The sequence below is a fragment of the Pseudomonas sp. MN1F genome, assembly GCF_009391885.1.
Lineage (GTDB): Bacteria > Pseudomonadota > Gammaproteobacteria > Pseudomonadales > Pseudomonadaceae > Aquipseudomonas.
Window position 1 is genome coordinate 1 of sequence record NZ_VZII01000067.1, and the last position, 43,229, is coordinate 43,229.

Annotated in this window: 40 protein-coding genes; 8 read left to right on the plus strand and 32 right to left on the minus strand. The window is 67.3% G+C overall.

Annotated elements, in window-relative coordinates:
• On the plus strand, window positions 1–200 hold a 200-nt coding region (locus tag F6X59_RS27300), incomplete at its 5' end, for an FAD-binding protein (RefSeq protein WP_218572262.1).
• A gap of 64 nt (window positions 201–264) precedes the next feature.
• Here the strand turns inward: F6X59_RS27300 and F6X59_RS27305 are convergent.
• The 19 genes from F6X59_RS27305 to F6X59_RS27395 all read right to left on the minus strand — a co-directional run bounded on the left by F6X59_RS27305 (window position 265) and on the right by F6X59_RS27395 (window position 20,057).
• A complete protein-coding gene (locus F6X59_RS27305; RefSeq protein WP_152959177.1) occupies window positions 265–438 on the minus strand; it encodes a hypothetical protein in 174 nt (57 codons plus the stop codon).
• Between the two features lie 53 nt (window positions 439–491).
• Window positions 492–1,532 (minus strand): Rieske 2Fe-2S domain-containing protein, encoded by a 1,041-nt coding sequence (locus F6X59_RS27310; protein ID WP_152959178.1) that lies wholly within the window; start codon window positions 1,530–1,532, stop codon window positions 492–494.
• A 129-nt stretch (window positions 1,533–1,661) separates the two neighbouring features.
• Window positions 1,662–2,990, minus strand: coding sequence for a DUF1329 domain-containing protein (locus tag F6X59_RS27315; protein ID WP_372240559.1), 1,329 nt, complete (start codon window positions 2,988–2,990; stop codon window positions 1,662–1,664).
• A 127-nt stretch (window positions 2,991–3,117) separates the two neighbouring features.
• Window positions 3,118–4,311 (minus strand): LuxR C-terminal-related transcriptional regulator, encoded by a 1,194-nt coding sequence (locus F6X59_RS27320; RefSeq protein ID WP_152959180.1) that lies wholly within the window; start codon window positions 4,309–4,311, stop codon window positions 3,118–3,120.
• Window positions 4,301–6,670, minus strand: a complete 2,370-nt coding sequence (locus F6X59_RS27325) for an RND family transporter (protein WP_152959181.1) — start codon at window positions 6,668–6,670, stop codon at window positions 4,301–4,303. Before F6X59_RS27325 ends, F6X59_RS27320 begins: the two co-directional genes overlap by 11 nt.
• Entirely contained in the window at window positions 6,667–7,662 is a 996-nt protein-coding gene (locus F6X59_RS27330; RefSeq protein ID WP_152959182.1) for a YCF48-related protein, read from the minus strand. Before F6X59_RS27330 ends, F6X59_RS27325 begins: the two co-directional genes overlap by 4 nt.
• Before the next feature lie 181 nt (window positions 7,663–7,843).
• Window positions 7,844–9,052 (minus strand): acetyl-CoA C-acyltransferase, encoded by a 1,209-nt coding sequence (locus tag F6X59_RS27335; RefSeq protein WP_152959183.1) that lies wholly within the window; start codon window positions 9,050–9,052, stop codon window positions 7,844–7,846.
• Window positions 9,053–9,058: 6 nt separating this feature from the next.
• A complete protein-coding gene (locus F6X59_RS27340) occupies window positions 9,059–9,529 on the minus strand; it encodes a MaoC family dehydratase (RefSeq protein WP_152959184.1) in 471 nt (156 codons plus the stop codon).
• 9 nt (window positions 9,530–9,538) lie between these two features.
• Window positions 9,539–10,324 carry an SDR family oxidoreductase gene (locus F6X59_RS27345; RefSeq protein WP_152959185.1) on the minus strand — a complete coding sequence of 262 codons (786 nt, stop codon included), beginning with the start codon at window positions 10,322–10,324 and terminating at the stop codon, window positions 9,539–9,541.
• 36 nt (window positions 10,325–10,360) lie between these two features.
• Window positions 10,361–11,239, minus strand: coding sequence for an SDR family oxidoreductase (locus tag F6X59_RS27350; RefSeq protein ID WP_152959186.1), 879 nt, complete (start codon window positions 11,237–11,239; stop codon window positions 10,361–10,363).
• A 35-nt stretch (window positions 11,240–11,274) separates the two neighbouring features.
• Window positions 11,275–12,426, minus strand: coding sequence for an acetyl-CoA C-acetyltransferase (locus F6X59_RS27355; protein ID WP_152959187.1), 1,152 nt, complete (start codon window positions 12,424–12,426; stop codon window positions 11,275–11,277).
• A 3-nt stretch (window positions 12,427–12,429) separates the two neighbouring features.
• Window positions 12,430–13,488 (minus strand): acyl-CoA dehydrogenase family protein, encoded by a 1,059-nt coding sequence (locus F6X59_RS27360; RefSeq protein WP_152959188.1) that lies wholly within the window; start codon window positions 13,486–13,488, stop codon window positions 12,430–12,432.
• A gap of 10 nt (window positions 13,489–13,498) precedes the next feature.
• Complete coding sequence (locus tag F6X59_RS27365; protein ID WP_152959189.1) at window positions 13,499–14,662, minus strand: acyl-CoA dehydrogenase family protein; 1,164 nt, start codon at window positions 14,660–14,662, stop codon at window positions 13,499–13,501.
• Window positions 14,663–14,671: 9 nt separating this feature from the next.
• Window positions 14,672–15,424, minus strand: coding sequence for an enoyl-CoA hydratase family protein (locus F6X59_RS27370; RefSeq protein ID WP_152959190.1), 753 nt, complete (start codon window positions 15,422–15,424; stop codon window positions 14,672–14,674).
• Complete coding sequence (locus F6X59_RS27375; RefSeq protein WP_372240557.1) at window positions 15,421–16,545, minus strand: NAD(P)H-dependent flavin oxidoreductase; 1,125 nt, start codon at window positions 16,543–16,545, stop codon at window positions 15,421–15,423. The genes F6X59_RS27370 and F6X59_RS27375 overlap by 4 nt, the downstream gene beginning before the upstream one ends.
• Complete coding sequence (locus tag F6X59_RS27380; RefSeq protein ID WP_152959191.1) at window positions 16,542–17,459, minus strand: enoyl-CoA hydratase; 918 nt, start codon at window positions 17,457–17,459, stop codon at window positions 16,542–16,544. The genes F6X59_RS27375 and F6X59_RS27380 overlap by 4 nt, the downstream gene beginning before the upstream one ends.
• A 10-nt stretch (window positions 17,460–17,469) precedes the next feature.
• Entirely contained in the window at window positions 17,470–18,267 is a 798-nt protein-coding gene (locus F6X59_RS27385; RefSeq protein ID WP_152959192.1) for a CoA-transferase subunit beta, read from the minus strand.
• Between the two features lie 10 nt (window positions 18,268–18,277).
• Complete coding sequence (locus F6X59_RS27390; RefSeq protein ID WP_152959193.1) at window positions 18,278–19,153, minus strand: CoA transferase subunit A; 876 nt, start codon at window positions 19,151–19,153, stop codon at window positions 18,278–18,280.
• 13 nt (window positions 19,154–19,166) lie between these two features.
• Window positions 19,167–20,057: a VOC family protein gene (locus tag F6X59_RS27395; RefSeq protein ID WP_152959194.1), complete on the minus strand. Its 891-nt coding sequence runs from the start codon at window positions 20,055–20,057 to the stop codon at window positions 19,167–19,169.
• 224 nt (window positions 20,058–20,281) lie between these two features.
• Between F6X59_RS27395 and F6X59_RS27400 the strand changes: the two genes are divergently transcribed.
• On the plus strand, window positions 20,282–21,442 hold the full coding sequence (locus F6X59_RS27400) for an acyl-CoA dehydrogenase family protein (RefSeq protein WP_152959195.1): 1,161 nt from the start codon (window positions 20,282–20,284) through the stop codon (window positions 21,440–21,442).
• Entirely contained in the window at window positions 21,439–22,629 is a 1,191-nt protein-coding gene (locus F6X59_RS27405; protein WP_152959196.1) for an acyl-CoA dehydrogenase family protein, read from the plus strand. Before F6X59_RS27400 ends, F6X59_RS27405 begins: the two co-directional genes overlap by 4 nt.
• Window positions 22,630–22,763: 134 nt before the next feature.
• Here the strand turns inward: F6X59_RS27405 and F6X59_RS27410 are convergent, their stop codons facing one another.
• From F6X59_RS27410 to F6X59_RS27420, 3 genes are read right to left on the minus strand one after another with little or no spacing between them, the layout of a single operon-like run.
• Window positions 22,764–23,396 (minus strand): nuclear transport factor 2 family protein, encoded by a 633-nt coding sequence (locus F6X59_RS27410; protein WP_178120136.1) that lies wholly within the window; start codon window positions 23,394–23,396, stop codon window positions 22,764–22,766.
• Between the two features lie 5 nt (window positions 23,397–23,401).
• Window positions 23,402–24,172, minus strand: a complete 771-nt coding sequence (locus tag F6X59_RS27415) for an SDR family NAD(P)-dependent oxidoreductase (RefSeq protein ID WP_152959198.1) — start codon at window positions 24,170–24,172, stop codon at window positions 23,402–23,404.
• Window positions 24,173–24,186: 14 nt separating this feature from the next.
• Window positions 24,187–24,921 carry an SDR family NAD(P)-dependent oxidoreductase gene (locus F6X59_RS27420; RefSeq protein WP_152959199.1) on the minus strand — a complete coding sequence of 245 codons (735 nt, stop codon included), beginning with the start codon at window positions 24,919–24,921 and terminating at the stop codon, window positions 24,187–24,189.
• 175 nt (window positions 24,922–25,096) lie between these two features.
• On the opposite strand from F6X59_RS27420, the gene F6X59_RS27425 reads away from it, so the two are divergent.
• Window positions 25,097–25,930 (plus strand): alpha/beta fold hydrolase, encoded by an 834-nt coding sequence (locus F6X59_RS27425; RefSeq protein ID WP_152959200.1) that lies wholly within the window; start codon window positions 25,097–25,099, stop codon window positions 25,928–25,930.
• Between the two features lie 165 nt (window positions 25,931–26,095).
• On the opposite strand, the gene F6X59_RS27430 is transcribed toward F6X59_RS27425, so the two are convergent.
• The 5 genes from F6X59_RS27430 to F6X59_RS27450 are packed head-to-tail and all read right to left on the minus strand — an operon-like array spanning window position 26,096 to window position 32,904.
• The gene (locus F6X59_RS27430; protein ID WP_152959201.1) at window positions 26,096–27,325 is read right to left on the minus strand and encodes an NADH:flavin oxidoreductase; all 1,230 of its coding nucleotides are present in this window, start codon (window positions 27,323–27,325) and stop codon (window positions 26,096–26,098) included.
• Window positions 27,326–27,353: 28 nt separating this feature from the next.
• Window positions 27,354–28,994, minus strand: a complete 1,641-nt coding sequence (locus tag F6X59_RS27435; RefSeq protein WP_178120137.1) for a DUF1302 family protein — start codon at window positions 28,992–28,994, stop codon at window positions 27,354–27,356.
• Window positions 28,995–29,039: 45 nt separating this feature from the next.
• A complete protein-coding gene (locus tag F6X59_RS27440) occupies window positions 29,040–30,647 on the minus strand; it encodes a FadD3 family acyl-CoA ligase (protein ID WP_152959202.1) in 1,608 nt (535 codons plus the stop codon).
• A gap of 20 nt (window positions 30,648–30,667) precedes the next feature.
• Window positions 30,668–31,690 carry a ferredoxin--NADP reductase gene (locus tag F6X59_RS27445; RefSeq protein WP_152959203.1) on the minus strand — a complete coding sequence of 341 codons (1,023 nt, stop codon included), beginning with the start codon at window positions 31,688–31,690 and terminating at the stop codon, window positions 30,668–30,670.
• 26 nt (window positions 31,691–31,716) lie between these two features.
• The gene (locus F6X59_RS27450) at window positions 31,717–32,904 is read right to left on the minus strand and encodes an acyl-CoA dehydrogenase family protein (RefSeq protein ID WP_152959204.1); all 1,188 of its coding nucleotides are present in this window, start codon (window positions 32,902–32,904) and stop codon (window positions 31,717–31,719) included.
• Between the two features lie 192 nt (window positions 32,905–33,096).
• Between F6X59_RS27450 and F6X59_RS27455 the strand changes: the two genes are divergently transcribed.
• From F6X59_RS27455 to dmpG, 4 genes are all read left to right on the plus strand, one after another.
• Window positions 33,097–33,870 carry a glucose 1-dehydrogenase gene (locus F6X59_RS27455; protein ID WP_152959205.1) on the plus strand — a complete coding sequence of 258 codons (774 nt, stop codon included), beginning with the start codon at window positions 33,097–33,099 and terminating at the stop codon, window positions 33,868–33,870.
• Between the two features lie 74 nt (window positions 33,871–33,944).
• Window positions 33,945–34,736, plus strand: a complete 792-nt coding sequence (locus F6X59_RS27460) for a fumarylacetoacetate hydrolase family protein (protein ID WP_152959206.1) — start codon at window positions 33,945–33,947, stop codon at window positions 34,734–34,736.
• Between the two features lie 21 nt (window positions 34,737–34,757).
• The gene (locus F6X59_RS27465) at window positions 34,758–35,681 is read left to right on the plus strand and encodes an acetaldehyde dehydrogenase (acetylating) (protein ID WP_152959207.1); all 924 of its coding nucleotides are present in this window, start codon (window positions 34,758–34,760) and stop codon (window positions 35,679–35,681) included.
• Window positions 35,682–35,691: 10 nt separating this feature from the next.
• On the plus strand, window positions 35,692–36,714 hold the full coding sequence (dmpG, locus tag F6X59_RS27470; RefSeq protein ID WP_152959208.1) for a 4-hydroxy-2-oxovalerate aldolase: 1,023 nt from the start codon (window positions 35,692–35,694) through the stop codon (window positions 36,712–36,714).
• A 91-nt stretch (window positions 36,715–36,805) separates the two neighbouring features.
• On the opposite strand, the gene F6X59_RS27475 is transcribed toward dmpG, so the two are convergent.
• From F6X59_RS27475 to F6X59_RS27495, 5 genes are all read right to left on the minus strand, one after another.
• Window positions 36,806–37,639, minus strand: a complete 834-nt coding sequence (locus tag F6X59_RS27475; RefSeq protein WP_152959209.1) for an SDR family NAD(P)-dependent oxidoreductase — start codon at window positions 37,637–37,639, stop codon at window positions 36,806–36,808.
• A gap of 12 nt (window positions 37,640–37,651) precedes the next feature.
• Complete coding sequence (locus tag F6X59_RS27480; RefSeq protein WP_152959210.1) at window positions 37,652–38,419, minus strand: SDR family oxidoreductase; 768 nt, start codon at window positions 38,417–38,419, stop codon at window positions 37,652–37,654.
• Between the two features lie 93 nt (window positions 38,420–38,512).
• A complete protein-coding gene (locus F6X59_RS27485) occupies window positions 38,513–39,742 on the minus strand; it encodes a helix-turn-helix transcriptional regulator (RefSeq protein ID WP_372240558.1) in 1,230 nt (409 codons plus the stop codon).
• Window positions 39,743–39,866: 124 nt separating this feature from the next.
• The gene (locus F6X59_RS27490; protein ID WP_152959211.1) at window positions 39,867–42,269 is read right to left on the minus strand and encodes an efflux RND transporter permease subunit; all 2,403 of its coding nucleotides are present in this window, start codon (window positions 42,267–42,269) and stop codon (window positions 39,867–39,869) included.
• Window positions 42,270–42,279: 10 nt separating this feature from the next.
• On the minus strand, window positions 42,280–43,227 hold the full coding sequence (locus tag F6X59_RS27495) for a YCF48-related protein (RefSeq protein WP_152959212.1): 948 nt from the start codon (window positions 43,225–43,227) through the stop codon (window positions 42,280–42,282).
• Window positions 43,228–43,229 lie beyond the last annotated feature (2 nt).

A 43,229-nucleotide genomic window follows, 5' to 3' on the forward strand; every position in this document is an offset into this window, starting at 1 on the left:
AGACCGGCAAGATCGTTGCGCCACAGCTGTACATCGCCGTCGGTATCTCCGGCGCGATCCAGCACCTGGCCGGCATGAAGGACTCCAAGGTGATCGTGGCGATCAACAAGGATGAAGAAGCGCCGATCTTCCAGGTGGCCGACTACGGCCTGGTCGCCGACTTGTTCGAAGCGGTCCCCGAGCTGGAACAACTGGCCTGATCCACGGGTGCAAAAGCCCGGCCCTCAAACGAGGGCCGGGCTTTTGCATTGCGTCCTGCACCGCTCAGCGAACCCCGGGGAACCCCTGGAAGCTCGGCAGAATACTCATGCAACCCGGAATCTGCCGACACGCCCTGGCCCCGGCAGACTCGGGCGCAGCCGAGGCCAGCAACGTCAGGCCGATGATCAACACCACCGACAGCGGCACGCAATAGGCCAGCAAGCGCTGTATCTTCATGACCACCCTCTCGATCTGCCGCCCTGCCAGGCTGGCTGGCAGGGCGCAAGCACTCAGCGTTCATCCACCGTGATGATCTCGCGCCGCTCGGCCATGCTCGCCGGCACCTGGTCTTCGTCGGTGAAGAACTGCTGGTACCACTCGCGCAGCTGGTACACCGGGCCATCGTTCTCGGCCAGCACTGGCTTGTCGATGCGCACCTTGTGCTTCCAGATGTCCACGTCCTGGTAGAACGACTCGCGGTTGCTCTTGACGTAGGCCTTGGCGATTTCGCCGTTCTGCTCGTCAGTCAGGCCCGGCACGCGCTTGACCATGCAACCGAAGCGCAGCACGAAGCTGTCCGGGGTCACCGGCACGTGGCTGTTGAGCAGGATCGCGTGCACCCGCACCTCGCCGAACATCGAACTGAGCTCGGTGAAGTGGGTGGCCGGCCCGTAGTACGCCGACGGCGCAATCAGGTCACCGCCCAGGCGCTCCGAGTCGCCATGGAAGATCTGCCGGCCGATGTGCCCTTCGAACTCGTTGGCGAAATACTTGGTCGGGGTGCCATGCACCGGCCCGAAATGCTGGGCGTCGACCAGGTTGTCGACCAGCTCGCGCGGGTTGGTCTCGATCAGCATGGTGTCGATGTTCCAGTCGTGGATCCACTCGGGGTCGTCCATCTCCGGCAGGTGCGGAATGACCACGCCCGCCTTCGGCGGGCGCCCTTCTGGGTTGTTCCAGACGAACAGCAGGTTGTTTTCCTCGCAGCTCAGCCAGCTGCGGGTCTTGGCCTTGGGCGGTATGCGCTTGCAGTAAGGGATTTCCACGCACTTGCCGCTGGTGTCGTACTTCCAGTGGTGGAACGGGCAGACCACGGTGTCGTTCTCGATGGTGCCCTGGGACAGGTCGGCGCCCATGTGCGGGCAGTACGCGTCGAGAATGCTGATGGCGCCGGCACTGTTGGCGAACGCCACCAGGCGCGTGCCGAACACGTTGAGGGTGTGCAGCTGGCCATCACGGTAGTCGTCGGCCACGCCCAGGCAATGCCAGCCCCGGGCGTAGCGGTGGGTGCGCTGGGCGCTGTCGATGGAGAGTTCGGCGAGTTTGGTCATGTTGTTGTTATTCCTGTAGGGGGTACGCCAATCACCGGCAATACCCCTGCGGTGCCGGGGGGATTACCTGGCAGCTATCTTTGAGCAGCCGTGACGGGCCCTCATCCTTCAATCGGACTAGGCCGGTACTCATTGGCCAAAGCGCCGCGCTGCCTCCGGGCCGAAGTCACGCGGGCTGAAGCCTGGGCGGTTGAGCAGGTAGCCGGTGCGCTGCTGGTTGATCAGGTTGAACGCCAGGTAGCTGCCGGCATTGAGGTCGTGGTACAGGCCCACGCCTGCCTGCGGCCGTTGCGACTCGTAGGCATAGAAGTAGTTGACCATCGAAGTCCGCCACAGCTCGCCACGGTTGTCGTAGTTGTCGGCCAGCATCGGGAACCAGGTGTCCTCGTCGATGTACAGCTTGCGCTTGCCATACAAGTGGCGATAACCCGGCTTCAGCGTGCCTTCCAGTTCCCACACCCGGTGGCGCTCGTAGCGCATGGCCTGCGGGCTGATGTGCCCGGGTGTGAGCAGGTCGGCGTACTTGAGGGCCGGCGCATGCAGGCGGTAGGCGTTGTAGGGGATGAACATTTCCCGTTTGCCGACGATCTTCCAGTCGTAGCGCTGGCCCGAGCCGTTGAACAGGCGTACCTCGTCCACGGTGATCGAGCCACCACTGCCGGGGAACGACATGTCGAAGCCATACCCGGGCGACTGCCGCACCCGCCGCGTGCCCGGGTCGTAACGCCAGGCCTGGCGTGGTTCGGTCTTGTCGTTCCAGAACTCGGTGCCGGTGTTGATCTCGCCCTTGTCGCGTTGCGGCAACAGGGTTTCGTTGAGGTAGAACGACGAGTTGCCCAGCGTGTCACCGACCTTGCCCGGCTCCAGCGCCGGCGCCAGGTTGCGCGAATGCACGCGGCCCCAGTTGATGTTGCCGTCCTTGAGCACGTAGGCGTTGTCGGAGGTGTATTCCTCGGTCCAGGCCCGCAGGGTGAAGGTCGAGGCATTCTTCAGCAGCTCCAGGCCGCTGCGCGGTACCGGGAATGGCGTGCCGCCGGTCTTGCCGACCACGCCTTCGCCATCGTCCACCAGTTTGGCCAGCTTGGCGTTCTCGCGGGTCGCCTGGCACACCGCATCGTCGAAGCGGAAATCCCGGTGGCTGGGATAAACCGGCATCTTGAAGGTGGCCGGGTACAACTTGAACAGTGCCTTCTGCCCATCGGACAGGGCGTCGGCGTATTGCCCCAGGTTGTCGGCAGTGATCACGAACAAGGGCTTTTCATCAGGGTACGGGTCGACCGGGTGCTGGCCGGTGCCCTTGAACGCAACGTGCGGCGGCACGCCCAGCCACTTGCCGGAGAATGGCGGGATGCTGCCGTCGGCATTGCCGCTGGGGTCGGCGCCGACACAGGTCAGGTCCTTGCCCAGGCGCTCGACATCCTCGGGCGCGGCCAGCGCCACACCCGGCGCCGCAGCCATCAGCAGCAGGCTCAGGGCCAGGCCGTGGCGCGCCAGAATACTCTCGGTCATTGTTGTTCTCCTTGGTTACCGATAGCGGTGGCCCAGTATCGGCAGGCCCTCGCGGCAGCAGCATCGTCCGCTCGGACTAACGCATCTGCGCCGCCAGGCTGCCGGGCTCGCCCAGCGCGACCACGCTGTTGAGCATGATCCGCACCAGCTCGGTCTGGCGCCGTACCCCGGTCTTGGAGAAGATCGAGCGCAGGTGCGCGCGCGCCGTGTTGCGGCGGATGTTGAGCCGCTCGGAAGCCTCTTCCAGAGACAAGCCGTTGGCCAGCTCCAGGGCCAGGCCGGTTTCTGCCGGGGTGAGGTTGTACAACTGCGCGGTCACCGTGTTGCTGGCCAGCGACTTGCCCACCGCGTCGCGCACGTACACCACCACGGTCGGCTTGCCCTTGCCCTCGACCAGCTCCTGGGACGGCACCAGCTCCACCACCACCCCCAGGTTGACCTGCCCGGAGGGGCGCGACACCGACAGCGCCTCGGCGCCCTGGGCGGCCAGGTTGCCCTGCCGGCTGCGCTGGAAGGCGCTGCGCACCAGCCGGCCCAGCTCGCGGTTGTCGCTCGGGTAGGTGGCCTCCAGGCGCCCGCCCACCAGCTTCAGCCCGTCGTTGCTGTCGAGGATCTCGCGGGCCACCGGGTTCAGTTGCAGCACACTACCGGTCTCGTCGAGCATGATGGTGGCGACGGCCAGGCGGTTGATGGTTTGCGAGTACAGCGTGCCCAGCGAGGCGCTGCGGTCCAGCAGTGCATGCATGTGCAGGGCCCGGCGCAGGTGCGGCACCAGCATCGCGCACAGCGCCCGCTCCAGCTCGCCGAAACGCGCCTGCCCACGCGGGCGGTTGATGCGCAGGCGCAGGGTGCCACCGTCGGGCATGCTGATGTCGACGCCAAGCATGTGGAAACAGCCATAGGGTGCGCAATACAGCAGGTAGAACGACGAACAGGCCCATTCGGCATCGCTCATCAGCTCGTCGACGGTGAACACCCGGTCCACCGGCAGCCGGTCGAACAGCGAAGCCTTCTCACAATAGGCGAAATGGTTGACGCCACCCTCCCCCGGTTCCACATCGCCAGCGACCATCATCGGTGACAGCAACGGCTCATCGAGCACCCGCAGGATCAGCGTCACATAGCTGGCCGCAAACAACCCGCGCAGCTGGCGCAAGGCCTCGTTGAGCCGCTGGGTATCGAGCGCCGCATCGTACATGTTGCCGATCAGCCGCTCATACTCGCCGAGCTCGATGCCCAACTGGTCCAACACCTGGGCATTAGACAGCATGGGCAGGCTCCAGATCAGACGCGCGGGCCACCAGCGGCCGGTCGCGGTCGAACCAGGCTGCCAGCGCCGGCAGCAGGAAGATCGCGCCGAATACGTTCACCAGGAACATGAACGCCAGCAGGATGCCCATGTCGGCCTGCAGCTTGAGCGGCGCCAAGGCCCAGGTGCCGACGCCAATCGCCATGGTCAGGGCGGTGAACACTGCCGCCGTGCCGCGCTGGCACATGGCGCGGTAGAAGGCGTTGCGCAGCGGCTGGCCGGCCGCCATTTCATGCTGGATGCGTTCATAGAGGTAGATGCCGTAGTCCACGCCCACCCCGACGCCGAGCGCCATCACCGGCAAGGTGGCGACCTTCAGGCCAATACCCAGCAGCGCCATCAGCGCATTGCACAGGATGGCCACGATGCCCAGCGGCACCACGATGCACAGCACCGCGCGCAGCGAACGGAAGGTCAGCAGGCAGAACAGCCCCACCGAGCAGAACAACGCCGCCAGCATCCACGCCTCGGCATGCTTGACCGCTTCATTGGACGCCGCCATGACCCCGACATTGCCCCCGGCCAGGTGGAAGCTCGCCTGTGGCACCTGGACGCTGGCGATGATGCGCCGCGCCTCGTTGACCACATGGGCCACGGTCGCGCCCTCGTGGTCGTTGAGGAACACCAGCACCTGCATGCGCCGGCAGCCCTCGGTGACCAGCCCGGAGTCCGGGCTATAGGCCATCGAGCCTTGCTGCAGGCCCCGCGAAGAACCGGGGATGGCGGCCCAGCGCGGGTTGCCTTCGTTGTTGCCGGCGATCATCGCCTTACCCAGACCAGCGACGCTCTGCACCGACTGCACCCCCGCAACCTGGCGCATCTGGAAGTCGAAGGCTTCCACTGCACGCATCACCGCCGGGGCCAGGCAGGCTTCGTCACTGCCGTGGGTCTGCACGAACACTGCCAGCACATCCAGGCCGATGGCATAGCTGCCGACGATGCGCTGGTTGTCCTGGTTGTAGCGTGAATCGGCGCGCAGCTCCGGTGCGCCAGGGCCGATGTCGCCCACCGCCAGTTGCCGCGCCTTGAACACACCCGCCCCCAGCAACAGCAGGCTGACCGCGAACACCGCCAGTGCCGGCCGCGGCTGCGCCAGTGCCGACAGGCGCCACCACAGCGGATGCTGGCGCGTCTGCGCCGGCGCCTGGGCACGCCCCGGCGTGGTCGGCAGGTACGACAGCACCAGGGGCAACAGCATCTTGTTGGTGATGATCATCAGCATCACCCCCAGGCAGGCGGTCACGCCCAGCTCGTGGACGATGGGGATGTCGATCAGCATGATCACCGCGAACCCCAGGGCATTCATCAGCAAGGCCAGCGAGCCCGGGATGAAGATCTTGCAAAACGCCGAATGCGCCGCCTGCAGCGCCGTCGCACCGGCCAGCAGGTCCTGCCTCCAGGCGTTGGTCATCTGCACCGCATGGGACACGCCGATGGAGAAGATCAGGAACGGCACCAGCACTGACATCGGGTCGATACCCAGGCCCAGCAACGGCAACAGGCCCAGCAGCCAGACCACCGGCAGCAGCGCCACCAGCAACGCCACAAGGGTCAGGCGCAGCGAGCGCGAGTAGGCCCAGAGCAACGCTGCGGTGATCAGGAAGGCGACGACGAAGAACAGCAGCACCGTGCTCAGGCCTTCCACCACATCGCCCACCAGCTTGGCAAAGCCCACCACGCTGATCTCGATGTCGGCGCTGTCATAGCGCGCACGGATGTCTTCCAGGCGCTTGGCGACCTCCACATACGACACCGGCTGGCCGCTGCGCGGGTCGCTGTCCTGAAGGTCGGCGCGCACCAGCGCCGCCCGCTGGTCGTTGGCCAGCAGGCGGCCGGCCTGGCCGGCACGGGCGGCATTGCTGCGCACCTTCTGCAAGTCCTCGGCAGTGCCGGCGTACTGCGGTGGCACCACCAGGTCGCCGACAAAGCCCTCTTCGGTCACCTCCACATAGCGCACGTTGGGGGTGAACAGCGAGGTCACGCTCGGCCGGCTGACGCCGGGGATGAAGAACACGTCATCGGTGACCTGTTGCAGCACCTTGAGGAATTGCGGGTTGTACAGGTCGCCCTCACCCTTCCAGCGCACGCTCACCAGCAGCCGGTTGGCCCCGGTGAACACCCGGCCGAAGTCGAGAAAATTGCGCATGTAGTCGTGGCGCACCGGGATCTGCTTGTTGAACCCGGGATCGAGGCGTACCTGGGTGGCGTTGTAGCCCAGCGCCAGGGTGACCAGCAGGAACACCCCAAGCCAGGTACGCCTCGCGCCGAGCAAGCGGTCGGCACAACGGCGCACCCAGCGCTCGCTGCGGGCGCCGCTCATGGCCGCGCCTCCTGGCTCAGCGCCACGTCAGGTTGTGCGCCCTGGAACACGCCACGTTCACCGGCTACCAGCAGGTGGCGGCCGCTGAGGCCCACTGCCGACGTCAAGGTACCCACGCCACTGAGCTGGTCGATGCCGAGCAGGTCACCCTCGGCATCCAGGTGAATCAGCCGGCTGCCGCCGCCCACCAGCACCAGCCCGGCCTGCCCCGGCAAGCGCGCGTGGCCGTAGATGGGCTGGCTGCTACCCACCTCAAGCTGCTCCCAGCTGTCGCCGAAGTCGCGGCTGCGAAACACATGGCCCCGCATGCCGTAGGCCAGCCAGGTGCTGGTCGAGAGGCGCACCACCCCGAACAACGAGCCATTGTAGAAGGCCGGCAGCTGCTGCCAGTGCTGGCCGCCATCGCGGGTGCGCAGCACCAGGCCCTGCTCGCCGACCAGCATCTGGTGGCCGTCGGCGCCGCCGTCGAGGCCATTGAAGTGGGCACCATCACCGGGCATCTCGCGCGCGGCCCAGTGCTCACCGGCATCGTCGGAGACCAGGAACTTGCCATAGCTGCCGTAGGCCACCACCTGCTTGCCGTCTGCGCTCCACACGCCCAGCAGCGGCTCGCCGAGGTCGGCGTCGTAGTGTTTTTCCTGCCAGGTCTGGCCGGCATCGGCCGAGCGCAGGATCCAGCCATCGTGGCCGACTGCGACCAGCACCTGCTCGCTCAGGGCGACCACGCCGGTCAGGGTCACCTCGCGCCCGGCGCCGGGCTGGCTGGCTTGCCAGCTGCGGCCACTGTCGCGGCTGGCCAGCAGCGTGCCGCGTTCACCGACGGCGATCAGTCGGTCACCGCTGCTGATCAGCGCATTGACCTGGACCCGGTCGGCCAACACCTCGGTGATTGCCAGGGGCGCGGGTTGACGGGGGGCGAAGGCAAAGAGCACGGCGGCGATGACGATGGCGCTCATGGCATAGCCGGTCAGCTGGCGCGAGGCAGGCTTCATTGGGTGACCCTCTTGGAATTGTGCCTGGATGATCCGGCTGCGGGTGGCTGGGGGGCATCGTCCAAATGGGGTAGCGGGGTTTGCCGTTAAACGTGTTCGCCGCCAGAGGTGCAGCGCCTGGGAAATCGAGCCCGCGCGGGCGGCGCTCGATCTCACAGGCGCTGAAAATCTCAAGCCAGGCTCAAGGCAACTCAAACAACCCCGCCGCCCCCATCCCGCCACCGATACACATCGCCACCACCACAAACCGCACCCCGCGCCGGCGCCCTTCGAGCAACGCATGGCCGACCATGCGCGCACCCGACATGCCAAACGGATGCCCAATGGCAATCGCCCCGCCATTCACATTCAACCGCTCGGGCGGGATCTCCAGCGCATCCCGGCAATGCAGCACCTGGCAGGCAAACGCCTCGTTGATTTCCCACAGGCCAATGTCCGCCACCCCCAGGCCAAAGCGCTTGAGCAACTTGGGCACCGCCAGCACCGGCCCAATGCCCATCTCCTGCGGCGCACAACCGGCCAAGGCGATACCGCGATAGATGCCCAACGGCGTCAACCCTCGCCTGCGCGCCTCGGCACGGCTCATCAGCAGGCTGGCCGACGCACCATCGGAAAACTGCGAGGCATTGCCCGCCGTGACGAACTCGCCGTGGCTCACCCACTTGCCGTCCTTCCACACCGGCTTCAACGCGGCCAGGTCCTCCAGGCGGGTGCCCGGGCGGTTGCATTCGTCACGCTCGACGCGCACCCGCTGATGCCCGGCGGGCTGGCCGTCCTGGTCGAACAGCAGCTTGTCGACCTCCAGCGGCACCAGCTCTTCGTCGAACAACCCGTCACGCTGGGCCGCTGCGGTGCGCAACTGGCTCTGCAGCGAATATTCATCCTGTGCGGCGCGGCTGATGCCGTAACGGCGCGACACGATCTCGGCGGTCTCCAGCATCGGGATATAGGCGTCCGGCATCACCGCCTGCACCGCCTGGGACTGGGCCCGGTAGCTGTTCTTGTGCTTGGTCTGGGTCAGCGACAGCGACTCCACGCCACCGCCGATGGCAATGTTCAGCTCGCCAGTGACGATGCCCTTGGCGGCCATGCCGATGCTGATCAGGCCAGAGGCGCACATGCGGTCCACGGCCATGCCCGGCACGCCGTGGGGCAGCCCGCCGGTATAGGCACACAGGCGGCCGATGTTGTAGCCCTGGGTGCCCTGCTGCACAGCGGCGCCCATGATCACATCGTCGATGGCCGCAGCCTCGACCCCGCTGCGCTCGACCACGGCACGCACCACGTGCCCGCCCAGTACAGGGGCCTCGGTGTCGTTGAACGACCCACGGAACGACTTGGCCAACGCGGTACGTGCGGTGGCAACGATGACAGCTTCATTCTGGTCCATGACGGCTCACTCGGTAACGGGGTTGAAGGTGTAACGGCTGATGGTGTCGATCACGCAGCCCGGGCGGCTTTCGCCTTCGATCTCGACACTGACCCGCACCACCAGCTGCACGCTGTCGGCCAACTGTTCGGCACGCAGGATCTGGCCGTGGCCACGCACCCGCGCACCAACGCGCACCGGCGCCGGGAAGCGCACCCGGTCGCTGCCGTAGTTCACCCCCATGGCCAGGTTGTCGATGGTCAGCAGTTGCGGCAGGAACAGGTTGACCAGCGACTGGGTCAGGTAACCGTGGGCAATGCACGCGCCGAACGGGCCTTGCGCGGCGCGCTGCGGGTCGACATGAATCCACTGGTGGTCGCCCGTGGCTTCGGCAAACAGGTCGATGCGCGGCTGGCTGATGGTCAACCACTCGCTGTGACCCAGGTCGGTGCCCTCGGCGGCAAGCAAGGCCTGGGCACTGTTGAAGACATGATTCATGGGCGCTCCTCAGGCTTGCTGCGAACTGACCGACAACACTTCACCGACCATGTACGACGCGTAGTCACTGGCCAGGAACATCATCACGTTGGCGACTTCCCAGACCTCGGCGGCACGGCCAAAGGCCTCGCGGCTGGCCAGGCTGGCCAGCAACGCTTCGCTGGAAGCCTTCTTGAGGAAGTCGTGCAGGGCAATCGACGGCGACACCGCGTTGATGCGCACGCCATGTTCAGCGGCCTCCAGCGCGCTGCAGCGGGTCAGCGCCATCACCCCGGCCTTGGCCGCGGCATAGTGGGCCTGCTCTTTCTGCGCCCGCCAGCCGAGCACCGAAGCGTTGTTGACGATCGCCCCGGCGCCGCGCCGCTGCATGTGCGGCAGCATCGCCCGGGTCATGCGGAAGGTGCCGGTCAGGGTCACATCCAGCACCCGCGACCACTCCTGGTCGCTCATTTCGACCACGGCCCGCTGGCCGCCGAGCCCGGCGTTGTTGATCAGCACATCGACGCCGCCCAGCAGGCCCTCGGCGCGGTCAACCAGGGCCTGCACATCGGCCTCCACGGTGACGTCGCACAACTGGCCGTAAATGGCCTGCAGGCCGGTTTCTGCCTTCAGGCGCGCCACCGCCTCTTCCAGCCGGCGTGGGTGCACATCGGAAATCATCAGCGCCCGGCAGCCTTCCTCGGCGCTGCGCCGGGCCGCCGAATAACCGATACCGGCACCGGCGGCAGCAGTGATCAGCACCGACTTGCCGGCCAGCAGCTGGTGGCCGGGTACATAAGGGGGAACGTGTTTCATGGGGCTTTCCTCGATTCGATGGTTTGCAGGCGCTGGTCAGCTGCCCCAGACCCGTTGTGCGGCGGGTGCCTGGGCCAGGATCTGCGCCACTGCCGGGCCGATTTCCTCGACCTGCCAGCGCCCGCCCTTGTCCTGGGTGGTGCCGGTGCGCCAGCCATCGGCCAGCGAGATCCGCCCGCCCTGACTTTCGAACACCTGCCCGGTCACCTGGGCCGACTCGACACTGCCCAGCCACACCACCAGCGGCGCGACGTTTTCCGGCGCCCAGGCATCGAAGCTGCCGTCCTCCGGCGCCTTGACCACATCCGGCATCGCGCTTTCGGTCATTGCCGTGCGCGCGGCCGGTGCCAGGGCATTGGCGGTGACCCCGTAGCGCGCCAGCTCGGCCGCCTGCACCAGGGTCAGCGCGGCGATGCCGCCCTTGGCCGCGGCATAGTTGGACTGGCCGATCGAGCCCTGCAAGCCGGCCCCGGAGCTGGTGTTGATGATCCGCCCGGCCACTGGGGTCCCGGCCTTGGCCAGGTCGCGCCAGCGGCGCCCGAGCAAGTTGGCCAGGCAGTAATGGCCCTTGAGGTGCACGCGCATCACCAGGTCCCAGTCGTCCTCTTCCAGGCTGATGAACATGCGGTCACGCAGCACCCCGGCGTTGTTGACCAGCACGTGCACTTCGCCGAACGCCGCCAGCGCGGCGTCGATGATGCGCTGGGCGCTGGCCAGGCTGGTGATGTCGTCGCTATTGCCAATGGCCTGGCCACCGCTGGCACGGATCTCTTCGGCCACCGCCTGGGCCGCCTCGGCACGGATGTCGTTGACCACCACCTGAGCGCCCTGCGCGGCAAATGCCAGTGCGTAGGCGCGCCCCAGACCGCCGCCAGCACCGGTGATGATCACCGTGCGGCCTTCACATATCGCCATGTCTGAATCCTTTTTCCTGGAATGAAGAGCGCAGCTCAAAGGCGCTCGATGATCGTCACGTTGGCCTGGCCGCCGCCCTCGCACATGGTCTGCAAGCCATAGCGGCCACCGCTGCATTCCAGTTCGTTGAGCAGCGTGGTGGCCAGCCGGGCGCCGGTCGCGCCGAGCGGGTGGCCAAGGGCGATGGCACCGCCATTGACGTTGGTGCGCGCCGGGTCGTAGTCGAGCTCCTTGCTCCAGGCCATCACCACCGAGGCGAACGCTTCGTTGATTTCCACCCGGTCGATGTCGGCCATGCGCAGGCCGGTGCGTTGCAAGGCCCTGCGAGTGGCGGCGATGGGCGCGGTGAGGTGCCAGATCGGGTCGTCACCGAGCACCGTCAGGTGGTGGATACGCGCCCTCGGGGTCAGGTCGTAGCGCTTGAGCGCGGCCTCGGAGACCACCAGCAAGGCCGCCGACGCATCACAGGTCTGGCTCGACACCGCTGCCGTGATCGCCGGGAACTGCGGATCGACCGGCTGCAGCTCGGCCATTTTCGCCAGGCTGCTCTGGCGCGGTGTTTCATCCACGTTCAGCCCCTGATAGCCGACGATCTCCCGGGCAAAGCGCCCGCTGGCAATCGCCGCCAGCGCCCGCTGGTGGCTTTGCAGGGCGAACGCCTCCATCTGCTCGCGACTGATCTGCCAATGATCGGCAATGCGCTGCGCGGCATAGAACTGGTTGACCGGTTGCGTGCCGAAACGCGCCCGCCAGCCTTCGCTGCCGCTGAACGGGTCGGCAAAACCCAGCGGCTGCCCGGCGAGCATCGCCGAGGAGATCGGAATGCGGGTCATGGTCTGCACGCCGCCGACCGCCACCACATCCTGGGTGCCGCTCATCACCGCCTGGGCGGCGAAGTGCAGTGCCTGCTGCGACGACCCGCACTGGCGATCGACCGTGGTACCCGGCACCGACAGCGGCAGCCCGGCGGCCAGCCAGCTGGTGCGGGCGATGTCACCGGCCTGGGCGCCAATGGTGTCGACACAGCCAAAGATCACGTCGTCGTAATCCTCGGCCGGGATGGCATTGCGCGCCACCAGGGCCTTGAGCACATGCGCGCCCAGGTCGATGGCGTGCACCTCGGCCAGCGCGCCCTTGCGCTTGCCGGTGGGGCTGCGCAGCGCATCGACGATATAAGCCTGAGCCATGTGCTACTCCTCGAAGGTATGCCCCGGCCCAAGCCGGGTGTTGTCGGCGAACAGGAAGGCACCGACACGGGACTTGTGGAAACCGCGGTCGCCCCAGGACGCATCCAGCGCCCAGGCCCGCTTCATGAACATCTGCAGGTCGACTTCCCAGGTGTACCCCATCGCGCCATGCACCTGGATGCCCTGGCGCGCCGCCAGCCAGCTGGCTGCGCAGCACGCCAGGCGGGCCTGCGAAACCCACACCGAGGCGTTCGCCTCGCCCTGGGCCAGGCCATGGGCGGCGCGGTACAGCACCGGCTTGGCCTGTTCGATCTGGCGCGCCACGTCGGCCAGGTGGTGCTTGACCGCCTGGAAGCTGCCGATCGGCCGGCCGAACTGCTTGCGCTGGGCCACATAGTCCACCGACAGGTCGAGCATGCGCTGGGCCAGGCCGAGCAACTGCCCGGCCACCGACAGCGCACCGCGGTCGAGCATTTGCGCCTGCAGGCGCCGGCCCTGCTCGCCACTGGCCAGCAGGGTTTGCGGCGTCGGGTGCCAGCTCACCTGGCCGAGGCGCCGCGAGGCGTCGATGCTCGGGTTGGCCTGCACATCCACCGCCGCACGCGGCACCAGGTGCAGGTCGTCGCCGGCCGGCAGGATCAGCACCTCGGCCAGCTGGGCATCGCTGACCAGCGGGTTGATGCCGTGGCTGATCGCCAGGCGCACGCTGCCCTCGGCAATGCGCGGCAGCAGCTCGGCCCGCGCCGGGTGGCCGGGGTCGAGGCTGGCCAGCAGGCCGGCGGCCACGTAGGCGGTGTCGGCCAGCGAGTCGGGGATGCCGTAGTAGCCCAGCTCCTGGGTCATCAGCGCCCAGGCCACGTCGTCCATGCCCAGCCCGCCTTCGGCTTCGGGCACCGACAGCGCGGTCAGGCCCTGGGCGGCGATGCGGTTGCGCAGGTCCGGCGAGCGCCCGGCGTCGGTTTCCCAGATTTCCCGGAGCATCTCCGGGGCGGCTTCGGTCATCAGGAAACGGCTGATGGCTTCGCGAAACGACAGCTGGTCATCGGTAAAGGTGAAGTCCATGGCCTGGTCCTTACTTGGGCAGGCCGAGCATGCGCTCGGCAATGATGTTGCGCTGGATCTCGTTGGTGCCGGCGTAGATCGGCCCGGCCTGGGCGAACAGGAAGCCTTCCAGCCAGGCCGTCGCATCCACCGCCGCCGGCGCAGCAGCCAGCAGCTCGCCACGGGCGCCCAGCAGGCGCATGGCGGTTTCGTGCATTTTCAGGTCGAGCTCCGACCAGATGATCTTGTTGATGCTCGACTCGGCACCGATCTGCTCGCCGCGGGCCAGCCGCCCCACCGTGTGGTAGGCCGACAAGGCATAGGCTTCGGCGCCCATCCAGCAGTCGATCACCGCATCGCCCAAGGCCGGGTCGCGCACGGCGCTTTCCGGGTGGGCCTTGAACAGCTCCACCAGCTTGCGCGCGGTGTACTGGAAGCGCGCCGGCGAGCGCAGCAGCAGCCCGCGCTCGAAGCCGGCGGTGGCCATCGCCACATGCCAGCCCTGGCCCTCGGCGCCGATGCGGTTGCTCACCGGCACCCGCACGTCGTCGAAGAACACTTCGGCGAAGGCGTCCTTGCCGTTGAGCGCCTTGATCGGGCGAATGCTGACCCCCGGCGCATCCAGCGGCACCATCAGGAACGACAGGCCATGATGGCGGCTGGAGCCGGGTTCGCTGCGGAACAGGCCGAACAGCCAGTCGGCGAAGATCGCCCGGGTCGACCAGGTCTTCTGGCCATTGAGCACGTAGTGGTCGCCGTCGAGCAGCGCCTTGCTGGTGATCGCCGCCATGTCCGAGCCGGCGTTGGGCTCCGACCAGCCCTGCGCCCACATGTCGATGCTGGCCGCCATGCGCGGCAGGAAGCGGCGCTTCTGCTCGGCCGTGCCGAACTCCATCAGGGTCGGGCCGAGCAGCAGCTGGCCGTTCTGGTTGACCCGCATCGGCGCCCCGGCGCCGTAATACTCTTCCTCGAAGATCAGCCATTCGGTCAGGTCGCAGCCGCGCCCGCCGAGCTCGGCGGGCCACATCACCATCGACCAGCGACTCTCGAACAGCCTGGCCTCCCAGGCGCGGTGTTGCTCGAAGCCCTCGCGGGTGTCGTAGCTGGCCAGCGGCTCGCGTGGCAGGTTGTCAGCGAGCCACGCCCGCACTTCGGCGCGAAAGGCCTGCTGCTTGGGGGTATAGGTCAGTTGCATGGCGTTCCCTCAGAACTTGGCATCGCGTTTTTCGACAAACGCCCGGCGGGTTTCCGCCGAGTCGGGGCTGGTGTAGGCCTGCAAGGTGAAGCCCTGCTCCCAGCGGTACTTGTCTTCCAGGTTGCCGTCCTCGATGCCGTTCAAGGCCTCCTTGGCGATGCGGATCATCCCCGGGCTCTTGGCGGCGATGCGGGCGGCAATCTCCAGCGCTGTTTCCCGCAGCTGCGCCCTGAGCACCACGCGCTCGATGAAGCCGTAGGCCTGGGCCTGGGTGGCGTCGATGCTGTCGCCGGTGAAGAACAGGTAACGCACCTTCTGCACCGGAAACAGCCGCTGCAGGTGGGCGCCGCCGCCCATGGCGCCACGGTCCACTTCCGGCAGGGCAAAACGTGCGCAGTCGGCGGCCACAACGATGTCGGCGGCACCGGTGATGCCGATGCCGCCGCCGAGCACAAAGCCATGCACGGCGACGATCACCGGCACCGGGTTACGGTGCACGGCCTTGAAGGTTTCGTAGTTGCCGGCGTTGACCTCGACGATGCGCTCGGGGTGGGCGTCCAGTTCCTTGATGTCGACACCGGCACAGAAGCCGCGCCCCTCGGCGCGGATGACGATGACGCGCACCTCGGGGTCGGCGCCCAGTGCCGTAATCTGCGTGGCCAGGGCGCGCCATTGCTGGCTGTCGAGGGCGTTGACCGGTGGTTTGTCGATGACCAGCTCGGCAATGCCCTGGTCGATCTGGGTGGTGAAGGCCGGGTTCATGAGCGTTCTCCGCTGTGGGCAAGTCTGTCGTTGGGGGTTGCCGAAGGTTCGGCCGGGCAGCGGGCGAGCAAGGCGTCCAGGCACTGGTTGGCCTCGGCGACGATGCCGTCGATGACCTCGCGGCAGCTCAACAGCTCGTTGATCGCCGCCGCCACCTGGCCACTGGGCAGGATGCCGGCGTCCGGCTCGCCATCGACCATCGAGCGCTGCAGCAGCACCGGCTGGTTGGCGGCCATGACCACCTGCGACAGCGCCGCCGGGTCTTCGCGCAGGGCCCGCACGAACACCGCGCCCATGTGCGCCAGGCTCATGCCGGTCTGCTGCTTCCACTGCCAGGCACTGGCCAGGGCGATGCGCAGGCGACCGAACGGTCCGGCCTGTTCGAGGCGATTGATGAAGCGGTTTTCGATCATGCGGTGGCGCATGCCGTCCACCGCCGTGGTTACCCGTACCTGCTGCGGGTCGTCGACCTTGAGGTAGCGCGCCAGGGTGCTGGCCGGGGTCGGCGATTCGCGGGTCATCAGGAACCGCGTACCCATGGCGATGCCACTGGCACCGGCCGCCAGCACGGCGGCCAGGCCACGCCCGGTGGAATGCCCGCCTGCGGCGATCACTGGCACGCGTACCGCCGCCAGCACCTGCGGCAACAGGATCGAACCGGGCACGCCGCCGGTGTGGCCACCGCCCTCGCCTGCCTGCAGGGTGATCAGGTCGGCGCCCAGCTGTTGCGCCTTGAGCGCATGCTTGAGGGCGCCAACGGTGGGAATGCACAGCACCCCGGCCGCCTTGAAGCGGGCGATGGTCTGCGCATCCGGCCCGCGCCCGTAGCTGACAGCGCGCAGGCGATAACGGATGGCAAGGTCGACGCACTGTGCCGCGTTGTCCTGGAACATGTGGAAATTGAGGCCAAAGTTGCTGCCGCCGGTGGCGTCGATCACCTTGCGGATTTCGCTCTCCAGCGCATTGGCGGCAATCGTCGCCCCGGCCAGGAAGCCGAAGCCGCCGGCCAGGGTGGTGGCGATCACCAGGTTGGCATCGGAGACCCAGCCCATGGCCGTCTGCACCACCGGGTAACGGCAGCCCAGGGCCTCGGTCAGCGCGGTGTTCATCCAGCGGCTCACCGCTCGCCCCCTTCGGCGCGCAGCGCCTGCTTGTTGGCCTGGGCCATGCCTTTGGCATCGAAGCCGCCGAGCTTGTCGCCCGACAGCAGCTCGTTGTGGGCATGGGCGAAGTGGTGCCAGGCGAATGCCGCATCCATGGCCGTGCGCTTGCCTTGCAGGTCTTCGACGTGGTTGATCGCCTGTTTGGTCAGGGCCAGGCCCATGCGTGGCTGGCGGGCGATGCTCGCCGCCAGGGCGTAGGTCACCGCCGGCAACTGGTCGCGTGGCACCACACGGTTGACCATGCCCATCTGGTAGGCGCGTTCGGCGCTCATGCGCTCACCGCAGAACAGAAACTCCTTGGCGATGCGCGGGTTCAGCTCGTAGGGGTGGGCGAAGTACTCCACCCCCGGGATGCCCATGCGCACCACCGGGTCCTGGAAGAACGCATCGTCGCTGGCGACGATCAGGTCGCACACCCACGCCAGCATCAGCCCACCGGCCACGCAGGCGCCATGAACCATGGCGATGGTCGGCTTGGGCAGCTCGCGCCAACGCCGGCACATGCCCAGGTAGACTTCCTGCTCGCGGGCATACAGCTGCTCGCCACCAGGCTTGTTGGTGTGGTCCCACCACAGGTGCGCACGCTCGAACGGCTTGTTGATGTCGCGCCCGGGGGTGCCGATGTCGTGGCCGGCGGAAAAGTGCCGGCCCTCACCGCACAGCACGATAACCTTGACGCTGTCGTCGTCCACCGCCTGGCGCAAGGCCGCGTCCAGGGCGTAGGTCATCTGCGAGTTCTGCGCGTTGTTGAACGCCGGGCGGTTGAGGGTGAGCGTGGCGATACCGTCGGCCACGGCATACAGCACCGGGTCCTGGGTCTCGTACACGGCCGCGTCCTCGCGGCTGACGAATTGGCTGTCGCTGCTGTGCATGCGGGTGTCCTCAGGCGGCGCGGATGCCGGGCGGGTTGCCCTTGATCGCGCTGGCACGCAGGCCATGGGGGTCGAGCCGACGGATCAGCGCCAGTTGCTCGGCAGTGGGATGCACGGTCTCGCGCAGCTGCGCCGCGCGCAGCAACGGGAAGCCGGTCTTGTCCTGCACTTCGTCGAAGCTCACGCCCGGGTGCAGGGTGCGCACCTGCGCGGCGCGGCCAGGGCCGTCGAAGTCCAGGGTGCACAGGTCGGTGATGACCTGGCGGATGTCCATCAGGTCGCGGCGCGCGCCCTCGGGCCAGCGCTCGGCCTTGAAGCCGACACCGCAGACCATGTCCACTTCGCCGCTGACGAACACCCGGGTGCTGTGGTTGGGCACAAAGAACGAGTTGAGGTGGTTGATGCTGTTGCCCGGCAGGCCACGCACGCCGAGCATCGCGGTGCGCGGTTTGTGGTAGTCGCCGACGCAGGACAGGTTGGTCTGGCCCCAGCGGTCGACCTGGGTTGGCCCGATCATGGCGTGGCGGCGGCCGCCCCATACGCATTCGAACACCCGCTCGAAACTCAGGTAGCCGCTGTAGCGTGGCGCCTGCTCGCCACGTGGGCCCAGCGGGATCGGCTCCTCGACCAGGAACGCCTCGCTGTCGGTCATCAGCAGCTCAGGGCTGTGGGTGAGCTTGGCCAGGCTGGCGCCCAGGCGCGGTATCACGCCCAGGCCCGAGGCGATGACCTCGCCATTGCCGCGCCAGGCTTCGGCGGCGGCCACGATCAGCAGTTCGGCAAGGGTGAATTCAGGGGTGGCAGTCATGCTGGAATCCTCAGAACACGGGAAGGGGCAAGGCGCCCATGCGCGCGGCACCGCCGTTGTGCGCTTGATAGGCCTGTTCGCCACCGGCCACGCAGGCCTCGACGTAGCGTTGCCAGCCGCCCTCTTCCTGGGCGCTGGCGACATAGCCCTTGAGGTGCTCCAGGTCCCAGCCGTAGTCCGCCGGGCAGGAGGTCGGATGGGCACCGAGCGGTGCATGCACCACGCCGGTCACCAGGTAGCGCTCGAAGGTGTTGCCGCGGGCCTGCTCGGCGTCGAGCTGCAGGCGCTCTTCCAGGCGCTCGCAGGAGACGAAGCACTGCTTGGCGGCGCGGGCAAACAAGTGGTCGAAATACGGGTCGGGGCCGGTCACCAGGCAGTTGCCCAGGCGGTCGGCGACGTTCACATGCAGGAACGCCACGTCCAGCTCAAGCGCCGGCATGGCCAGCAGCACCTCACCGTCGTCATAGGGCGAGCGGACGGTCTTCAGCGCAGGGTTCAGCCGCGTTACATCGGTGGCCAGGCCACAGCGGGTGGGCAGGAACGGCAGGCGCATGCCGGCAGCGCGCAGGCCCCACTGGAACATGCCCTCGTCGAGTTCCATCAGCTCCAGCTCGCCCGCCTCGCGGGCCTTGCGGTAGTAGGGCTCAAGCGGGATGGCATCGAGGGTGACGAAGCCGAACACCAGCTTGCGCACCTTGCCAGCCGCGCACAGCATGCCGACCTCCGGGCCGCCATAGGCGACCACGGTCAGGTCCTTGACTGGCGAGCGCAGGATCTCCCGGACGATGGCCATCGGCTTGCGCCGCGGGCCCCAGCCACCGAAACCGATGGTCATGCCGTCGCGCAGCTGGGCGACGGCATCGGCACTGGTCATTTGCTTGTTCATGCTCAACTGCTCCTTACTGGCGGCCGACCGAGAAGTCGTGGCCCCAGATACTCACGCGGGTGAACTCGAAGGCCGAGTGCTCGGTCCAGTCGACCTGCAACCCGCCATAGCCGTACTCCAGGTCGAAGCCGGACGGTGTCTTCATGTAGAAACTGGTCATGTGGTCGTTCAGGTGCTGGCCGAGGGTCGCGGACAACTGCCCGCCGTGGGCCTGCAGGCGGTCGTGGGCGCGGCCGACCTCGGTCATCGAGTCCACCTCGACCATCACGTGCACGCAGCCGGACGGCACCGGGTACTCGGCCAGCGCCAGGCTGTGGTGGCGGGCATTGGCGCAGTGCAGGAAGTGGATGCGCACCGGCGGCGCCGACGGGTCGGGGCGAAAGTTGAAGATGTCCGACAGGCCGAAGCCGAGCACGTCCTTGGCAAACGCCAGGGTGGCGTCGAAATCCGGCGCCGGCAGCACGGTGTGGCCAAGGCCCATGTCACCGGTGACGAAACGCGGCACCCCTTGTGGCGAGATGAACGGCTGGCAGTCGGAGCGGTGGCCCCAGCTCAGCTCATGCTGGTTGCCGGACGGGTCCTTGACGGTGACCAGCGCCTGCACGCCGCGCTGCTCGACGGCATCACGGCTACCGACCTGCCAGGCCACACCGCAGCGCTCCAGGTGCTGCAGGGCCTGGTCAAAGGCCTGCTGGCTGGGCAGCTCCCAGCCACTGGCCAGATAGCGCGGCGAATCGCCCTCGACCACCAGCATGCGGTAAGGCCGCTCGTCCATCTTCACGTACAGGCCGCCACCGGGTGCTGCCTGCACCTGCATGCCGAGCACCTGCTCGGCATAGCGTTGCCACTGGCCAAGGTTTTCGATCTGCGCGACGAAGTAGCTCAAACCACGAATGTCGATCATGCCCATGTTCCTCCAGGCTCAAGGGGTTGCCTGGGGAACATTGTGCAAAGCGCCCACGCTGTGCTCATCGTCCGTTGAGACTAAGCGCAACACTCGGTGCAGAGGGCTGCGGGCCTAGTCCGTTTCAATGATTCGCGGTGCTTGGCCCGGCCCTAGATTCGAAGGTGTTGTCTACCTGAATCCAGGGGCTGCGCTGCAGCCCCGCCAGCCTAGAGATGCCCCCTATGGAGTTCGCTTTCACCGAGGAACAGCTGCTGATTCGCGACAGCGCCGAGCGTTTTCTCGCCCAGGCCAGCGATTCACACGCGGTACGCGCAGGCATGAGCCGTGCCGCCGATTACGACCCCGAGCTGTGCCGGCAGATCGGCCAGGAGCTGTACTGGCCGGCGCTGCTGGTGCCCGAGGCCCACGGCGGTATGGGCCTGGGCTTCGTCGAGCTGGCCGTGCTGCTGGAGCAGTGCGGGCGCTTTCTGCTCGGCTCGCCGCTGTTCGCCACCACGTGCCTGGCCACCCCGGCCCTGCTGCTGGCCGACAACCCGGCGCTGCAAGCCCGCTGGCTGCCGGCCATCGCCAGCGGCCAACTGCACGCCACCCTGGCCTGCCCACTGGAGGCTGCGCAGCTGCAAGCTGAAGTGCACCCCCATGGCGACGGCTACCGCCTCGAGGGCTGCCACGCCCAGGTCATCGATGGCGCCCAGGCCGGCCTGTTGCTGATCGCCGCCCGCCGCCCAGGCAGTACGGGCGAACAAGGCATCAGCGTGTTCGCCGTACCGGCCGATACACCAGGCGTAGTACGTACTACATTACATACCCTCGACCAGACTCGGCGCCTGGCTCGCGTCGAGTTGCACCAGGTGGAAGTCAGCGAGGCACAGCGCCTGTGCGCCATCGACCAGGCCTGGCCACTGCTGCAGGCCACCCAGCGTATCGCCGCCATCGGCCTGGCCGCCGAGCAGTTGGGCGGCGCCCAGCAGGCGCTGGACCTGACCCTGGCCTACACCGCCGAGCGCCACCAGTTCGGCCGGCCGGTGGCCAGTTTCCAGGCCATCAAGCACCGCTGCGCCGACATGATGCTGCACATCGAGTGCACCCGTTCGGCGGTCTGGTACGCCGCCTGCGTGGCCCGTGAATACCTGGCCGAAGACGGTGAAAGGACAGTGCGCGGCGAATTGCTCGCCGCTGCGGCCACCGCCAAGGCCCATGCCAGCGAGACGTTCTTCCATTGTGCGGCCGAGTCGATCCAGCTGCACGGCGGGGTCGGCTTCACCTGGGAATACGACCCGCACCTGTACTTCAAACGCGCCAGGGCCAGCGAGCAGCTGCTGGGCAACCCGGCCTGGCATCGTGAGTGCCTGGCCACCGAACTACTGGGAGCACGCACATGAAAATCGGTTTCAGCCAGGCAGACGAAGCGTTCCGCCAGGAGGTCGCCAGCTGGCTGGTGGCGCACCTGCAAGGTGAATATGCGCAACTGCGCTTTCGTGGTGGCCCTGGCGACGAACACAGCTTCCCGGCCGAGCGCAAGGCGTGGGAGCGCGAGCTGGCAAGCGGTGGCTGGGTCGGCGTGGGCTGGCGCGAAGAGGACGGCGGGCGTGGCCTGAGCATCAGCCAGCAGGTGATTTTCCACGAAGAATACGCCCGCGCTGGCGGCCCTGGGCGCATGGGCCATATCGGCGAAGGGCTGGTCGGCCCTACCCTCGCCGCGTTCGGTACGGCCGAGCAACGCCAGCGCCTGCTGCCAGGGATTCTCAAGGGCGAGGCGTTCTGGTGCCAGGGCTATTCCGAGCCTGGCGCCGGCTCGGACCTGGCCAACGTGCAGACCCGCGCCCGCCTCGATGCCAGCGGCGAGCGCTGGCTGATCAGCGGGCAGAAGGTCTGGACCTCGCTGGCCCATGAGGCCGACTGGTGCTTCGTGCTGGCCCGCACCGAGCCCGGCAGCGTCGGCCACCATGGCCTGTCGTTCCTGCTGGTGCCGATGGCCCAGGCAAACATCCGCGTGCAGCCGATCCAGCAACTGACCGGCACCAGCGAGTTCAACGAGGTGTTCTTCGACCAGGCCGAGACCTCGGCGAACAACATCGTTGGCCAGCCTGGCGAAGGCTGGAAGATCGCCATGGCCCTGCTGGGCTTTGAACGCGGCGTGTCGACCCTGGGCCAGCAGATGCAGTTCCACAACGAGCTTGAGGAGGTGCTGCGCATCGCCCGCGCCAACGGCGCCGCCCGCGACCCGCTGCTGCGCCAGCGCCTGGCCCAGGCCTGGTCGGGGCTCAAGGTGCTGCGCTACAACTCGCTGCGCATGCTCTCCGGGCCGCAGGACGGCAGCCTGGCGCGCGAAGCTATGATCTACAAGCTGGCCTGGTCGAACTGGCATGTCGAGCTGGGCAAGCTGGCGATGGATGTGCTGGGGGATGCGGCCGAGGTGCTGGAGAGTGCGCCGTATGGATTGAGCCGGTTGCAGTCGCTGTTCCTGTTTACCCGGTCGGATACGATCTATGGCGGGAGTAACGAGATTCAGCGCAATGTGATTGCCGAACGGGCGCTGGGTATGCCGCGGGAGGTGAAGGGGCGCTGAAACCCTGGGGCTGCTTTGCAGCCCATCGCAGGCAAGCCAGCTCCCACACCGACAGCATCGACTTCAAGTCATGCGCTGTACCTGCGGGAGCTGGCTTGCCTGCGATGGGCCGTAGAGCGGCCCCTGACCAACCCCTACCGAACGCGAATCTTCGGGTCCCCCGCCCCACGCCGCATGCCCTGCAGAAACCCCTCCAGCGGTGCCGGCTCGGCAATCTGCGGCAAGGCATCCTTGTCCGGCCGCTGGGCCCAGAACGCATCCCATGACGGGAACAGCTCGTGGAAGCTCCCGGCATAAGGCTCACGCCCCGGCCAACGCATCTTCAATCCACCAATCGGCGGCTTGTTCAGGTCAGTCGCGTACCAGTAGCACGGCAAGCGCCGGCGGAAGCACCAACGCCCATCGATGCGCTCGTAGTCATCCCAGTACAACATCTGCATGATCACCCACTCCGGCCCGGTCTCATGCTCGTTCTTCGAATACACCACACCCGTGGCGTGATCAGCGTCACTGAACTCGATGATGTGCTGGCCCAGGTGGTGCGAGGTGCCGTGGAACTGCTTGCGCATGGTCTCGTCGAGCCAGGCCTTGAGGTGTGCGCGGCCGAACTTGTCGCGGCCGACCCGCACGTCCTCGGCAAAACAGTTGGCCATGGCGTCCATGTCACGCATGTCCAGGGCCAGTGCGTACTTGCCGGCCAGCTGGCGGATCGCGTCCAGCGACTCCAGGCGGTCGATGCGCTGCAGCAGCGTGGTGCTGCTGTCCATGGCCGTCATTCCAGCACCGTGTACAGGTCCGAGCCGCGCCCGCCGTCCACCGCCAGGCTTGCCCCGGTCACGTACGAGGCCTCGTCGCTGGCCAGGAACAGGATGGCATTGGCCAGCTCCTGCGGCAGGCCGACCCGACGCATCGGGATGACCTTCTCGGTGTTGGCTCGCGCCTTGGCGTCGCTGAGCATGCCCGCGGTCGCCGGGGTGTCGACCACGCCGGGGATGATCACGTTGCAGCGGATGTGGTGCGCCGCGCCTTCACTGGCCGCGGCCCGGCTGAAGTTGATCACCGCCGCCTTGGCGGCGGAATAACCGGCCATCCAGGCGGTGCCGAACAGGCCGCAGATCGAGGCGATGTTGACGATCGAGCCGCCCTTGCCCTTCATCAGCTGCATCGCCGTGCGCGTGCCCCAGAAGGTGCCATCGACGGTGGTGGCGAAGTTGGCGTGCCAGTCGGCAGTGCTCATGCCGTCGATGCCGCCCCAGGTGTAGGCCATGGCGTTGTTGACCAGGATGTCGAGGCCGCCGTGGCGCTGCGCAGTGGCTTGCAGCGCGGCGACGTAGGCCTGTTCGTCACTGACGTCGGCCACCGCCACTTCGGCGCAGCCGCCGCGGGCGAGGATCTGCTCGCGTACCCCTTCCAGCGGCTCGCGGCGCCGCCCACACAGCACCACCAGGGCACCCTCTTCGGCGAAGCGCAGTGCGGTCGCCTCGCCAATGCCGGAGCCTGCCCCGGTGACGAAGGCGATCTTGCCTTGCAGACGTTTGCTCATCAGTTGCGCTCCTGTCAGATAAAGGCCATGCCGCCGTTGACGGCGATGTTCTGCCCGGTGATGAAGCTGGCGTCATCACTGGCCAGGAACACCGCCACCCGGGCGATCTCGTCGGTTTCGCACATGCGCCCCAGCGGCACGTTCTTCAGCAGCGCCTGCATGTGCTCATCGGGAATGCCGGCCATCATCGGCGTGTTGGTCGGGCCCGGTACCAGGGTGTTGACGCGGATGCCCTGCGCTGCCAGTTCACGGGCGATCGAGCGGGTCAGGCCCATCACTGCAGCTTTCGATGCGCAGTAGTGGCTTGGCCCTTCGCCGGTCAGCGCGGCAGTGCTGGACAGGTTGATCAGCACGCCCTGGCGCTTGCCTTTGAGCATCAGCCGGGCGCCTTCGCGGCAGCACAGGAAGGTGCCGCCCAGGTTGACCCCGAGCACCCGCGCCCAGCTGTCGTCCGGCGTGTCGAGGAAGGCATCGAGGGCGCCGACGCCGGCGTTGTTGACGACGATGTCCAGGCCACCGAAATGCGCTTCGACCTGGCCCATGGCATCGGCCACAGACGCTGCATCGGCGACGTTGCAACCCAGCGCCAGCACCTGCTCGCCGAGGTCGGCGAGGCTGGCGGCGAGCGCGGCCTGGTTGAGGTCGACCGCCACCACCTTGGCCCCTTCGGCGACGAAGCGGCGCACGATGGCCTGGCCCATGCCCTGCCCGGCACCGGTGACGAAGGCCACCTTGTTCTGCAGTTTCATAGCGTTCTCCTTGGTTGACGCCTATTGGTGTTCACCATCATTGGGCGCCAGCCGGCGCTGAACATCGTCCGATAGGACTAGCGCCCTGCGCGCGTCGTGGTCCGGATGGACGATGCCGGCCCGCACCGGGCGGCACAGGATCGACCCTCACCCATTCGCGAACTGGAGAACCGGCATGAACCAACCCGTCGACCTGCCCCTGCCCACCGGTCATTACGCCACCCTGCCCAACGGCATGCGCTTGCATTACCTGGACGAAGGCCAAGGCCCGGTGGTGCTGTGGCTGCACGGCAGCGGCCCGGGCGCCAGCGGTTTCAGCAACTTCAAGGGCAACTACCCGCAGCTGGTTGCGGCCGGCTACCGCAACATCGTGCTCGACCTGCCCGGCTTCGGCCGCTCGGACAAACCCGAAGACGTACGCTACGAGCTGGATTACTTCGTCGATTGCGTGGCGGCCTTGCTCGAGCAGCTCGGCATCAGCCGCTGCACCCTGCTCGGCAACTCCCTGGGCGGCGCCATCGCCCTGGGCCTGGCCCTGCGCCAGCCGCAGCGGGTGGAACGTTTGATCCTGCTGGCACCCGGTGGTGTCGAAGAGCGCGAGACCTACTTCCAGATGCCGGGCATCCTGCGCATGGTCGGGCTGTTCAATGCCGGCCCCATCGGCCTTGAGGAAATGCGCAGCATGATGCGCCTGCAGCTGTTCGACGACTCGATCCTGCCCGAAGAGCTGCTGCTGGAGCGGGTGGCGGTGGCGGTGACCCAGCCGAAGAACCTGTTCAGCACCATGCTGGTGCCGAACATGCGCACGCGCCTGGGTGAGATCGAGTGCCCGATCCTCGGGTTCTGGGGCAGCAACGACAACTTCAACCCGGTCAGTGGCGCCCAGTACATCATCGACGGCGCCCGCCAGGCGCGGTTCATCGTGCTCAACCGTTGCGGGCACTGGGTGCAGGTGGAGCACCGCGAGCTGTTCAACCGTAGCTGCCTGGAGTTCCTGCAGCACGGCTGACAAGGCACAGGATCACGCTGTACGTGTGGGAGCCGCGCTTGCCGGCGATGGGCCGCAAAGCGGCCCCACAATTCGAAGGTTGTTGCATAAATTGCCGGGGCCGCTTCGCGGCCCATCGCCGGCAAGCGCGGCTCCCACAGGGATCGCGCAAGACTTTGCTCCCACTCAGCCAGCAGCCCGCTGGCTGTTGAGCTGGGCATCCCCCGGTTGCCCAAGCACACAGGAGGTGCCCCCCGGGGTATACATCATCGCCACACAGCGGTTGCACGCCGTGCAGATCGAGTTGCGGCTCGCGCCACTGGCCAGCTTGTTCACATAATCCGGCTCGGCAATCAGCACCCGGCCCATGGCCACCAGGTCGAAGCCCTCGGCCATCACCTGCTCGATGCTCGCCAGGCTCTTGGCCCCGCCCAGGTACGCCAGCGGCATCTTCACCGCCGCACGCACCTTGCGCGCATGTTCGAGCAGGTACAGCTCGCGAAACTCCACCACCGGGTCCATGCGCCGCTGCAGCTTCATCGCCAGGGCAATCAGCGGGTTCTTCTGCTGCACGCGGTTTTCCTTGGGGAACGACGAGCCGAACATGGTGGTGATCGACTCGGCGTTCATCCCGGCGCTGAGCACCAGCAGGTGGGCGCCCTCCTGCTCCAGCATGCGCGCGATCTGCGCGCCGTCCTCGGCACTGTTGCCGGCGCGCACGCCCTCGGTGATGCTGTACTTGCACACCACGGCCAGGTCCTGGCCAACCGCATCGAGCACCGCCCGCAGTACCCGGCGCGGGAAGCGCAGGCGGTTTTCCAGGCTGCCGCCGTACTGGTCACGACGCTTGTTGTACAGCGGCGAGATGAACTGGCTGAGCAGGTAGCCGTGGCCCATGTGGATCTCCACGGCGTCGAAACCGGCTTCGCGGGCCAGCCGGGCGCCCTGGGCAAAATCGCGCACCACCTGCTGCATGTCGGCTTCGTTCATCGCCTGCTTGAGAAACATGCCGCTCATCATGCCGATCTTGTTGAAGCCGCCACTGGCCGACAACGGCCTGGGCGTGGAGCGCTCGCGGATGAAGGTGAAGCAGCCACCGTGGGTGATCTGCGCGCTGGCCTTGCCGCCTTCGCGGTGCACCGCATCGGTCAGGGCCTTGAAATGCGGCAGGCTGTCGCGTTCCAGGATCAGCTGGTTGGGCAGCGTGCGGCCGTCGCGGCTGACCGCGCAATAGGCCACGGTGGTCAGCGCCACGCCGCCGCTGGCCAGGCCCGCGTGCAGCTTGGCCAGCTGCCGGGACGGCACGCCCTGGGCGCTCATGCCCTCGTTGGTGGCGGCCTTGATGAAGCGGTTTTTCAGGGTCAGCGGGCCAATGCTGAGCGGGCTGAACGGTGATTGATCGGGGTTCGGGTGCATGTCAGGCCTCGTCCTCGGTGGGGTGGACTCAGAAGGTGTATTTGGCGTTGAACGACAGGTAGTCGCGGTCCGCCAGCAGGCGGCCCTGGGCGACGTCCGGGGAACTCAGGTAGGCGACGTAGGTCAGGCCGACCTGGAAGTTGCCCAGGTACTTGAAGTCGCCGCCGACGGTCAGGCGCTTCTCGGCACGGCCCAGGCCCTGGTAGGCGCTGCCGTCGACGTTCTGCTGCCAGACCACCCGGGTGGTCAGGTCCAGGCCGTCGGCGATCGACGGGTAGTCCATGTAGGCGCCCACGCCGAGCAGGGTCGAGCCGCGGGTCTGGGTCTTGGACTGGAAGTCGTCGAAGCGGCCGTCAACCCCCGCACCGCCCCCGCTGATCACCAGGGTGTCGACGCCCTCGATGTACTGGTGCACCACTTCGCCCATGAAGGTGGTCTGCTGGGCCAGCCAGCTCGGGCCGAGGATGTACGAGGCATTGAGGTTGCCTTGCCAGAGCTGCCCGGTGGTCGGTGCGCCGTTGTTCAGGTACACCGAGGCGCCGTTGCGGTAACTCAGGTCGCCGGCGTACTGCACCGAATCGCCGACCTTGGAGCTGAAGCTCACCCCGGTCAGCTCGACGTCTTCGAAGTAGCCCAGGCGGTAGGCCGGCGCTGCCCCGGTGTTGGCGCGCGCACTGATGCGCGAGTTCGACGAGTACTGGGTGTGCCCGGTGAAGTCGAAGTACAGCGAGCCGACCCGCTCGTGATAGCGGTAATGGAACAGCCCCACCTCGGTGTTCTCGGTCACCCGGTAGCGCACGCCCATGCCCCACTGGCCGCCGTCACGGGGCTTGACCTCACCGGCATAGTTGACGCCGGTGAAGGTTTTGTCCGGCAGGCTGTCGATCACCCCGGCATTGAGCCGGAAGAATTCTGCGCCCGGGCCGAAGTAGTCACTGCCAAAGTAATCGCCCACCGGGTTGAGCTGGGTCTTCTCCCACTCGTACTGGTAGAAGCCGACCAGCGCCAGGTCTTCGTTCAGCGACCACGAGGCCGACACCTGGCCCACCGGCAGGTAGGCGTCCTTGGCCTCGGTGCCCGGCACGTTGAACTTGGTCGCGTCCACCGGCGCCTGGCCCTGGCTGATGTTGGCCCAGAACAGGCTCTCGCCCCAGGCCACCAGGTGGCGGCCGGCCTTGAGCGACAAGTACTGGGTGTCGCCGAGCGTGTAGTTGCCATACACGTAGGCATCGAGCAGGCGCGCCTTGCTGCCGCTCAGGCGCCGGGTGTCCTCGACGAAGCCGTCGGCGCGGCCGACCTTGTTCACCGTCTGTGGCGAATCGTTGGCGTTGCGCTCATGGTAGACGTCATCGTAGAAGTGGCTGCCACGCACCACGGCGCCGACGTTGGCATGGCGCAGGCGCAGTTCGCCGAACAGGCTGAGGCGGTTGGTGATCAGCGAACCGCGCTTGAAGTTGCGCGTGCCGTCGTCGTTGTTGATGTCGTTGAGGTACTGGCTGGCCTGCTTGGCGGTACGTATCGACGCCGTGTAGTTGACCGTGAGCGACGAGTCGAGCGTGGTGTCCTCGCCCAGCTCCAGGGTCGGCCCGGCAGTGGCTCCGCCGCTGGCCAGGCCAATGGCCATGGCCAGCCAGCGGCGCCGGGCCGGGCCCGTGTTCAAGGTAGACATGCTGCTCTCCTTGGTTGTTATTGTTTTCGTCCGTTGGCGGAACACTCAGGCCTGTGCCACAGCCACCCTCAAGTCGTTCTTGGCGACCTTGTTCGACGGGTTCAGCGGCAGTGCCGCGAAGAACCGCACCTGGCGCGGCACCTTGTAGTTGGCCATGCGCTCGCGGCTCCAGCCGATCAACGCCTGCTCATCGAGCTGCTGCCCCTCGCGCAGCACCACGCAGGCGCAACCCACCTCGCCCATGCGCGCGTCGGCAATGCCGATCACCGCCACCTGGGCGATGGCCGGGTGGGCCAGCAGTGCGGCCTCGATTTCCGCCGGGTAGCAGTTGAAGCCGCCGACGATGTACATGTCCTTGAGGCGGTCGGTGATGGCCAGGTTGCCCTGTGCGTCCAGGCGCCCGACATCGCCGGTGTGCAACCAGCCCTCGGCGTCGATCGCCTCGGCGGTGGCGGCCGGGTCCTGGAAATAGCCCTGCATGACATGGAAGCCGCGCAGGCAGATTTCCCCGGTTTCACCCTGGGCCACGGCGCGGTTGGCGGCATCGCGGATGCTCACTTCGGTGCCCGGCAACGGCCGCCCGCTGGTGCCGGCAATCACCGCGGCCGGCGCCTGCGGGTCGCACAGGGTGGCCAGGCCACCGCATTCGGTCAGGCCATAGGCGGTGGTCACCACGCTGAAGCCCAGCTCGCTGCGCATGCGCTCGATCAGGCTCGGCGGGATGCTCGCCGAACCGGTCACGGCAATGCGCAGGCTGGACAGGTCGGTTTCGGCCAGGCGCGGGTGGGCCAGTAGCGACAGGTACAGGGTCGGCGCGCCGGGCAGCACGCTGATGCGCTCGCGGGCAATGCGCTGGAACACCGTCTCGGCATCGAACACCGCGTGCGGCAGGATGGTCGCGCCAGCGATCAGGCAGGTCAGCCAGCCGGCCTTGTAGCCAAAGGCATGGAAGAACGGGTTGACGATCAGGTAGCGGTCACCCGGCACCAGGCCCAGCACCCGCACGTACTCGGCAAAGGCCCGCAGGTTCTGGCCATGGGCGCTCATCACGCCCTTGGGCTTGCCGGTGGTGCCCGAAGTGAACAGCAGGTCGCAGATGGACTCTGGCTGAATGCTCAGGGCCCGGCGCCTGGCGGTCAGTGGCTCGATGGTCGCCGCACCGAGCAGAAAGCGCTCATGGCTCAGGTCGTGGGCGGCAGCAGCCTGGTCGCAGGCGAAGATCACCTGGTGCTCCAGGGTCGCCGGGCGATGGGGCGCGAGCAGCGCCGGGTAGTCGACGTCGAGGAAGCGCTGTTGCACGAACAGCACCCGGCAGCCACTGCGGGCCAGCACATCGGCGGCCTCGGCGCCTTTCATGCGGGTGTTGACCGGCACCAGCACCGCGCCGGCGCAGTGGATGCCCAACGCAGCAAGGATCCACTCGCGGCTGTTGGGCGCCCACAGGCCGACCCGGTCGCCCGGCTGGATGCCCAGTGCCATCAGCCCGCGGGTCACCTGCAGCACCTGCTCCGGCAGGTCGGCGTAGTCCAGGCATTGGCCGTGCTCTTCGATGGCAACATGCCCGGCAAAGCGCTGCGCGCTGTCGAACAGCAGGCGGGCGATGGTAGCCGGCGCAGCGGCCGGCGCTTGGGAGGTAGCGAAGTTCGGGTTCATGCAAGGCTCACTCATCGGCATCACTCGGGAAAGCGGATACGCAGCAGCGGGCTGGTGGGCACGGCCTGGCAGGCCAGGATCCAGCCTTCGGCCAGCTCGTCGGCATCCAGGGCATCGTTGTGCAGCAACTCGACCGCGCCGCTCTCCAGGGTGCACATGCACGAGGCGCAGCCGCCCACGCGGCAGGCGCTGGGCGGTGCGAGGCCGGCGCGCTGCATGGCATCGAGCAGGGTCTCGCCGCTGGCGCAGTCCAGTTCGTGGTCCTCGCCGTCCAGGCGTACCGCCAGCTGTGCGGCCATCGCCGCCTCGCTGTGGCTGGCCGGGGGCAGTTCGCCTTCGCCAGGCAGCGAAACGAAGCGCTCCACGTGCACACGGGCACTGGGCATGCCGAGGCTGGCCAGCGCCTGCACGGCGGCGTCCATGAACGGCCCCGGGCCACAGATGAACGCCTGGGCATCGACCATCGGCCGGGCCAGTTCGGCCAGCTGCGCCACGGCCGGCACGCCCTGCACCGAGTCGAGCCAGTGCACCACCTGCAGGCGGTGCGGGTGGGCCGCCGCGAGGAAGCGCAACTCATCGCGGAAGATCACCGACTGTTCGTCACGGTTGGCATAGATCAGCAGCACCCGCCCCTGCCCGGCCAGCAGCGCCGAACGCAGGATCGACAGCACCGGCGTGACGCCGCTGCCACCACCGAACAGCAGCAGGTCACCTTGCAGGTCGCGGGGCACGAACACCCCGGCCGGCGGCAACACCTGCAGGGTCTGGCCTTCCTGCAGTTCTTCGCACAACCAGTTCGAGGCGCGCCCGTCGCGCACCCGCTTCACGGTCACCCGCAGCGGTTCATCAAGCAGCGGCGTGCTCGACAACGAATAGCAGCGTGGCAGCCAGCCGCCGTCGTACGGCACCCGCAGAGTCAGAAACTGGCCAGGTTTGTAGTGAAAACGCTCGGCCAGCGAGGCGGGCACGTCGAACACCAGTGACCGGGCATCGGCGGTTTCCTCGATCACCCGCGCCACACGCAAGGCAAGATAGTCATTCATGGTTCAGGTACTCGCTGTCACCTGGCTCAGACGAACGGGTCCGGGTTGGGCAGGCCCAGCTGCACCGCGCCGAAGCTGCGCCCGTAGGCCATGAAGTTGTTGGCGATATGCCCGCGCGCCTGGTGCAGGTCGCGGAACAGCCGCGCCACCGGGTTGCTGTTGTACAGGCCCGAGGCCGCCATGCTGCGCAGCAGGTCGCTGATACGCTCGGCACAGATGTTGGTGACGTAGGACGACTGGTAGCGGTACAGCAGGCGCGTTTCGGTGTCCGGGTACTCGCCGGCGCGGGCCAGTTGCATCAGGTGCTCGTAGTTGCGTTCGAGCACCAGCTTCAGGCTGTCGACGGTGATCACCGCCTCGGCCACCGCGGTTTGCGCGACCGGGTCGTCGGCGGTACGCGCACCGTGCTTGCCGATGTGCTGGGCGGCGTTGTCGCGGAAGGCATTGATCGCCCCTTGCAGGGCGCCGATGGCCGAGGTCGAGACCGCACGGGAGAACACCTGGGCGAACGGGATCGCGTAGATCGGGTTGGTGTTCACCAGGCGCCCCGGGGTCGCCTCGATCTGCCAGTTGTTGGTGCGCTGCACGCGATGGGCCGGGACAAAGGCATCCTCGACCACGATGTCGTGGCTGCCGGTGCCGCGCAGGCCGAGCACATCCCAGTTGGGCTCGATACGGTAGTCGGCGCGGGGTAGCAGGAAGGTGCCGTGCTCGCTGGCAAAGTCACCGTCGGCCGGCAGGATGCCGCCGAGCAGCACCCACTGGCAGTGCTCGCTGCCGCTGGAGAAGCCCCAGCGCCCGCTGATGCGGTAGCCGCCCGGCACCACGCTGACCTTGGCTGCCGGCATGTAGGTCGAGGAAATCAACGCACCGTGGTCCTGCTCCCAGACTTCGCGCTGCGCCTCGATCGGGTAGCGCGCCACCTGCCACGGGTGCACCCCCATCACACCGTAGACCCAGGCGGTCGACATGCAGCCTTCACCGAGGATCATCTGGATTTCGAAGAACGTCCGCGGGTCCACTTCGTAGCCGCCAAAGGCGCGCGGTTGCAGGGCGCGCAGCAGGCCGGCCGACTGCAGTTCGGCGATGGTCTGGTCGGGGATGCGCAGGTCGCGCTCGGCCTGCGCCGCACGCTCCTTGAGTTGCGGCACCATGCGCCGCGCACGTTCGATCAGTTCGACTTCTTCCTGGGTCTTTTCTCGCAAGCTGTGCATCACTGGTCTCTCCCGGTCTCGCTGCGCCACTGCGCGAGCTGGGATCGATCATCGGGGGGCCCAGGCAATCGATCATCGTCAAAGCGGACTAGTGCTGGCGCGCCCTGGGCGCTAGTCCGTTGAGACGATGCCGGTGGCCGCCGGCGTGACCATAGTCGGTGCCATCGACAGCCCTGAGAAGGAGAGACCGTCATGAGCATCCTGCAGCGATTCCGAATCGACGGCGGCGTGGCCATCGTCACCGGCAGCGGCCGGGGTATCGGCCGGGCCATCGCCCTGGCCTATGCCGAAGCGGGCGCCGACGTGGTGTGCGCTGCCCGTTCGCTGGACGATGTGCAGGCGGTGGCCGAGGAAGTGCGCGCCCTGGGCCGCAACGGCCTGGCCTTCGCCTGCGATGTCAACGACGCCGAGCAGCGCCAGGCGCTGGTGCGCCAGAGCCACGAGCACCTCGGGCGCATCACCCACCTGGTCAACAATGTCGGCGGCGGTGGCCCCAACGACCCACTGGGGCTTAGCCCGGAGCAGTTCGACGAGATCCTGCGCTTCAACGTGTCCAGCGCCTACGCGTTCTGCCAGCTGTGCGTGCCGCTGATGCGCGACGCCGGCGGCGGCAACATCGTCAACATCAGCTCGGTGGCGGCGCGCTACTCGCAGCGCCACTTCAGTGCCTACGGCACGGCCAAGGCAGCCCTCAGCCACCTGACCCGCCTGCTGGCCCAGGACTTCGCGCCGCAGGTGCGGGTCAACGCGGTGGCCCCCGGCCCGACCCTCACCGCCGCGCTGAACAGCGTGATGCCGGCGGCCATGCGCCAGGCCATGGAGGCCAACACCCCGCTCAAGTGCCTGGGCAGCCCCGAAGACATCGCCGCCGCCGCGCTGTACCTGGCCTCGCCGGCGTCGGCCTGGGTCACCGGCAAGATCATCGACGTCGACGGTGGTGCCGACTCCAGCGTCTGGGTCGGCTGACCTGCCGTTTTCTCAAGCCGGCCAACCTTTTGCTCGGGCCGGCTTTTTTTATTCCTGACAGTGAGACTCCAGCCATGGACGCCCATCTGATCACCGCGCTCGGCAACGAGCTGTTCGCCGCCCTGCGCGGCCGCCATACCCTGCAACCGCTGACCCGCCGCTACCCGGAACTGACCCTCGACCAGGCCTACCGCATCTCGCTGGCCTTCCTGCAGCGTCGCGAAGCCCTGGGCGAGCGCGTGGTCGGCAAGAAGATCGGCGTGACCAGCCGCGCCGTGCAGGAAATGCTCGACGTGCACCAGCCGGACTTCGGCTTTCTCACCGACGCCATGCAGGTCGAGGACGGCAGCGAGGTCAGCCTGGCCCGGCACCAGCTGATCCAGCCGCGCGCCGAAGGCGAAATAGCCTTCATCCTAGGCGAAGACCTGCACGGCCCGGGCATTACTGCCGAGGACGTGCTGGCCGCCACGCAGTGGGTGATGCCGTGCTTCGAGATCGTCGATTCGCGCATCGACAACTGGCAGATCCGCATCCAGGACACCGTGGCCGACAACGCCTCGTGCGGCGTGTTCGCCCTCGGCACGCAACGCCTCGACCCGCGCACGCTGGACCTGGCCAAGGTGCAGATGCAGCTGCTGAAGAACGGCGAGCCGGCCGGCAGCGGCCTGGGCTCGGCGGTCCAGGGCCACCCCTGCGCGGCGGTGGCCTGGCTGGCCAACACCCTGGGCGAGCTGGGCATCCCGTTCCGCCGTGGCGAAATCATTCTTTCCGGCGCCCTGGCGCCACTGGTGCCGGTGACTGCCGGCGACCGTATCAGCCTGAGCATGAGCGGGTTGGGCCAGTCCAGCCTGCGCTTCGTGCCCTGACCCTTGCGTGGAGCGTTGAACATGAGCAAGAAAATCCGATGTGCGTTGATCGGGCCGGGCAACATCGGCACCGACCTGCTGTACAAACTCAAGCGCAGCGAAGTGCTGGAGCCGGTCTGGATGGTGGGCATCGATGCCAGCTCCGAAGGCCTGGCGCGGGCCCGCGAACTGGGCCTGAAAACCACCGCCGACGGCGTCGACGGCCTGTTGCCGCACGTACTGGATGACAACATCCAGATCGCCTTCGATGCCACCTCGGCCTACGTGCATGCGCAAAACAGCCAGAAGCTCAACGCGCTGGGCGTGCTGATGATCGACCTCACGCCAGCGGCCATCGGCCCCTACTGCGTGCCGCCGGTCAACCTCAAGGCCAACCTCGGGCTGGGGGTGATGAACGTCAACATGGTCACCTGCGGCGGCCAGGCGACCATCCCGCTGGTGGCGGCGGTGTCCAGCGTGCAGCCGGTGGCCTATGCCGAGATCATCGCCACTGCGGCGTCGAAATCGGTGGGCCCGGGCACGCGCAAGAACATCGACGAATTCACCCGCACCACCGCCAGTGCCGTGGAGCAGGTGGGCGGCGCCCGGCAGGGCAAGGCGATCATCATCATCAACCCGGCCGAGCCGCCGCTGATCATGCGTGACACCGTGCACTGCCTGACCGACGACGAGCCAGACCAGCCGGCGATCCGCGCCGCGATCGAGGCGATGATCGAACAGGTGCAGCGCTACGTGCCGGGCTACCGGCTGGTCAACGGCCCGGTGTTCGACGGCAAGCGCGTGTCGATCTTCATGGAGGTGGAAGGCCTGGGCGACTACCTGCCGCGCTACGCCGGCAACCTCGACATCATGACGGCGGCAGCGGCGCGTACCGCCGAGTTGTACGCCGAAGCAATCCTCAAGGGCGAGCTGCTGCTGCGCCCTGCCCCCACTGCCCTGGCCTAAGGAGCCGACCATGGACCTCAACGGCAAACGCATTACCGTACATGACATGTGCCTGCGCGACGGCATGCACCCCAAGCGCCACCAGATCAGCCTCGATGAGATGCAGCGCATCGCCTGCGGCCTGGATGCTGCCGGGGTGCCGCTGATCGAGGTGACCCACGGCGATGGCCTGGGTGGCAGCTCGGTCAACTACGGCTTCCCCGCGCACAGTGACGAGGCCTACCTGTCGGCGGTGATCCCGCTGATGAAGCAGGCCAAGGTCTCGGCGCTGCTGCTGCCGGGCATCGGCACGGTGGAGCACCTGAAGATGGCCCACGGCCTGGGCGTGAGTACCCTGCGGGTGGCCACCCACTGCACCGAAGCCGATGTCAGCGAACAGCACATCGCCCATGCCCGGCACCTGGGCATGGACACCGTGGGCTTTTTGATGATGGCGCACATGAACAGCCCCGAAGGCCTGGCTACCCAGGGCAAGCTGATGGAAAGCTACGGCGCCAACTGTATCTACCTGACCGATTCGGCGGGCTACCTGCTGCCGCACCAGGTCAGCGAGCGGGTGGCGGCGATGCGTACCGCGCTGCGCCCGGAGACCGAGATCGGCTTCCATGGCCACCACAACCTGTCGATGGGCGTGGCCAACTCGATTGCCGCGATTGCCGCGGGCGCCAGCCGTATCGACGCGGCCTGCGCGGGGTTGGGCGCCGGTGCCGGCAATACGCCGATGGAGGTGCTGGTGGCGGTGTGCAAGCGCATGGGGATCGAGACCGGGGTGGATGTGTTCGCCATCCAGGACGTGGCCGAGGACCTGGTGGTGCCGATCATGGACTTCCCCATCCGCAGTGACCGCGATGCACTGACCATGGGCTATGCCGGGGTGTATGGCTCGTTCCTGCTGTTTGCCAAGCGGGCCGAGCAGAAGTATGGGGTTTCGGCGCGGGAGATTCTGGTGGAGATGGGCCGGCGCGGGATGGTTGGCGGGCAGGAGGACATGATCGAAGATACCGCGATGACCCTGGCCAAGCGCCGGGCCTGAGGGGTGCGCGGGGGGTTGGCTTGAGAGTTATGGCGGCGCTCGATTTCCGCACCACTGCAAATCTCAAGCGCACACCCCGCGCATACCACAATCACCGCCAGTCGGCGACGATCCCGTGCTCCAAGGCCAAACCCTGCGCCGCCACCGTCCGCCGCTGGTACTGCGTTGCCAGCGGGTCAGTCGCCAGCCACAACATCACTGCCGCTGGCACCTCGGGCGGTGCGCTGCCAGCACGCAAGGCAATCACCCCCTGCTCACCAATGGTCACCTTCAACGCCTCAGTGGTCACCACCCCAGGGTTAAGGGTATAGGCACGAATCCCCCGCTCGCCCAGCTCGGTCGACAAAATGCCCGATAGCCGCGACACCGCCGCCTTGCCAGCGCCGTAGGCATAGCCCCAGCCGCCTTTGTCCGCCGCCACCGGTGGGTCGCTCTCGCCTGCGCCGGAGGTGACATTGATCACCACCCCGCCACCCTGCCCCAACATGCGTTGCACCACGGCCTGGGTCAGCAGCAAGGGCGTGAGGATATAGCCCTTGAACATCCGCTCCAGGGTGTCTGGCTGCAACGCCAGGAAGGTCGAATTGAGGTCGCTGCCCTGGTAGATGGCATTGTTCACCAACACATCGATACGCCCGAACTCGGCCAGCACCGCCGCACAGGCCTGCTCGGCCGTGGCGCTGTCGAGCAGGTCCATCGGTACCACCAGGGCGCGAGCACCCAGCGCCCGGACCGCCTCGGCGGTGCCATTGAGGCTGCCGGACAACGGCGCACCCGCGGCATCGCGCAGGGCGTGCTGATGCTGCTCGCCCTCCTCCAGCGTGCGTGCACTGATCGCCACGTCGTAACCGGCACGGGCAAACGCCAGCGCCGCCGCTCGGCCGATGCCACGGCTGGCACCGGTAATGAAAGCCACTTTATTCATAAGGGATCCTTGTCAGAAACGCGGCGCACGCACCATCGCGTCCATGCCGCCATCGATGAACACCACGCTGCCATGGATGAACTGCGCCTGCTCGGACTGCAGGAACGCCACCAGCGCGGCGATTTCCTCAGGGCGCCCGGCACGCCCCAGCGGCGCGACGAACTCACGCACCGCCTTGCCAAAGCGCGCATCATCCAGCGACGCCTGGTGCAATGGGGTCTGTACCGCGCCCGGCGCCACCACGTTCAGGCGCATGCCACGCTGGCCCCAGGCCGAGGCCAGGCGCCGGGCATGGTGGGTGATGGCATATTTGGAACAGGCGTAGGCCACATGCAGCTGGCCCAGGCCATTGGCCAGGCCCAGTGCCCGCGCTTCGTCGCCGTCAAGCATGGCGCTGGTCATGGTCTGCTGGTCGGCACCTGGATGGGTGGCGGCCACCGAGCCGATCACCAGCGCCGCCGGGTTGCGCCCGCGTGCCAGGGCGCCCTGCAAACCTTCGAGCAACTGGCTCACGCCAAAGTAGTTGACCGCCAGGATCAACCCGCAGGACGGTGCGGTCACGCCAACCCCGGCGCAACAGACCAGGCCATCGAGCACCCCGCCGCTGCGTTCGAGCACCTGCGCAATGGCCGCCGCACGCCCTTGCGCAGTAGAAAGGTCGGCCACCACCTCGGCATCGGCGCGGTCGATGCCGATGACTTCATGACCCGCCGCGCGCAACGCCGCGGCAACGGCGGCACCAATGCCCGAGGCACTGCCACTGATAGCTGTAACAGACATGATCGATCTCCAGGATAGGTCGGTGCAGTATCGGCACAAGGCCAGGGCGCCAGCATCGTCCTTGCGGACTACGGCTGGCGCACTGGCCGCGCCTCAGGCACGGCGGGCCACGGCCAGTTGCGGCAGCGGCACCTTGAGGCGCTCGGGCGCCTTCAGTGCCACCTTGGGCTTGCCGAGGGCGACCACACTGTTGAGCAGGATGCGCACCAGCTCGGTCTGCCGGCGCACGCCGGTCTTGGAGAAGATCGAGCGCAAGTGCGCCCGCGCGGTGTTGCGGCGGATGTTCAACTCTTCGGCGGCTTCCTCCAGCGACAGGCCGTTGGCCAGCTCCATGGCCAGCGCGGTCTCGGCGCGGGTCAGGTTGAACAGTTGCTTGGTCACCACCTCGCTGGCCAGCGATTTGCTCGCCGCATCACGGATGTACACCAGCGCCGCCGGCTTGCCGCGCTCGTCGGCCCAGTCCAGCGAGGGGATCGACTCGACCACCAGGCCGAGGTTGACCAGGCCCGAGGGGCGGGTCACCGACATCGCTTCGGCGCCCTTGGGCGCGTCCGCGGAAAACGCTGCGCGAATCAGCCGCTGCAGCTCGCGGTTGTCGCTCGGGTAGGTCGCCTCCAGGCGCCCGCCCACCAGCTTCAGGCCGTCGGCACTGGCGAGGATCTCCTGGGCCACCGGGTTGACCCGCAGCACGCTGCCGCTCTCGTCCAGCACCAGGGTGGCCACCGACAGGCGGCTGATGGCCTGGGAATAGAGCTCGCTGAGCGATTCGCTACGGTCGAGCAGGTTGTGCACCTGCAGGGCCCGGCGCAGGTGCGGCAGGAACATGCCGCACAGGGCACGCTCATCGGCCGAGAAGTTCGGCTCGCGCCTGGAGCGGGTGATACGAAAACGCAGCTTGCCGCCATCGGGCGTGGAAATGTCGGCGCCCATCACATGGAACACGTCCTGCTGGCTGCAGAACATCTTGAAGTAGGCGCTGCGCTCCCACTCGGCCGAAGTCATCACATCGTCGACCGTGAACACCTGGTCCGGCGGCAGGTTGGTAAAGGGAGTGTTGGTTTGCGGGTAGGTCATGTAGGTGACGTCACCGGCGCCATCGATGTCGCCGGAGATGATCATCACCCCCATGTCCGGCTGGTCTGGCACGCGCAGGATCAGGGTGGCGTAGTTGGCGGCGTACAGGGTGCGAAAGCTGGTCAGCGCGTGGGCCATCAGCTTGGGGTCGAGGGCGCCTTCGTAGACTTCACCGACCAGGCGATCGAACGTTGCCAGGTCGCAGCCGAGTCTGGCCAGCGCATCATGGGTCAAGACAGCTTTTTCCACAGTCTTCTCCTCGCTCGGGCAGGCATTGGCCTCCCCTTCTTATTTTTATTTGGCGATGTGTCCGCGGCCCAGTCTCGCTGGCCGCCCTGGCGCCGACAATAGGGGCGCCAGGGTTTATTTCGTATCAGCCAATGTCTCCTGTGCTTTGGCCCGCCAGCACTGGCCTTGGCGCCGCCTGCCGGGCGACCAGCGGTCGCCCCCGGTTGAACCAGGCCGCCAGCGCCGGGAGCAGGAAGATCGCCCCCAGCACGTTGACCAGGAACATGAACGACAGCAGCACGCCCATGTCGGCCTGGAACTTCAATGGCGCGAACGCCCAGGTACACACGCCGATCGACATGGTCAGGGCGGTGAACACCGCCGCAGTGCCGCGCTGGCACATGGCCCGGTAGAATGCTTCGCGCAGGTCCGCGCCAGCAGCCATCTCGTGCTGGATGCGCTCGTACAGGTAGATGCCGTAGTCCACCCCGACCCCGACACCCAGGGCCATCACCGGCAAGGTGGCGACTTTCAGGCCGATACCGAGCATGGCCATCAGCGCGTTGCACAGGATGGCGACGATGGCCAGGGGCACGAGGATGCACAGCACCGCCCGCAGCGACAAGAAGGTCAGCCAGCAGAACAGCGCCACCGAGCCGAACAGCGCCGCCAGCATGGTCACTTCGGCGCGCTTGACCGCCTCGTTGGAGGCCGCCATGACCCCGACGTTGCCACCGGCCAGCAGGAAGTCGACCTTTGGCGTGTGTACATCGGCGATGATCCGCCGCGCTTCGCCAATGGCATGGCTGATGGTGGCGCCCTCGTGGTCGGCGAGAAACACCAGGATCTGCATCTGCTGGCAGCCTTCGGTGACCAGCCCGTCATCCGGCATGTAGGCCCGCGCACCCTGGCTCAGGCCACGGGCCGAGCCGGGGATGGCCGCCCAGCGCGGGTTGCCTTCGTTGTTGCCGGCGATCACCCGCTTACCCATGCCGGCCACGCTCTGCACCGACTGCACGCCACTGACTGCACGCATGCGGAAGTCGAAGGCCTCGACCGCGCGCATCACCTCTGGCGACAGGCAGCCTTCCTCGACGCCCTTGACCTCGACGAACACCGACAGCACATCCAGGCCGATCGAGTAACTGCCGATGATCCGCGCATTGTCCTGGTTGTAGCGTGAGTCGCCGCGCAGCTCCGGCGCCCCGGCGCCGATATCACCCACCGCCAGCTCGCGGGCCTTCCAGGCGCCGCCCACCAGCAGCGCCAGGCTCACGGCGAACACCACCAGCGCCGGGCCCGGTTCGGCCAGCGCCGACAGCCGCCACCACAGGCGATGGCGCCCGGCCTCGCGGGCCTGGGCCCGCAGCAGCGTGGCAGGCTCCAGGCGCAGCCAGGAGAGGATGATCGGCAGCATCAGCTTGTTGGTGATGATCATCAGCATCACCCCGATGCAGGCGGTGACCCCCAGCTCATGCACGATGGGGATGTCGATCAGCATGATCACGGCAAAGCCCAGGGCGTTCATCAGCAAGGCCAGCGAACCGGGGATGAAAATCTTGCAGAACGCCGAATGCGCCGCCTGCCGGGCGCTGGCCCCGGCCACCACGTCCTGCTTCCAGGCATTGGTCATCTGCACCGCATGGGACACGCCGATGGAGAAGATCAGGAACGGCACCAGGATCGACATCGGGTCGATGCCCAACCCCAGCAGCGGCAACAAGCCCAGCAGCCACACCACCGGCAGCAGCGCCACCACCAGCGCCACCAGGGTCAGGCGCCAGGAACGGGCGTACAGCCACAGCAGCAGCGCGGTGATGACAAAGGCAATGACGAAGAAGCCGATTACCGTGTTCAGGCCTTCCACCACATCGCCGACCAGCTTGGCAAAGCCCACCACGCTGATCTCGATGTCGTCGCTGGCGTACTTCTGGCGCAACGCCTCAAGCCGTTTGGCGACCTCGACATAGTCCACCGCCTTGCCGGTCTGCGGGTCGATGTCCTGCAGGTCGGCACGCACCATTGCCGACTTCAGGTCGTTGGCGATCAGCCGGCCAATCTGCCCGGAGGCCGCGGCGTTGCTGCGCACCTGGGCCAGGTCGGCGGCGCTGCCATTGAAGCGTGGCGGCACCACCACGTCGCCGTAGAAGCCTGCCTCGGTGATTTCGATGTAGCGCACGTTGGCGGTGAACAGCGAAGTGACACTGGCGCGGTTGACCCCGGAAATGAAGAACACGTCATCGGTGACCTTGCGCAAGGTGTCGAGAAATTGCGCGTTGTACAGGTCGCCCTCGCCCTTCCAGCGCACGCTGACCAGGAAGCGGTTGGCGCCGGTGAAGTACTGGCTGAAACGCAGGAAGTTGACCATGTAGTCGTGACGCACCGGGATCTGCTTGTTGAAGCCCGGGTCCAGCTGAGTGTGGGTTGCGCTGTAGCCCAGGCCCAGGGTCAACAGCACGAACAGCAACAGCAGGCCTTTGCGCCCCTTCATCAGCGCCTGGGCAGTGGCCTCGACACAGCGCACGGTTCGGGTGTCTGCTCTTTTCATGGTTTGCCTCTTATTTGCCCAACGTGGCGAGGTTGCCCGCGCTGGCATCGAAAACCCCTTGCTCACCGCCCAGCAGCAGCCGTGAACCCACCATTACCGCCGAGGTCAGCGTGCCGTGCCCGGCCAGGCGCGTAGCGCTGGCCAGTTCGCCACGCCCGTCCAGGCGCACCAGCGAGCCGCCGGCACCGACGATCAGCAGGCCACCGCCCGGCAGGCGGGTGTGGCCGTACAGCGGCAACGCGTTGCCGACCTCCAGCTGGCGCCAGTGCTCGCCGAAGTCGTGGCTGACGAACACATGCCCGCGCATGCCGTAGGCCACCCAGTCGTTGCCGCTCAGGCGCACGATGCCGAACAGCGAGCCGCTGTAGAACGCCGGCAGCGCCTGCCACTGCCCGCCGCCATCGCGGCTGCGCAGCACCAGGCCCTGCTCGCCGACCAGCATGCGCCGGCCGTCGTCGCCACCGTCCATGCCGTTGAGATGGGCGCTGTCGATGTCCAGTGCCAATGGCTGCCAGGTCGCCCCGGCATCAATGGACTGGTAGAACTTGCCGAAGCTGCCGTACGCCAGCACCCGCTCGGCACCGGCCGCCCACACGCCCAGCAGCGGCTCGCCGAGCTGGTCGTCATGGCGCACTTCGTGCCAGTGCTGGCCGGCATCGTCGGAGCGCAGGATCCAGCCGTCATGGCCGACCGCAAGCAGGCGCTGGCGGTCGAGGGCTACCAGGGCGGTCAGGGCGACCTCGCGTTGCGGCTCGACCAGCGCCGGCTGCCAGCTGGCGCCCTGGTCGTCGCTGAACAGGATGCTGCCGCGCTCGCCCACGGCCAGCACGCGGGTGTCGAGGTCGAGCAACGCGTTGACCTGCACCCGGTCGGCACGCAGGGGGTCGGCGGCGGGGGCAGCTTCGGGGCGGGGCAGGAAGGTAAAGACGATGGTCAGGCCGACGAACAGGCAGACCAGGT

Bases quoted from the DNA above. Each gene is read 5' to 3' on its own strand.
- F6X59_RS27385 (WP_152959192.1), bottom strand. From the start codon at position 18,267: ATGACTGCCACCCCTGAATTCACCCTTGCCGAACTGCTGATCGTGGCC.
- F6X59_RS27330 (WP_152959182.1), bottom strand. From the start codon at position 7,662: ATGAAGCCTGCCTCGCGCCAGCTGACCGGCTATGCCATGAGCGCCATC.
- F6X59_RS27360 (WP_152959188.1), bottom strand. From the start codon at position 13,488: ATGGACTTCACCTTTACCGATGACCAGCTGTCGTTTCGCGAAGCCATC.
- F6X59_RS27445 (WP_152959203.1), bottom strand. From the start codon at position 31,690: ATGAATGACTATCTTGCCTTGCGTGTGGCGCGGGTGATCGAGGAAACC.
- F6X59_RS27455 (WP_152959205.1), top strand. From the start codon at position 33,097: ATGAGCATCCTGCAGCGATTCCGAATCGACGGCGGCGTGGCCATCGTC.
- F6X59_RS27450 (WP_152959204.1), bottom strand. From the start codon at position 32,904: ATGCACAGCTTGCGAGAAAAGACCCAGGAAGAAGTCGAACTGATCGAA.
- F6X59_RS27365 (WP_152959189.1), bottom strand. From the start codon at position 14,662: ATGCAACTGACCTATACCCCCAAGCAGCAGGCCTTTCGCGCCGAAGTG.
- F6X59_RS27400 (WP_152959195.1), top strand. From the start codon at position 20,282: ATGGAGTTCGCTTTCACCGAGGAACAGCTGCTGATTCGCGACAGCGCC.
- F6X59_RS27425 (WP_152959200.1), top strand. From the start codon at position 25,097: ATGAACCAACCCGTCGACCTGCCCCTGCCCACCGGTCATTACGCCACC.
- F6X59_RS27490 (WP_152959211.1), bottom strand. From the start codon at position 42,269: ATGAAAAGAGCAGACACCCGAACCGTGCGCTGTGTCGAGGCCACTGCC.
- F6X59_RS27435 (WP_178120137.1), bottom strand. From the start codon at position 28,994: ATGTCTACCTTGAACACGGGCCCGGCCCGGCGCCGCTGGCTGGCCATG.
- F6X59_RS27315 (WP_372240559.1), bottom strand. From the start codon at position 2,990: ATGGCTGCGGCGCCGGGTGTGGCGCTGGCCGCGCCCGAGGATGTCGAG.
- F6X59_RS27355 (WP_152959187.1), bottom strand. From the start codon at position 12,426: ATGGCTCAGGCTTATATCGTCGATGCGCTGCGCAGCCCCACCGGCAAG.
- F6X59_RS27415 (WP_152959198.1), bottom strand. From the start codon at position 24,172: ATGAGCAAACGTCTGCAAGGCAAGATCGCCTTCGTCACCGGGGCAGGC.
- F6X59_RS27475 (WP_152959209.1), bottom strand. From the start codon at position 37,639: ATGAATAAAGTGGCTTTCATTACCGGTGCCAGCCGTGGCATCGGCCGA.
- F6X59_RS27370 (WP_152959190.1), bottom strand. From the start codon at position 15,424: ATGAACCCGGCCTTCACCACCCAGATCGACCAGGGCATTGCCGAGCTG.
- F6X59_RS27410 (WP_178120136.1), bottom strand. From the start codon at position 23,396: ATGGACAGCAGCACCACGCTGCTGCAGCGCATCGACCGCCTGGAGTCG.
- F6X59_RS27420 (WP_152959199.1), bottom strand. From the start codon at position 24,921: ATGAAACTGCAGAACAAGGTGGCCTTCGTCACCGGTGCCGGGCAGGGC.
- F6X59_RS27310 (WP_152959178.1), bottom strand. From the start codon at position 1,532: ATGACCAAACTCGCCGAACTCTCCATCGACAGCGCCCAGCGCACCCAC.
- F6X59_RS27430 (WP_152959201.1), bottom strand. From the start codon at position 27,325: ATGCACCCGAACCCCGATCAATCACCGTTCAGCCCGCTCAGCATTGGC.
- F6X59_RS27335 (WP_152959183.1), bottom strand. From the start codon at position 9,052: ATGGACCAGAATGAAGCTGTCATCGTTGCCACCGCACGTACCGCGTTG.
- F6X59_RS27350 (WP_152959186.1), bottom strand. From the start codon at position 11,239: ATGGCGATATGTGAAGGCCGCACGGTGATCATCACCGGTGCTGGCGGC.
- F6X59_RS27465 (WP_152959207.1), top strand. From the start codon at position 34,758: ATGAGCAAGAAAATCCGATGTGCGTTGATCGGGCCGGGCAACATCGGC.
- F6X59_RS27340 (WP_152959184.1), bottom strand. From the start codon at position 9,529: ATGAATCATGTCTTCAACAGTGCCCAGGCCTTGCTTGCCGCCGAGGGC.
- F6X59_RS27480 (WP_152959210.1), bottom strand. From the start codon at position 38,419: ATGTCTGTTACAGCTATCAGTGGCAGTGCCTCGGGCATTGGTGCCGCC.
- F6X59_RS27305 (WP_152959177.1), bottom strand. From the start codon at position 438: ATGAAGATACAGCGCTTGCTGGCCTATTGCGTGCCGCTGTCGGTGGTG.
- F6X59_RS27440 (WP_152959202.1), bottom strand. From the start codon at position 30,647: ATGAACCCGAACTTCGCTACCTCCCAAGCGCCGGCCGCTGCGCCGGCT.
- F6X59_RS27390 (WP_152959193.1), bottom strand. From the start codon at position 19,153: ATGAACAAGCAAATGACCAGTGCCGATGCCGTCGCCCAGCTGCGCGAC.
- F6X59_RS27405 (WP_152959196.1), top strand. From the start codon at position 21,439: ATGAAAATCGGTTTCAGCCAGGCAGACGAAGCGTTCCGCCAGGAGGTC.
- F6X59_RS27460 (WP_152959206.1), top strand. From the start codon at position 33,945: ATGGACGCCCATCTGATCACCGCGCTCGGCAACGAGCTGTTCGCCGCC.
- F6X59_RS27395 (WP_152959194.1), bottom strand. From the start codon at position 20,057: ATGATCGACATTCGTGGTTTGAGCTACTTCGTCGCGCAGATCGAAAAC.
- F6X59_RS27320 (WP_152959180.1), bottom strand. From the start codon at position 4,311: ATGCTGTCTAATGCCCAGGTGTTGGACCAGTTGGGCATCGAGCTCGGC.
- dmpG (WP_152959208.1), top strand. From the start codon at position 35,692: ATGGACCTCAACGGCAAACGCATTACCGTACATGACATGTGCCTGCGC.
- F6X59_RS27345 (WP_152959185.1), bottom strand. From the start codon at position 10,324: ATGAAACACGTTCCCCCTTATGTACCCGGCCACCAGCTGCTGGCCGGC.
- F6X59_RS27380 (WP_152959191.1), bottom strand. From the start codon at position 17,459: ATGCACAGCAGCGACAGCCAATTCGTCAGCCGCGAGGACGCGGCCGTG.
- F6X59_RS27325 (WP_152959181.1), bottom strand. From the start codon at position 6,670: ATGAGCGGCGCCCGCAGCGAGCGCTGGGTGCGCCGTTGTGCCGACCGC.